The following is a 57,671-nucleotide window of genomic DNA, read 5'->3' on the forward strand; positions in this document are numbered from 1 at the left end:
TTATTGGCTGCTCGCTGGAAGCGAAGCCGATTGCAGCCGCAGTACACGAAAACTTACGTTTTTCAGCTGAAGTTACCCCTTGGTATTCCGGGGTTTTTAATCCAAGCAGCTATACCATGGACGATCTGGAAGTAGAGGTACGTACGACTGACTTTGCGATTTTTATTTTTCATCCGGATGATATATCCAAGATTCGCGGGAAGTACTACGCGTCGGTCCGGGATAATACAATGCTTGAAATGGGTCTGTTTATGGGTCGTCTGGGACGAAAGCGTATTTTTTTCATTCTTCCTGAAGATATTACGGACATCAAGGACACGACCAAGATCGAAGGATTGCGGATGCCCACAGATCTGCTGGGATTAAATCCACTCGTATATGAAATCCGTTCTGACGGAAAGTGGGCACCAGCCGTGTCCGTGGCATGTTCCAAGATTGCAGACAGTATTGAGGAACAAGGACGCTGGAGTGATCCGGAATTGGAGAACATCATTGAGAAGCATAAACGCACCGAGGGAGAAGCAAGGTTACAATTGCTTAAGTTGCTGCGGTTCTTTAGGGAATTGCTGCGTACCCGCAAAGCAGATGCCAAAATGCTGGAACGAATGAGTGATGCCCTGCGTACTGCCTTTGTCTCTCATCCTCCATTCGCTGTACGTGGCACAGCCATATACCGTACAGATGACAGTGGTTATATTGAGCAATTATGTGGTAATGTTGGAGAACCGGGGAGAAAGTATGACTTGTCCGCTAATGACGACAAACAACCGGATGATCCCAAGCGCATCCTGGTGATTGATTCTTACCGGGAGAACAAGATCAAGATCAACCTATATGATGATTACCTTGAGAAAGAGTATCTGCTATGCTATCCTGTAGCCAAGAGGTATGTAATCACCGTTCACATTATTGGACATATTGAAGCGGATGAGGCGGTTTTTCAGCAGATTGACCTACAGAATCGTCAACTGTTCAACGCCATCAACGATTTGTTAGGAGGCGAACCGGAATGAAACCGGAAACGAAAAAAATAAGCAAGCGCTGGGGCAGCGAGAAAAAGGTACGCCTCAGTTCTGCGCCCGAATCATCACGACCGGTTCCGGAACCCAAGGAAGAAGATCGTTTCCACAAGCCGGCCGTACCGCTAACGACTATTGGGCCCTCCCTTAAGGGCAAGGAAAGACCTTATAAGGTCATCCTTGAAAAAGAGGCGTTCTACGAAAAGCCTCAATATCTTGCTTAATTTCTTAAACACGTCATTAAACCTGCCGCTGAATCGGCAGTATTCCATAGGCCCCGCCGCCCAAGGCAGGGGCTTTTTTGTTGCACATTTTTAGTAGAGTGAATTGCTTTTTCTTGTTGTCATAGCATCAGCGTATTAAGGCAAGCCAGCCTTAGATGATTATTGCAGTTGATTGCAAAAATTCATTGCTTGTTATTACTTCTGTAGTAGGCGCATTGCATAATGCTTATTTGGTTTATGGCCTTAGGTTTCCTGCAAAACCCATAAATTATACCTAATTTTGGAGCAGGCTTGTCCTCAAATCCTTAGCCTCATACACGATCTGTATCCTCAGGAAAATACGTTAGTGCTTGCTTCCAATATTTCTCGGTTGTATTGTGTATCTCCATTACATATATTGATTATAATATAGGAACACATGTTCTGTAAATAAAAATTTACAATTATAGGTTAAGGAAGTGAACATATGACATCCTCAACTTCCGCCCCATCCCCTGCGGATGAAGACCATCGTCTAATTAAAGGTTTGGTTGTACGCACCCTATTGCTGGATGTACTTGAGCGAGATATTCGAACGTTGGATACACTTATGCTTAAGATGCCTGAAGTCTACATTCTTTCGCTGACACGTATTCAGAACAATGTGCTCAAGGAGATGTTGGGTCTTCGCAAGCAGATGAGAATTCGCGGTGTCAAAGTTCTGGAAGAGAATCGTGAAGCTGATGGTATCGAAACTCTGTATATGTGCAGGGGGTATTGGCAACGGTTCTATATGTTATGGACGTTCGCACGCAATGAAGTCAAAAAAGAACTCAGTCGGCATCTGCAGATGGACTTGGCACAGAGCTGATGCAACTCTGTTCCTATTGAACCGGAGCATACGCCTGTTGTTATCCAAACACATATGGATCTGCGTCCATCCGTCATTACGCTTGAATCCAACTCCTACTCGCTTCGTCCGATTCACTGCTCGTATGATTCCGCGCCCTCCGCTTAATTCAAAACAAGTTGACCACAGAAGGTTATGTTCATTAAGATGGAGGAGAGATAACCAACCATTCCAATAAGGCATGATCTAAATTCAATTCCTATACTAAAACAAGCATCCTGCCATTCATGGCAGACAGATTGTTCCTTAGGGTTTGAGTTCAACTGGATATCTCTCAACGTCTTATCAATCAAGGAGCTGTACTTCATGGATCTGAATACACATTCGATTAAACGAACACAAGCACATACAGGCATTGCTGCAGATGTAACTGAACTGATCGGCCAGACACCTGCCGTTAAACTGAACCGACTCACAGGCAGCGACTCCGCTGACGTATACGTGAAACTGGAATACTTCAACCCCAGCGGCAGCGTCAAAGACCGTGCCGCCTATAACCTGATACTTCAAGCTGAACGTGCGGGACACTTGCTACCCGGCGCAACCATTATCGAACCAACCAGTGGCAATACCGGGATTGGTTTGGCGATGAATGCCGCTGCCAAAGGATATAAAGCCATCCTAATCATGCCGGACAACATGTCCAAGGAACGCATCAACATCCTGAAAGCCTACGGCGCAGATGTGGTGCTCACCCCTGCTGCGGAGCGGATGCCAGGTGCGATTCGCAAAGCGAAAGAACTTCAGGCAGACATTCCGGGAAGTTTCATTCCGCAGCAATTCGAGAATCCGGCGAACCCAGATATTCACCGGATCACGACAGCTCCCGAGATTATGCAGCAGATGGATGGCAGGCTGGACGCCTTCATCGCTACGGCGGGAACTGGCGGAACAATTACGGGAACCGGGGAAGAACTGCGTAAGCAGTTGCCCGATATCCGTATCTATGCGGTGGAGCCCAAAGGTTCTCCGGTGTTGTCCGGTGGCGAGCCCGGACCACACAAGCTCGTCGGTACAAGTCCGGGGTTCATTCCGGACATCCTGAATACCGACGTGTGGGATGCCATCATCCAAGTGTCCGATGAGGACGCACTGGATACGATGCGGCAGCTTGCTGCCCGGGAAGGGCTGTTGCTCGGCCCTTCCTCTGGCGCTTCGGTGTGGGCCTCCCTTCGCATCGCGAAGGAACTGGGGCCAGGGCACCGGGTGCTCTGCATTGCGCCGGATACCGGGGAACGGTATCTGAGCATGGATATTTTTTAACACAGCTAACATCTTTACACGTCAAAAAGGGGCTTCCATGTCCCACAAGCCATGAGCCCATAAGTTATAAGCTTGACAGAGGCCCTCCCTTATGAGCATTCATTTAGTACTCACACATGTATTGTTCATTTAGCGCTCATTGCTTCTAATGAACCTGAGACACGCTATTCGCTCCTATTTATGCAGGTTTGAAGTGTAACGAATCACAGCGGCGTTATTTCCCCGAATTGGGTTGATTTACGGGCTTAGAAGCTATTTTCGGCGGGATAACGTTACTGAGATTCGTTAGAATTTACATCTCTTCATTATCACCCCAATAAGGTATGATAGGTTCGTTAGAATTTTGGAGCGATTGGTAGCGAGGAGCGAGGGGAAATCCCTCGAAAAAAAGGGAAGAGAAGTACATTGAAGGAACCATCAAAATAAAAAATAAGCTCTTGCTCACATACGGATGGTGCATCCGCAGAGAACAAGAGCTTTTTTCTGATGGGAGCCATTTCGGCCCGGTTAGAACGTATAATTCAATGTAAATGTAGGATTTAGTACGATTTTGTATGATTTAGAATTCAGTCATTAGTGTGTCAGGGTTGTCCATTCCACACCTTCGGGAAGCAGGGCCGCAATACGGTCTTTGGCTTCCTTTTTGGTATACAGTGATTCATCGAGAATGACCGCGGAACCGGAATCCGTGCTTGTCCGAATCAGACGTCCAAGACCTTGCTTCACACGCAGGAGCATATACGGAAGATCGATCTCTTCGTATGGTGCTGCCGATGCACTGCGTTTTGCATTGAAGACAGGGTCCTGTGGTGGATATGGAAGCGACCAGATCATGACGTTGGATAATGACGGTCCTGGAACATCCAGTCCTTCCCACAGATTGACGGAGCACAGCACACTCTCCTCATCCTGCTGGAATGCCGCGATCAGATCACTGATCTCCCGATCACCCTCATACATAAAGCGCAAACCTTCTGCTTCTGGCACATGAACAATGTCCTGCTTGAACGCGCGCAATTCTTCCATCGTACGGAACAGGATCAGCGCACGTCCCCCACTCTCCTGAAGCATGGATACTGCGTCGCGCATGCGATTTTCGTTCTCCGGGTGACCCGGTACAGCTTCATCGGTAATTTTCATCTTCATTTTGTCCGCATAATCATACGGGGAAGCCACCGAGAACGATACAAAATCATCAATGCCCAGGCTGTCCGCCACATAACGGAATGAACTATCCACAGATAACGTTGCAGAGGAGAACACGATTGGAATACCTGTGTTGAACACACGCTCATTCAGCATTTCCTTCACCGTACGCGGCATGATCGATAATGTCGTCTCGTCTTCACTCTCTTCCGCCCAGCAGATATAACCATCTTCCTTACGGAACAACGCAAGTGCAGACTGAATCATGTCCAAATGTTCTTCAACGACACGCATCTGGTACCCATCCAGCGAGAACAATCCACTTTCGAATACCAATTCTTCGCCAATGGCATCCAATACGTTGGTCAGACGTTCAATCTCACGCAGAAGCGGAGCTTCTACCCGAACTTCTTTCCGTTCCGATCCCGGAATCGCCACCGTATACGTATCGAGCAACGCAAACAATCGCTCACTGCTCTCAATGGCTTCATCCACACGCTCGGCGAGGGATTCACGAATCTCTCCTTCAAGCAGGCGAGTCACGAGTTCCTCGAAGATGCGGTGTTTCAGCTTGTAACTCAGTGCGTTCAGGGCTGCTTCTTCCAGCAAATGTCCTTCATCAAATACAACCGAGCTGTGATCAGGCAGCAGTGGCAGTTGTCCCTCACGTTTGCGCGCATCATACGTCCACACATGCTCCATGTAGTAATCATGGGAACAGATGATGATGTCTTTGGAACGACGGTAATGGTCACGCGACAGCGTCAGGCCGCAGCGTTGTCTTTTTGGACAAACAAAACAATCCTGGAACGGGTCCCAGTTGATTTTGTTCCACTGACGATCATTCAGATGTGGGTACTGTTTGCGGTCACCATACGGATGGAAAGCCTGAAGTGTACCCGGCGTGTTCACAAAATCCGGCAAACTCTCGTGCACTTCTTCAATAACAGGCGCATCCTCATCGGCGAATCGCACCGCACTTAATTTGTTCAGACAGACGTATTGGTCCGGGGACTTGCCCAGACGTGCGTCCACTTCCAGATCTAGATGTGCAGCCAGCTTCGCAATATCTCCGCCAGGCTTCACAAGCTGTTCAATCAAGGACTCATCGGCACAGGCGATCACCGCCGGTTTTCCCGTATAACGTGCATAACAGACCGCGTAGAGCAGATAGACTAACGTCTTGCCTGTTCCTACTCCAGCCTCCGCCATAATGGTCTTTTTATCTCCATAGGCCCGTTCGAGCTGGTACGCCATAAAAATCTGTTCATCCCGTACCTCGAAGCCGGACTCAGGCAAAATATCGTAAAAAACATCGGCAACCCACTCTCCCAGACGGGATACAAAAGGTTCAGCCGGATCATATGCAAAAGGATAACGTTGTGTAGACAATCCTAGGTCAGCCTCCATTCTTAGACGCGGTCCTCTTTCATTTCCGTTCAAAAAAGGCCGCAGGGCAAAAGTTAATTATCTCACGCAGTAAGGCTGGTGACAAGCTTTTTTTACGAGGGAATTCGAAGGGCAGTTGAATAGGTTTTTCAAAAGGTAGCTTAGATGTTCGTTGACTGCCACGATGTATAGAACCTGCCCACAGGGAAAATATATACAGGAATCCAACTTAAGGAAAGGTGGCGTTCCACTCCATGGATAACCATTCTTCACAATCCGAGCATTCCTCAGACCAATCAAGCGAGACTTTAACAGACCGACAGGGTCACCCCATCACGGACAATCAGAACGTACGAACTGTGGGCAGCCGCGGACCAACAACACTGGAGAACTATCATTTTCTCGAAAAGATCACTCACTTCGATCGCGAACGTATTCCGGAACGGGTTGTGCATGCCCGGGGTGCTGGTGCTCATGGCGTATTTGAAGCGTATGGAACGGCTGGGAATGAACCGGTATCGAAGTATACACGGGCACGTCTGTTTCAGGAAAAAGGAAAAGAAACCCCAGTATTCGTTCGATTCTCAACGGTTATTCACGGTGGACATTCTCCCGAGACGCTGCGAGACCCGCGCGGCTTTGCCGTGAAATTTTATACCGAAGATGGCAACTGGGATCTCGTCGGTAACAATCTGAAAATCTTTTTCATTCGTGATCCGCTCAAGTTCCCGGATATGGTACACGCCTTCAAACCCGACCCGTTGACCAACGCACAGGATATGGAGCGGTTTTTCGATTTTGTCTCACTCAGTCCCGAAGCAACCCATATGGTGACGTTCCTCTTCTCCCCTTGGGGTATTCCGGCCAATTACCGTCAGATGCAAGGGTCGGGTGTCAATACATACAAATGGGTCAATCAGGAAGGCACGGGCGTGCTCATCAAATACCACTGGGAACCGCTCAATCAAGGCATACGTAACCTGCTGCAAAAAGATGCGAGCGAGATTCAGGGGCAGAATTTCAACCATGCCACGCTGGATCTGTATCATGCCATTGAACAAGGCGATTATCCCGAATGGGAGCTGTGCGTTCAGGTGATGGAAGATGACGAGCACCCGGAGCTGGACTTTGACCCACTGGACCCAACCAAGTTGTGGCCGCCGGATCAGTTTCCGTTTCTGCCTGTGGGCAAAATGACGCTCAACCGCAATCCCGAGGATTATTTCAATGAAGTGGAGCAAGCGGCATTTGGCACCGGTGTATTAGTGGACGGTCTGGATTTCTCGGATGACAAGCTGCTGCAAGGACGCACCTTCTCCTATTCGGATACCCAGCGTCACCGGGTCGGTGCGAACTACCTGCAACTGCCTGTGAATGCGCCGAAGAACCGTGTTGCGACCAATCAGAGCGGCGGGCAGATGCAATATCAGGTGGATCGTGCACCGGGTCAGAATCCGCATGTGAACTACGAGCCTTCCTCCCTTGGTGGGTTAAAAGAAGCTACACCTCGCGGCCCGGAACATGAACCGTTGGTGGAAGGCAGGCTAGTGCGTGAGCAGATCGAACGCACGAATGATTTTGGACAAGCCGGGGATACGTACCGGGCATTCGAAGATTGGGAGCGGGATGAGCTAATCAGCAACATGGTTGATGCTCTAGCCCAATGCAAACCGGATATCCGGGAGCGCATGATCTCTCATTTTACCCAAGCGGATGCCGATTACGGTCGTCGTGTAGCGGAAGGACTGGCCTCAGTGCCTACCGATGATAGTGCCACAGTCCAACTGAAACATGAACCGAGTGTCGAGCAAGCGAAGAAGCGCAGTCGTGAGACGGACGGATATTAAAGTGGGCACCGTTGTATAACTCTCGTCTATGCATCGCTTATAATGCATGAGATTGTTCGGACGATAAGTCCCAGCGTTGGTTTAATGGAGCATATCGCTTGATACGATGAGTCTTGCCATGCAGGACAGTGCCTACAATGATCAGATAATGCCACTTCGAACATCGCCCCAATAGTCTCGTTGCCTCTGGCAGCCGCTATGGGGCTTTTTGTTATGCGTTGATTGCCCCATCATTTCGATATAGAGCACGGATTACATTTATGCTTCCTATCGGATGTGTGCTGCTCTTTTTTTGGAAAATGCGAAGTTCATTAGGGTGGATTGAGGGTGAGTCTCGTGCCCTGAGGGTTGTAAAAGCGTGCATCTCTAGGTTCATTTCAGATGATTCATCGTTAAATCAGGGCTACCACCCAATGTCAGGATTACACGTAACCTGTGAAACCCCAGGCAATGGGAGCGACTACGCCTAACCTGCCTGTATCTGGACTCATCTGATCAAATGATTATTGAAGATAACGTTTACAACATTTACCATAAAACTATGCTGTACAGAGAGTATTCATCCCATCGCAATGAGCTACTTCATTTGATGCATCTGTCCGGCATACCGCAACAGCTCACGCATTCTATTTTCCATTAACCAAGGAGGTCTACTAATGAAATTATTCCCATCCACATCTACTCATGTGTCTGCACGATCTGTACATTCCCTGAAGGAGCGTTCCCTCAAATCAAAAATGGCCCAGATCTGTCTGAGTGCCGCGTTTCCTCTTTTATTGATTGGTGGTGGATCGGTTAGCGCTGCGGATGTAATCGAGAGCAGCTTGCAAAGTAATCCATCAGAAGCCGTGGCTACCTCAAATGTGACACTTGCTGCGGGTGATCTCTATGTCTCCCCTAACGGCTCAGCCAGCAATCCGGGAACCATAAATAGTCCAACATCTCTGGCTAACGCATTGACCCAGATCGCTCCGGGCAAAACGATCTATCTACGCGGCGGCACCTACAACTTCTCGCAGACCATTACCATTGAACGTGGTAACAGCGGCACCTCCTCACAACGTAAAAATCTGGTAGCGTATGGATCGGAAAAACCAGTCTTTGATTTCTCCGCTCAAGCCTTCGCTTCCACTAATCGTGGCCTGCAAATGTTCGGAGACTACTGGTTCGTCAAAGGTCTTGAGGTGAAGGGTGCGGGTGACAACGGAATCTTCATCGGAGGCAGCTACAACCGCCTGGAGCAGATCGAAGCCCATCACAATCGGGATACGGGGATTCAAATGGGACGTTATGCTTCCACCGCCGCCAAGAGTGAATGGCCTGCGTATAATGAAGTCATACGTTCCTACTCCCACAACAACTATGACCCGGATGACGGCGAGGATGCAGACGGTTTTGCCGCCAAACTGACCGTTGGCCCGGGCAACGTCTTCGACGGCTGCATTGCCGCCTATAACGTGGACGATGGCTGGGATCTGTACAGCAAAACGGACACAGGCGCCATCGGCGCGGTCACGATCCGCAACAGCATCGCCTACGCTAACGGTGCAACATCAGACGGTACTTCTACCTCCAACAGCGATGGCAACGGCTTCAAGCTTGGCGGCGAGAAGATTGCGGTGAATCATATTGTGGAGAATAACATTGCGTTTAATAATAAAAAGCACGGCTTCACCTACAACAGCAATCCCGGTTCGATCCAGATGAAAAACAACACTTCCTGGAACAACGGGCAAAGCAACTTTGCCTTTGATGTAGGCACCCACATCTTCACCAACAACCTGTCCTTCCAAGGCGGCGCCAGTGACAAAACAAGCGGAACCGACGTCAGCAGCACTAACGTCTGGTGGAAGAACAAAAAAAGCGAGAACGCCAAAGGCCTGCTCGCCAGCGCAGCCGACTTTGTCTCCCTCGTGCCTTCGGTAACACGTAGCGCGGACGGAACGCCTGTCCTGGGTAATTTCCTGAAGCTTGCAGGTGGTAGTGATCTGATCGGGTCAGGTACGCCATCGGGTACGAATATTGGGGCAAGGTAAGTGGAAGATAGTACGATAAAAGAGTAATTTAAAAGCAAAGTCCCCTCCCCATGCCAGCCTAGCGGTGGTAATGGAGAAGGGGATTTTCGATTGCTGTGTATTGTCTGCTCCTGGCTGATGAAGTAGGTAGATACTCACGGCTTGGCTAAAATCTCAATCATCAGTCTGCCGCCTGTACGAAAACCTTGTTCAAACGCGGCTTCCACATACATAGATGTGGATTGTCCGATCAAGTCTATCAGTTGTTCCAGAGTATCGTATTCGTTCCCCGTAAGCTGTGTTTTGTAATCCTGCATCAGATCCGATATCTGGCGATTGATCTCCTGATATTCAGCTTGCTCAGGATGAATCGACTCGTCCAACCGCAAGTTCCCGTGAAACAAATTCTCGATCAGGTACATGTTATCCTTCATGGTAAGGTCACCTCAGGAAGATTGTACATCAAAAGAGCAGGTGAGATAGAAATTTAGCGGGAAATCCGCTAAGTATATATTAATACCAAAATTCTTCGTTAAGCTCTTAAGTCTAAGCCCTACTCGTAAGTGAGCTAACCTATCTATCCTATAAAAACAACAGCATCTTTGCGCTGAAATGCTAGGGGCAATTTATTTTGAAGAATTGTTATTCTTTCAAACATTTTATTCCTTTTTTCCTCAGTTAAGTTTTTTACCGCCCAATCTTTGATTTGAATTAGTTCCTCAATAATTGACGGTACATCTTCCTCCTCTACATCAACACCTGATGAAAAAAGGTCTGTCCATTGTAACCCTAGTGCTTCAATCGCAGGTTGCCAACATTCTTTAAAAAACGATTCTGTAGCAATGGGAACAAAGAAACTCTGTTCAAAATCATTTTGTGGTTCATATATTACAGCACTGATTGACATGCACTTATTCACCTCCAAAAGTAGCACTAAATTTGTAGTCTGGAAACTCTTCTTTTAGTTTATTAATGCTTTTGTTAACAGCTTGCCTCAATTTGGGTGTATCACCGTCTAGTCTAAAAACAAACTCTTTAATACCTTTTATTTCTTGAAGTGCCGGTATCCTGCGACCCATTCACAGTTGTTCTTGTCGATGTGGCGTTCTCTAGAGCAAAAATCCGATTTCGCGTTTTCGTAAGTATTTGTTTATCCGCGAATTCTTGTGGTGTTTGTGCAGGCAGTCCTGTTTTAGGATTAACTTTATGTAGACCTTGAGCAGACTTATCTTCATAAAAGACCCCTTTTTTCAAGTCAATTTCATCAAATTCACCAAGAGATTCTCCCCTTTTATTAATAATCTCAACCTCTTTTGCACTCTTAACCCCTGAAACATCACCCGTCCCCTTAATCTTACTACCTTTCCTCGCTTCACTCGCTTCAGCCGCTTCCAAATTCTTTTTAATCTTCGCCACAGCTGGATGAGAAGAAGGCAAGCGAAAGGGACCTTTGCCGCCCGGCATACTCCCGCGAACTATCTGAAATGCCATGAATAGTTGGCTAAACTTTAGGGAAGTCAACATCATCTGAGCATACTTATCAGATACAGGCTCGCCTGTGAACGGATCAATTCCCATTTCAAAGGCTTTGATCTGCATCGCAAAAATATCTTCCCCTGACGGTTCAGTAGTTACAGCCTGCATCCGATTAATATCCAAATGCCCCTGATCTCTCTCATAAGCTTGGAGCGCAGACTGATCCGTAACCCCATTCTCGTTGACAGGCATCGACATCCACTTTCCAAAAACATTGACTTGTGCCATCCCATAGCCCTTATCATCCGAACCGGCATAATATCTCGAGGTCTCCATCATCGTTACAGCGCCAACAGCGCCAACGGCATTACCCAGACTCACCTTCTGAGCATCAGCATTCTCAAACCGCATGGCGATATCCTTGAGTTCCTTGGAGATGCCCACCATACTTTCCAGCGCCTTCTGCAAAACAGGGCGCGACTGCTCAAATTCATAATAGAATCGCTCCTGCGTTACACCCAGCCACATCTGCTGAAGGAACATGATTTGTCTTGAGAGATCCTCCCGTATATGCTCCAATTGATGTCTCGCCTGATCTACTTGATTCGATACGTTATGTAACTGTTCAGGAGTAACTTTAATGGTACTCATCCATTTTCACCGCTCATCTACTATATGATACAACTATGTTAGCAGAAGTTTAATGGCAATGATATCCGGCTAATCTCCTGATTTCACTGCATCAATCCACGCTTAGAATGATTAGTTTCCGTCCTTCAGTCCCATACGATTTCTATGTAGGTGTATACATGTTCCTGATGGTTCCTTTTATTTCACGACTACAGGATACTGTAGCATCTTTACTGCGACGAGCAACACGCTTTAACAATTCATAGAATTAATGAATAAACTTGACTTGAATTGATAATTAGATGTACTATATGTTTATATAAATGGAATATATTTCAATTTAAATACTTATTTTGAAATCTTATACTTCAAGATATGTGTCAGAGCTTAACACAGCTAAGATATCAATTCTTATAATTGAGTTTACCATTTTGTCTGCAAAACCCAATCATTGGCAGGCATTCATTTTACATATACATTCCTACTTCATAGAGTTTTCTAGCCTGTAGAGTTCTATCTCCTTTATTTTTGTTCTCAGTAAAGAACAAAGAGGGTAGAACCATTTTCACATAAGAGAGGAGGGCAAGGGGCTTTAATCTGCAAGCAGGTCTATTTGTCGTTATCCATTTTTTTGTAAAAAAAAGAATACCCATAACAAGAAAGGTGGAATTTATTACTATGAAAAAGTTGGTTGGTTTAGCTCTTATTCTTGTTCTCGTGCTTTCGTTTAATGTAGCTGCCTATGCAGATGGTGATGTGACTCAAGCCAAACCGTTAACAAAGGAAGAAATTATTAATTCCAAAGAATTTCGTGAAGCTGTTGAGGCTGCTAAGGCTGAATTTAAAGCGCAGAAGGCTAAAGATACGGGTGGTCCAGTTCTGTTTGCACCTGCTCCGAACGTATCTCACATTAATGTATACGGTGTTGTATCTCCTAATGGCGGTCAAGAAATTTACGGCTTCAATAACAACCCGCTCTCCACGACCAATGATCATGGTGGGGCTTGGATTCAGTGTATTACGTTCCAGATCGGTTATGACAGCAGTCACTTCGGCAAACTCGCTGGCAATACAATGACAAACAACTGGTCTGAAGCTATTGATCTAGACGGTGATCGTGTAATAGATGCTTTTGCCCATTCTTGGGTTTATGAATCTCCTAATACAACAGGCGGGCAATTTGTAGGTACGGTCTATTCCATTAACATCCCAACACAGTGGACCGCTTGGATTAATGTTCGTTAACAGGAAAGATGTAATCTGAATATTGGAGGAAATGGCTATCCTGGTTCTATCATGAGGAATACGGGAGGTAAGCCCAAAAGCTCATCAGCTTTGGAAACGAATCGGATCGCCCCAATATGATATGACTCTTCTGCTAACAATTACGTTAGCTTGATCAGGCGCAGGGATATTTATCGCTGCGTCTTTTCTCATTGTGACGTTATCCTAAGAGCAGTAGCCGAGCAAAATTGCCAAGCCAATGCCGAGCATCTTTTTGCCACAACAAGCCTGAACTTGTAGCCCAACAATGTCACGTACGTACTACTCTTGAATCCAAATTTTAGACTAAATGTATCCAATGCCTCTTGTCGTACCTCTGAAATGTATCAAAAATAAACAAGCCAGCCCACGATTGGACCGGCTTGTTCATTCGAATTTCAACACATTAGAACATTAATTTGTTGAGAAAGCAAGGCGTGCATTTTCAACCGCTAATTAGGGAGATACGCTTCCTGAGCCACTATTTTGCTCTACTTTAGTACCCGGTAATTGAATCATTGGCGTATTTGACCCACTCACATATGGAAGGGCTCCATCCCATTTCTTAATGGTTTCATATTCAACGAGTTGACTCGATAAGGATTGTTGAAGCTCTTTATTGGCTTTAGCTTGACCCTCTGCTTCGATCAATAGTTTGTCTGCATTACCTTGTGCTTCCACGCGCTTGCGTTCTGCTTCTTTCTTGGCGATCTCAAGTTCAGTCGTTTTACGTTCCAGTTCTTGAGAAGCTTCGACACGTTTATCGATGGCTTCCTGAGTCTTAGCGTCAGGTTGAGGAACACCTACGGTAACGTTGGATACGATAAAACCTAACTCTTTAACGTCATCAGAGAAACGTTGTTGCACGTCCACGCCTGCATCAGATGACTTTTCACCATACACATCAATGACTGTAAACTTGGAAATACCTTTACGAGCTGCGTCACGGAAACGTGTTTTGAGATATGTATCCTCAATTTCTTGAATGCTAATAGGCCCAAATGTGTTGAAAATAGAAGATACTTTACTTGGTTCTACTTGGTAGTTGTAAGCAAAATCGATGGTGATGTTCTTTCCGTCAGATGTAGCAATTTGAATATCTCTGTATTCCACCGTTTGAATTCGGATCGGATATTTGGTTACTTTATCGAACGCTCCAACCAGTTTCCACCCTTGACTCAGTGTGCTATCTTTTACCCCTCCATTGGGTGAATACACAACCCCAACATAACCATTAGGAATTCGTGTGACGAAGAAAGTCACCAATAATACTCCCACGATAATAACCAATGCAACTGTTATTGCCCCTACTCTAAACGTCTTTGAATTTTTCATCACCATTCTCCTCTTGTTTGAATTTATTGTATTTCTTCAGAATTCTACTACCTATTTTATTGAATAGCGGGATCATTAATGCCCATAGAATAAATGCTAGGATCAAGATTAAAATGATTCCCCCAATAAATGGCATATTCGTCCTCCCCTCTTTGGATGTAACCGAGTACAAATTTATAAATAGCAACTAATTATATCCTTCTTTATATATACTTTGTAAATTCATATTAGGTTTCAATGATATTCAGCGACGCTTCCTGTAGACCTCTGTAGATACCAACATATTCGGAATAAGCCTGCCTTAGTCTTGCAAAAAAAAGAGCCATCAAATTATTTGATGGCATTTACCAATGTGTAACTCTATACGAACCAAAATTTATAAACCATTGTACAACAGGCTACTGTCCCTCTGAATATATAAATACATAAGTACTCTCTTCCGACTTCTCTTCTGAAAAAACAAAACCTAACCGATCAAAGCTTTTGATATCCTCCACATCTGTAATCTTCCGCTCAGCCATATATCGTACCATCTCACCTCTGGCCATCTTGGCCCGGGTTGCCTTTTCAACAAGTTTTCCATCGACCATTTGACCGAACACACAAGTGATCATCCGGATTTCCTCTTTCAGGAAAGGCATGATGTTCTTGCTATACTCTTTGGAAGCCAAATTCAGAATACAATTGCTTTCAGATTGAAGCTGATCCGCCAACTTGCTGCCCCAGAATTGATAGAGCGATTTGAAACCTGGACCTTGCAGCTTACCCTGCATCTCCAACCGATACGGCGTAACGCCATCCAAAGGCCGTAAAATGCCATAAAAACCGGATAGTATGCGTAAATGCTGCTGAAGATACGCCAGTTCCTCATGTTGAAAAACACCCGGTGCCATATATTGATACTGAATGCCCTCATAGGCATATATTGCTGGTGTCAGATTTGCTTTTATATTCATATTCCGAATTCGCTCCACGTTCTGTTCAGCGATTGCATCGTTACACTTCCACATCGCTTTGAGTTCGTCATAGGATAACTTTTGAAGCAGACTCAATAGCTGTTCTGATTCATTTATAAAATGCGGCATCTGCGCGATAGCCATCAGATCGGTGTCAATCTTCATCTTTTTAGCTGGTGATATTATAATTCTCATCGTGCTAATCCATCCTTAATCTACCGTTGTTTTTGTCGTTATTCATTGTACAGGATTGGACAGGTGAATCCAATGCCATGGCTTAACTAAATCCCTCATAGTACCTTTGAAAAGACTCAAAATGAACAAGTCAGCCCACAATTGGACCGGCTTGTTCATTCAAATTCAACACATTCAATTGGTGAGAAAGCAAGGCGTGCATTTCAAACCGCTCTTAGGGAGATACACTCCCCGCGCCGCTATTTTGCTCTGCAGCTTGCTCATGACTCAGGGATAGTTTACAGGTAATACAGGATCACATATTTAGAAATGCTTATTCAGGGAATAACTCTACATCTTAACGTTCTTCAAAATTATAACCGCCTTTTCTTGGGAGCTCCTCTTCAAAGTCACATGAGGCAACTGCTTTGTATCCTGAGTCCCACAATTTTGTGAGAATTTTCGAAATTTCTTTGATATAGAGCGTTTCTTCGACATCCTCAATTGGCTCTATATCAAGATAATATTTATAATATAGAAACTCATCACTCCCCCTATTTCTTCTCTCTTCATCAAAATCCCCATTATTAAATATAAATATTTCAGCTTGTTCAGTCACAATCCTAGAACCTGCAGTAGAGCCCTTAACCATTAATGATACTGTTTCTACAACTGATGTTTTCTCCAAATCTGTATCTAAAAATATTTTTGTAAACAAATCATATTGATATTTCACTAAAAGCACCTCTCATCATTTAATTGGGGTAAATGGAGGATTATCAAACGGTCCACCTATTTTAATTATAGAAATATCCACATCTATACCTAACTCCTGTTGCAGTAGTTCCCTAAATTTACTCAACTTTGCTTCACCAGATTGAATTTTACCCGTTTCAATAGCATGTAACATTGTTTTTTCTTTAGCAGAACCTGGATTTGGAGCTTTTATTTTACTAAATGAATCCTTAATTAATTCGTTGAATTTCTCTGGTGAGACACGTATCGCAAAATCAATATCTGAGGTAGCTTTAGCTGTTCCTTTTGCTCTACTGCCTTGAACAACGATATCATCACTCAAATGTCCAACTTTTTTCCGAATCATCGCTGAAACTTTATCAAATTGTTTTTGCGTTAATCCTTGTGGTATTTTAAGTCCTTTACTCGTTCCGTTAGCGTCATTGCTCGACTTTTCTCTCTTAACCTTTGCATCTTTAATAGTCTGTTTCACCTTGGCAATCGCCGGATTGGTCCCGCGTCCTTTGTATGGACCTTTCCCTCCAGATAGACCTCCGGTGACCAGCCCGATTCCGGCTACAATTTGACTCCATTTTAGCGATGCAATCATCAGTTTGGCATAGGATTCCGTGACCGGTTCTCCTGTAAAGGGATTAACACCCAACTCGAAAGCTTCAATCTGTAATTGGATCAAATCCTGATCTAGTGGTTCGACAGGACCAGAGCCCTGATTCAAGGTACTAATATCTAAATTACCCTTATCCTTTTCAAACGCCTGCAGGGCTGCCTGGTCGGTCACGCCCTTCTCATTAACCGGTAGCCACATATGCCACTGAGAATTGTACACCATTCGATATCCTTTATCACTAGGACTATTCGCTGCTTTCAGCCCGATCGACATCGTAGCTACGGCACCTGCCACTGCTGCCCCGCTCATCTCATCTGCCTGCTGAAAACGGACACTAATGTCTCGGAGTTCCTTCGCGATGTAGGTCAAATGCTCCAGCGTTTCGATCATGCGGGGCTGGGTTTCTTCAAATCGTTCTAAAAACCGTTCTCGCACCATCCCGGACCACATCGATTCCATCCAGCGGATCAATCGAACGAGTTCCTCGCGTGTATCTCCCATTCGCACGCGAGTCCGTTCAACCTCTCGTGAGGCTTCAAACAAACGCTCCGGGGTTACTTGTATTCTACTCATCGCGTTCTCCATCTGTCCGATGCCGGACTCTATTTCTTGCTTGTTTCAACCTATTGTGTTCTAAACGTTCAGCCTATTTCGGGCTTATTTTAACTGTATGTTCTCGCTTAATGTGGCACCTGTGCACTGAAATCATCTCGGCTGGAACGATCAGCATGGTAGAACACCACGTCTCCATCTCTTAAAGTGAACGAGTTGCCGTAGCTATCTTCGACTTGACGCTGAAATCCTTCCAGCAACCATTGGTTCATTAGCGGTGCATGGATATATTGCAGATGCGGAGCCCTCAGATTCCCTTCCTGGATCGACTCCAAGTTAAAGTTGACCACGATATAACCATTTTTCAGGAAGATGGGTGACTTGGCATCCAACCCACCATGAGTACGCCCATACTCGGCCAGATTGGTTCCCGCTTGAACCACGGAAGGCTCGGCGGGCAGACTATACTCCCCATACCACTGCTGAATGGCAGCATTTGCACGAAGTACATCCGCACTTGCGTTCGTCGGAATATTGGTTTTGGGGCCGACAAACGTACGTAATTGCTCCGGCATCAGAAGCAGACTGTATCCGCCTACAGGAGTTTTCATCTTCGTAAATTTATCCCGATAATACTCCTGATACGTCCGTTCACTCATCATCCCTGGATGAATTTCGCCATAGCGATTATATTTGTAGGTCGCCGTATCTCGTAGCTGTTCCGAAGGTACTTGACGTAACCGATCATTGAGAATGACAAACCGCTTAACTTGATCCTCTGCTGAACCAATTCGAATAAAACTTCGCTGGTTTGTCGAGTAATACAGATCTACCGGTACACATGTTTTCCCGTCTTTACTGACAAAATCAAAAGTCGGAGTCAGGCGAATGCCGTCTCTGGGCCCGAACATATTGCCCTTGGTTTTGAAATCAAACTTAAAGTGATATCCCGTCTTCACAGCCACATTCTGATACCCTTGCAGCGGATGACTGCCTGGGCGAATCGGTACGGTGAACTGCGGTTTGTTCCCTCGCTTGTCACCGTCGATGCCCTGCGTTCCCGTCCAATAACTGATCCAGGTTGGGGCAATACTTCCCTTAAATCGCCGGAAAACAAGCTCCCAGTTGTAGTCTGCGATGTCCGTGATTTCAAAGTCGTATAACCTCCCAATGACCTCCACGGATACTTCGTCGCTGGCCAGATGATAGGTTAGATCTGTGTTGGCATCGGGTTGTGCATTGCTTCTGGACATCGATTCAAACTCGGCAGGTGCATTCTCTGCAATATTGCGGAACTCCACCTGGTAATCTCCTTCGTCTACCCATACAGGCAGATAAAAGGTGGTATCGAGCACATCCACCGGAATATCAATCCACGTACTCCGCGGGTAGAACTGTGTCCGGTCGGCACTGTAAACGTCAAACGGAAACCGCACCTGTTTGATTCGATAATATTTGGCATAATCCCGATCCCCATATCCCGGATAAGAGTTGACATCTAAATGCTGTCCGCTCGTGGGGATACGGACTGTGAACGGCCGCTCCAAAATAAGGGCAGACCGAGCCATATTCGGTATTGTTTTCTGATTATGAGGCTGATCGTCTGAAACAAGAGAATAGTTCACGACTGGCGTATGAACAGTGACCGTGTTAATCCCCGGAATTTCAAAGGTTTCTTCCTCATTACCCTCATTAACATTTCCACTCATTAATTCATAACGGATTTCGCCTGTGCTAGGCGTGTCCTTCTTATTTAACAAGGTTTTGGATATTTCATTGTCAGGACTGTACAGAACATCTTTTCCAATCATTTGGGGTTCTGCGATCTGACCTGGTGTTGGCCCCGTTTCTTCTACTTTTGGGTTGTCCATGACAACAGCCCCGTTAAACTTCAAATAGTCATTCTTAACTTGGACCTTTGGCACAGCATCTTCTGCAATAGATGAGAGATCATCTGTTGGTGTTGAAGGTTCGCTGGTCCCTCCCGGCACTGGCTGTGAAGGCGCTGTTAACACAGGTGGTGTATTGGGTGCATAAAAGGTACCGTTCGTAGTCGCTGCATAGATGGGACTACGATAATCAGCAGGATATAGTTCAATCTGTGGTAAAGCATAGTTTTTTAGGATCGCATCGGTTATCTCATAAACAAGCAAAGTGTCAATTTTCCAATACTCGAAATCCCGTTTCACAGTATAGGTGTAGGGTACTTTTACATCTCTAGATCTTGGAGTTAATACCGTTGTCGTACCACCTTTACCATCCGAAATTTTCTTTTCGTCTGTCCACGTTTTGTTATACGTTTTTTCAACCACTACGGTATATGTACAAGTGCCTTGCATATTCACAAACTTATTTTGGAATAGGTAACTTAGACCAAATACATTACCATATAAACTCTCAGAGGTAGGGATACCTCGCAGTACGTCAAATGGCTCACTTCCACGTTGGTCGGCCTTAATAACTGCGCTTGCATTAGGGTCCATTCTCTCCCCTGTCATTTCTCCGACAGGTGACTCTGCACATGCCGCATCTGGCGTTTCCGGAATTTCGGGTGGTGGGGTGTCGCCAACTGTAATCGTTACATTTTCATAAATGTAATATGGGCCTTTTTCGGAATTCTTCCATTTTGCAGTGATGATTGCCGTTCCGACGTTTTTAGCTACAATTTGCCCTGTTAATTTTTCTACGTAAACTACTTCTTTTTGGTTAGAACTCCATTCAATTTGATCGGCACGCTTGGAGACATTCACCCAGTTACCGAATTCTTCTTGGTCGTATGCTTTAGTTCGGATCTCTGCAACCAATGATTCTACATCATTAACCTGAAGCTGCATGTCCTCTCTAACCCGGATCTCTTTGGTTTCCGTAACGTAACCACTGTAATCGATCTCTAGTGGTGTGTAATACTCAACTTGATATTTTGGATCTCCATCCTGTCTTGTACCATACGGAGTTTTCTTTTCCCATTGATAATCAGCAACATTATCCGCGTCTACAGAATCAGTACCAGTTCTTGTTTCTATGGTTACCAGTAGACTCCCTTTTTTGTAGTCCGGTTTTGAACCTGGCTTAATTGAATAGGTTTTATCTGTGGTGTTGTATTTAATATCATCAATTTCTATACCTGTGACGTGATCTCTCTTGAATTTATTACCTGTTGGTTTATCTTGTAATGAATCCGGTACGTAGTTTTTCGTGTTAATCTCATCTTTAACAAATTATCTGAAGGAAGCTTCAAGGGAAGAGCATCTAATTTAGAAGAGTAAGTATTCGTTTCTACCCTACCGTATTTTTCACTTGTTGCTTGCCATACTTTAAAATCGCCTTGAGTCCATATAGTCTTGGGCCCTAGGATTAGCTTTTCCCGTAACTTTGACTTTGATCGTTTGCTTACCTCTCGCTAATCCGCTTGGTTTTACTTCTATGTCTTTTTCAGGATAGCCGTTCTTAAAGTTAGCATAGGTTTTAATAGACATAACTCCGAAGGAGTAAATTAGGAATATTACGAGTAATGATAGAACAGTCCATTTCTTTTTCATTTTATAATCCCTGCCTAGTTGCTATTTGAAATAACTGCATATGAACCGTCGTCCATGTTAAATTGTCCGTAAAAGTCTTTGATTTTAAGATTTTCCACAACCCACACCTTCACACCATTTTTATTCTTTGCAAAAAACTTTGCAGGCTCTAAATTAGGAATTACTTCGTATCCATATTTTTGGTTCAATTCATTTGTGATAGTCATCCCACCAGTCATATCAATAGCACCATTCTTATAATCTCCAATGTCAAAACCCTGTTTCTTTGGATAAATCGTGATCTCTTTGAATACAGGAAGTACGCCGCTATTCTTATATTTGTTCATTCCGAATTCAGTCATGAACAACGATGTATAGATGCTGCCTTTCTTCTTAGGCTCTGACGTGTTGATACCAATTAAACGATGGAACACCAGACTACCAGATCCGTTACGGAACGTTTTCCGTTTCCCTGAGATATCAGCGATAGAAGTTTTCCCTGTAGTCAGGCTAGATACCAATTCAAGATTCGTTTTTTTCGTACCCATCATTCTTAATTCATTTAGATCATCAAATGTCACAGCTTCTTTTTTCAGCACATTTTCGAGTCTTAGCAAAATGGCAGAAGATTCAGCGCGAGTAGTCGTCTTGTCCATCCCAAACGATCCGTCCGGAAATCCGTTCATCAGGTTGGTTCCCATTGCAAGAGCTAGGTAAGGGATTTTGTCTTGCGCGATTCCTGGTTTAAAGGACTCTTTTACTGGAAGCAGCGTCCCTTTTGTTTCAGCAAATGCTGTTTTATACTCATCACTGGAAGCAACCAATCCGGAACTCAACCATCTAGCCATTTCCTCGCGAGTAATCGGAGTATTTGCTTTAAATCCGTTTGGATAGTCTTTGGTATTAATGAACCCCAAAGTAACGGCCCGATCCACCTCAGCTTCACTCCAGTGTCCATTCAGATCCTTGAATGAATCCTTCTGGGCATCTTCCGGAAGTGTCATGTCTTTGGCTACTCGTGAAATTAGGGATGCAAATTCTGCTCTTGTTACCGAAGAATTGGGCTTGAACAATCCATTACCGTATCCTTTGAAGTATCCCTTGGAAACCGCAGATTCAATAGCAGACTTTGCCCAGTGATTAGCTTGTACATCTTTGAAGGTTGTTGTTGCAGCAGAAGCCTGGGAAGAAATCAATGTCGATACGAATACTACAGCGCTCATTATGGGTAACATTATTTTTTTCAACTGTTCCACTCTCCAATTAGTTAGATTTAGTTTGGTTAGGTCTTTCTAGTTTCTGCATTTTCTTTGGGATGCCTTTGTTTTTTTACATGGTTTACTACTATGTAAATGTTCACTGTGCTCCGGAATCTGCTTGTATAAAATCTTCTGCCTTTTGATTAATGTAGTCCACCAGTTCCGACGTATGCTCCAGGTGCCATTCATCCAGCTGCTTAATACTCATTTGAAGATCCCACACGATGGGTACAAGTCGCTGACTATGGCTGCTCTCGGTATACTCGAAAAAGTTCCGTTGAATCCGTTCAAAGGTACGACTCATATCCTCAGCTTGTCGTCTCCATTTGTCCGCAGTCTCTTGCAATTCCTCAGGAGTTAGCTCTACGGTCCCTGCGGAGTATCCGCCAACCACGTTGGCCACCGATTTGAATCCTTTGGTCAATGTGTCCCATTTCTATAATTTAGATCCTAATGTCTTGTCTTACAATAGCTTCCATGTGTAACTCTCCCTCTACTGTGTTGCATTTCTATTTAAAATATATCCTTCTTCTTGCAATGCACTCTTTAGTTGCTGGCTATAAATAAATGATTCTTGCTTATTGGTCTCATAATTAATAGACACACTAAACGTTTGCTCTTTGTGCTCTTTTACGTGGCCGTACACAGTCACCCAACTCATGGCCATTTTAGATATTATCTCTTTATCCGTAATAGTTACCTCCAAGTTATAGGTATCCTTCAAATATTCAATTGCTATTGCTTCCGACCGATTTATAATTTCTTGATCCTTTATTTTTTTCTCATTCACACCTGCACAGCCCCCTAATATTAGTAACAACATAGCAACCAAGATGATCATCACCATTCGGTACATAATCTTCCCTCACTTTCGATTCACTGAGCAACCACTATATATATAAAACCTCATTTATGTCTGATCACAGCAATCGAGCCACCATCCATCCTTATCAAATTGGGAATTCGGGTTATTGAGACCAATTTAATTAGTAACCCGTAGTCTTACTCCCTTATTATTTTCTTAGAAGAATTGCTTTCTGTTCATGCTAGGCAGATTGATATATCCATACTTTCATGCAATTTGTTTACTATTTAGATCCACCTGTAAAATCAATAACAGAGAGCGTAGAATATATTGTGTATTGTGTAAATAGAAAAAGGAGACCTTTCTATTAGAATTGGGCTAGCACACAACAATTCAAAGAGAGGTCTTCCCTATGAATCATTTTACAACAGATTTAGTTCAAGCTTTAGTCACAAACAAGATATTACAGAAATATTTCGCAAGCCTTTTTGGATTACGAAATATACGACCGTGCTGGTGTAAATTCTGGCAACTCTCATAACGGTTCGTAAACCCGCACGCTTCATACCGAGTATGGCGACTTGCAGCTTAGTATGACCCAAGAGAAGCGCTATGTCTGCGTTTATATTGATGCTACGTACATCCCTGTGAAGCGTGCAACGGTAGCCAAGGAAGCGGTCTATATTTCCGTAGGCATTCGTAAGGATGGCTCCAAAGAGGTGCTTACGTACGCGATTGTACCGACCGAATCCGCTTATATCTGGAAAGAGCTGCTTGAGGAAGTCAAAAAGCGTGGCATGCAGCAAATCCTTCTGTTTATCTCCGACGGATTGATCAGGATCGTAAATGCAATCAAGGAGGTGTAACCTCAGGCGAAGTATCAAACCTGTTGCGTTCATTTAGTTCGTGTCACGGATCTAGCAGAGATCTGGGAGATTTCAAGTGTACCGCGCTGAGGATGAAGAAGCAGGTAAAGCTGCTCTGACTACCTTGAGGATCTACATAAGAAAGGCCATTTCATTTACACAAAATTCCTTGACGCTGCCTTTAACTTGTAAACAACAAATTAAAGAAATTATTTTAAGGGTAACATGGGTTATATGTGCTATTGGTTGGTTGAATGTTGAATTTAGCTAGTACTACATAGTCCCACAAAAAGAAAGCCCTCAAGAAAAAATCTTCGGGCTATATCATACCTTTATGATTGAGGGAACATCTTCAAATATGTTTCGTACCACTCAGGGCATTGTGCTTTGATTAAGGAGAGCACCTCTGTCAAAGCAATACCATGTAGATGAGATAATTTATCATAACTTATCTGTTGTGTTGAAAGCCAAATTTGACCAATAGACTCTCCACAACTTGCCTTGATCATGTCATCACAGTTACTTTCATTTGAAACTTTAATTAATATATCCACAGTCTCAGCATCTTGGAAGTTCTCTCCTAATTCAATTACTGCGTCATCTTTTTCTGCATCTGATGCTGTTGGATCTGTTAATATTTCCAATAATCTTTCCCTATTCATAGACTTCACTCCCCTAATGAAATATGAGTTCCAACACTTCTACCGCCCTTTTCACCTGTAAACGGATTAACGTATGTTCCCTTATCGTTTAGTCTAGCATCAAAACGAGGTTGATTACTCCCTGTACCCAGTCCTTCCCTTGTACTAGCTTCGGGTTTTAACTTCAGCCTCCAACTAAACGTTCCATCGCCGTTCTTTACTCCCCATTGCTCGACACCACCAGCAGTATCTTGTCTCACCCAATCATTTTTTTCTGCCCAAATCCTTAAGTTAGCAGTATTCTTGGAAATGCTACCAGTGTCTTTAACTAGACCGTTTTCGGACGTGGCGATGCTGTTCCTGTAACTTTAACTTTAATCGTCTGCTTTCCTTTTGCTAGTCCCGATGGCGTAACTTCGATGTCTTTATCTGGATAGCCATTACTGAAATTAGCATCAGCCAGCATCGGGAATATACCAAGCATTATTACTAAGGCTAGTAGATATGAAATAATAGCCGGAATCTTTCTCATACGTTTTTCACTCATTTCTTTTTAATGACTGCAAACGATCCATCATCCATATTGAATTGATTATTCGGATTATCAAGACTGATGTAGTTGACCACCCACAACTTAATACCATTTTTATATTTCGCGAAAAATTTTGCACTCTCTAAATTCGGTAGAGTTTGATAACCAAATTTAGCGTCTAAACCATTATCAATACGCGAACCACCAGTCATGTCGATTACACCATTTGAATAATGTGAGATGCTAAACTCTTTAGCTTTTGGATAGATGGTTAGCTCCGAAAACACAGGGAACACGTTTCTGTTTTTGTAAAAAGATTTATCTAAGTCATTTACGAATAAAGGTGCATAGATACTTTTTTTCTTGTTCCAATCGCTAATATTCACCCCAATTAAACGATTAAACACAAGGCTGCCAGATCCGTTCCTGAACGTTTTTCTCTTACCTGAGATATCCGCAATGGATGTGTTTCCCGTTGTTAAACTAGAAACTAACTCAATGTTGGATTTTTCCGTACCTACCATACGTAATTCATTCAAATCATCAAAGCTTGTTGCTTCTTTTTTAAGGACATTTTCGAGTCTTAATAAAATGGCAGAAGATTCAGCGCGAGTAGTCGTCTTATCCATTCCAAACGATCCGTCCGGAAAGCCGTTCATTAGGTTGGTCCCCATTGCAAGAGCGAGATAAGGAATTTTGTCTTGCGCGACTCCTGGTTTAAATGACTCTTTGACTGGAAGTAACGTTCCTTTTGTTTCAGCAAATGCTGTTTTATACGCAGCACTGGAAGCAACCAATCCGGAACTCAACCATTTAGCCATTTCCTCGCGAGTAATCGGAGTACTGGGCTTAAATCCATTCGGATAGTCTTTGGTATTGATGAAACCCAAACTGATAGCACGATCTACCTCAGCTTTGCTCCAGTGTCCATTCAGATCCTTGAATGAATTTGTTTTTGCATCTTCTGGAAGTGGCATATCTTTTGCTACACGGGAAATGAGTGATGCGAACTCGGCTCTTGTTACCGATGCATTAGGCTTAAATAGGCCATTGCCGTATCCTTTGAAGTATCCCTTGGAAACCGCAGATTCAATAGCAGATTTTGCCCAGTGATTAGCTTGTACATCTTTGAAGGTTGTTGTTGCGGCAGAAGCCTGGGAAGAAATCAATGTCGATACGAATACTACAGCGCTCATTATGGGTAACATTATTTTTTTCAACTGTTCCACTCTCCGATTAGTTAGATTTAGTTTGGTTAGGTCTTTCTAGTTTCTGCATTTTCTTTGGGATGCCTTTGTTTTTTTTACATGGTTTACTACTATGTAAATGTTCACTGTGCTCCGGAATCTGCTTGTATAAAATCTTCTGCCTTTTGATTAATGTAGTCCACCAGTTCCGACGTATGCTCCAGGTGCCATTCATCCAGCTGCTTAATACTCATTTGAAGATCCCACACGATGGGTACAAGTCGCTGACTATGGCTGCTCTCGGTATACTCGAAAAAGTTCCGTTGAATCCGTTCAAAGGTACGACTCATATCCTGAGCTTGTCGTCTCCATTTGTCCGCAGTCTCTTTCAACTCCTCAGGAGTTAGCTCTATGGTCCCTGCGGAGTATCCGCCAGCCACGTTGGCCACCGATTTGAATCCTTTGGTCAATGTGTCCCATGCTTCGCGCGCGTGATCAAGTATATTATGCTCCGAAGGCTTTCGCGGAGAGAAATTTACTCGTTCTCCAGTAACTTCATCATAAAGAGGATTATCAATATATCCATCTTGATCGAAGCTATAGTGCTTCATATCGTGGTATTTAGGACCATCCTCAAAAAACGTATCCACTACCTTGGCCCAAACGTTAATGCCATAGTTTTCATTTCCATCTGCATAATTAGAATCAATAAGAAACGTGGCCCCCACATGCCGCTCATAACCTCCAAAAAAACCACTTGCAATGCCATCTCCAGGATGTATAAAGTTAGTCACTTGTCCATCAAATCCTCCCTCCTCTGCTTTCCTTCTCATCTCAGGAGTAAGCGATGCTACGACTGTGGGAGCGCTAAAAGTAACGGCATTTAATCCAGTGTAAACCGCTGCATACTGTGCATTAGCACCTCCCAAAGAATGACCCGTTAGGGAAAATTGTAGGTCTTTATGTTGGTCTGTCATGCTCTTGACATAGCTTTCTGCCTCATAAAGTTGATTAAAGCTACCCACATTTTTATCTACCGTCTTTTTGACATCGCCAACCCAATCATTTAATTTTGTAATGCCTAACCCATCTTCAACCCCACGTGAGAAATCTTTCCAGAACTTCGGTTTCCAATCTATTGCACGTTCTATGGTTGCACCGATTTCGGGGAAACCAATATGTAGAGCATCCGTTCTAAAATCTGGAACAGATCTTGCCGGAATTGCGTCCCCTTCTGTTCCTCGAAATGCAATTACCGCTTGCTTTGTCTCTGGATTGTAGAATGTAACAGCATCCATACCGGATACATTATGTTTCTGATCTAGCACTTCCCAGCCAGGAATATCTGTGAATTCTTGTCCGACTTCTACTTCATCATATGAATATTGCGACATTACCTTGTAATTTTGATCAGTAATTATTTCACTAGATAAGCGTTCTATGTTCATCACATCCTATATTATTGTATATTATATCCTTTTTCATTAAGGGCCTTCTTTAGTTGTTTACTATATCCGAAAGATTCTTGTTTATTTGTTTCATAGTTTATATACACACTAAAAGTTTGATCTTCATGTCCTGTTACATATCCATAGATAGTGACACGACTCATCGCCATTTTAGGTAGAATTTTTTTTTTTGTTATCGTTACATCTAATTTATAGTTATTTTTCAAATATTCAATTGCTATTGCTTCTGACCGATTTATGATTTCTTGATCCTTTATTTTTTTCTCATTCACACCTGCACACCCCCCTAATATTAATAGCAGCATAGCAACCAAGATGATCATCACCATTCGGTACATAATCTTCCCTCGCTTTCAATTTAATGAGCAACCACCATATATATAAAACCTCATTTCTTTCTGATCACAGCAATCGAGCCACCGTCATATCAAATTGAGAATTCGGGTTATCTAGATCAATATAGTTAGCAACCCATAGTCGTACTCCCTTATTGTTTTCTTTGAAGAATTTTTTTGTATTCATGTTGGGCAAATTAATGTACCCATACTTTTTCATGCAATTTGTTTACTATTTTAGATCCACCTGTAAAATCAATAACACCTCATACTCATCTAGCTCGACATTTGAGTTTGATGTTATTGAAAACGTAATTCGACTTTTCGTATGCCTTGAAATCACTCAACTTGATGACTTTAAATTGATTATCATCTGAACTCTTGAAATCCTTGTTCCTGATCCAATCATACCTACAGTAGATAATCCTGCTAATACAATTAATAAAAATTTCTTCATTTAAATAATCATTCTTCATTCTATTATGCGTTCCTCTTTCACTATATGGGCCATTTCATCTAGTCTAATAGGTTCAAAGAAAATAATCATATTTGGAAATAGTAAGAATATTTTACCACTAAACTATCAAAAGAGGTAGGTATAAGGTATGATTGATGAATCCTTCGAATCAAGCATGGGATTTGGCTACAACAATAGATCTAGACTTATTAGGACCATCATTAACTTTCAATTCAGTGTGAAACTCTAGTTATAGTCTTGTAAATCATACGAACTTAAATTAACCCCGATGAATCCTGCACTTCGCAGCACCCACCGGGGTTATACTATGGTATCCAATTACTGTCTACCCATCTAATATCCTACCAACTTAAACTCATCTCGTAAAATCATGCTGCCCAATGGTCAGCAGCGTCGGCCTGCTCTTACTCCACACCGAAGTCGCAATCTTCGGATTGTAATAATAGAGTGCTCCATTCGTTGGATCAACGCCATTTAATGCTTTGCGTGCTGCCTTATAAGAGGTCGCCGTCGGCTTGGTATTAAACTGTCCATCGTCAACCGCCGTGAACTGACCTTTCTGGAAAATGACCTTGGAGATCGACGACGGAAATGCATCCGAATGCACCCTGTTTAAGACAACCGCTCCTACAGCAACCTGTCCTTCAAAAGACTCCCCGCGCGCTTCACCATGGATCAGCTTCGCCAACTGGCGTAGCGTCTCGCCCTCCGCTTTGGCCTTTTTATTCAGTCTGTTCAGCGTTGCGGGACCTGCAACTCCATCCGCACTCAGTCCTTGCGCCTGCTGGAACTCGCGGACAGCGCTTTTGGTAATCGAACCATAATAACCGGTCATTCCCGCGTCAAAATACCCCAGGTCACTTAATTGTTCCTGCAATTGCAGCACATGTTCACTGCGAACGCCCTGTTCCAGCTTCTGTGCTCCCGCAGAAGGCGCTGCTACGGTCAACCCGACAGCCATCGCACAAGTTCCGAGAAGCATACCCACTCGTCCTGCTCTTTTGCCCGCCTTTCTCCCTCTCCGATGGGTTACTTTTCGGCTAACGGTGATAGGCTCTATCAAGTCAGCACTCAACTGCACATCAGCCCCCTCATTTGTGCTACCGACTCTAATCCGTGCATCCTCACTGCCCGTGTACTCCAAATTTTTCGTAAACGTCATGTTATTCATAATATTAGTGACCTCCATCTCTTTCGTAGGTTTACTTTCATCCACAACATACACACCATACATTCCGTTTATCTCACTACGTCCATTACTGTTATTATCGCGGTACGCTACATGTATGTCGTTATTTCCATGTACTCGCACCATGTCAATCACGTTGATGTGGCTTCCATTTATGCTGTTCGCACGAGTCGCTTCACCCATCGTATTGTTTTCATTGAATTCATGCATCTGATCCATTTCTCGCTTGGTCTGCATCTTTTCGTTACCCTCCATTTTCTGAATCCAGATCCTACTTCTTTCCCCTGAATCCTCACGGCTCTACATCCCGAGTGTCATTATAGGATATAGAAAAAGTGCCGTCTATCGGACCGATGGAGCATGTAAAAATGAGTCTTGGACACAACAAAAAAAGGCATGAGCCCATGGTCGTATCAGGGTCACACCTCTTCTTGTATCAACCTTGTACCGCTTGTCTAGCCCCCGTTTCCGTAGGCAGGCAGACCCGTACAAAAGTTGCGCTTGAATATAATGACAATTACTCGGCGAGTTCTTGTCCCTTCGTTTCCCGGCCCCAGAACAGCACAGCCGCTGCGCCAATGAGGATTGTCACGAAGAAAATGGTGAAAATCAGGCTGATTGCCACTTCACGCTGAACCAACATACCGACCATCAGTGGAGCAAGTACGCCACCGATCCGGCCTACCGATGTGGCAAGACCCACACCTGTCGAACGAACAGAAGTTGGATACAATTCCGGGCTGTAGGCGTACAGACCACCCCAGGCTCCCAGGTTGAAGAACGAGAGGCAGATCCCTGCGGCCAGGATCGTTGCTTCCGTTGTTGCCAGTCCGAACGCAATCGCACTGCACGCAGTCAACGTAAGATAGACAACAAGTACGAACTTGCGACCGTAGCGTTCAATGAAGTACGCTGCGGTGAAGTAACCTGGTAACTGTGCGATCGTCATGATCAGCACGTACTGGAAGCTTTTAACCAACGTAAATCCTTTCGCCATTACAACCGAAGGCAGCCATAGGAACATGCCATAATAAGAGAAAATGACGGTAAACCACAAAATCCAGAGCATCAACGTTGTACGGCGATGTGGTGCTGACCAGACGGCAGCCACTTTCTCGCGGAACGTGATTTTACGAAGCTTGGCATGATTCTTATACCGCGGCGGGTCCTGAATGGCACGACGCAGATACAGTGCATAGAACGCCGGAAGTGCACCGATGGCAAAGGCAATTCTCCATCCGTACTCCGGGATGACAAAGTTGGCAATGAGCGCCGATACAATCCAGCCCCCAGCCCAGAAACTTTCCAACAATACAACGGCACGTCCACGTTCCGCTGTAGGCATCGACTCCGATACCAGTGTGGATGCCACAGGCAACTCTCCGCCAAGTCCAATACCCGCAACCAGACGTAGTGCACACAATACGGCAAATCCAGTCGCCAATGCAGATAGACCGCTTGCAATCGTGAAGATTAACAAGGTCCACATTAGAATGGCCTTCCGTCCAAAACGGTCCGCAAGTGCACCTGCAAGCAAAGCACCGAGTGCCATACCGATCGAGTTAATACTCGTAAGCACCCCGACTTGTCCGGGACTGAGACTCCATTCCTTGGCGAGTGCAGCCACGATAAAGGAGATCATACCCACTTCCATCGCATCAAACAGCCAGCTCATACCGGCACTGAACAGCAGCTTGCGCTGCTTGGGATTCCGCAATACTTCCAGTTTGCTCATCACTTATAGCTCCCTTGATCTCTATGTAGTCACTCTGACACTAAATCATTATTATGCAGAATGCTCCAGAAATCAATGCAAAATAAGCTTTTCCTTCCGATTTCTACGATACCTCACCCCTTGAGTGAACCCGCTGTCAGACCTGCAACGAAGTAACGCTGGAGTAACAGGAACAGCACAATCATCGGAATAGCAGTGACAAGTACACCCGTGAGCATCATCGGATAGTTGGTTACATACTCCCCACGGAATTGCATCAGTGCGAGTGGTAAAGTCAGCTTGGACTTACTGCTGAGCATGAGCATCGGAATAAGCAAGTCATTCCATACCATGACGAGCAGGAACGTCGCTGTTGCCGCCAGCGAAGGTGCGGCAAGTGGCAGTGCAATCCGGGTATAGAGCCTCCACTCGTTTGCTCCATCCATACTGCCCGCTTCCAGAATCTCCGAATTGAGCATGCGCATGAAACCTGTCAGCATAAATACAGAGACAGGCATGAGCATCGCGGCGGATACGACAATCAGGCCCGTCAGACTGTCCGACCACCCGAGTGTACGCGTGAGGGAATAGATTGGCAGCATGCTCACCTGGGAAGGAACAATTAGGCCTGCCACGAACAGCGCAAATACGATTTTGCCTACGCTGCCGCCCCAACGGACAATGGCATAAGCAATCATACTGCTGAGCAGCAGCTCAATCGCAACAGTACCCAACGTTACGACCAGACTGTTTCCGAAATATTGCCACATCGGCTGATTGCGGAACATGCCAATGACGTTATCCCACGTGAACGGGTCAGGCCAGCTGAATGGACTGGTGAAGAAGTTGCTGCTTGTTTTGAACGAAGATACAAATACAAAATACAGCGGAACAAGAATCAGCAGTGCGTACACCAACAGGATCAGTCGATTGAACCATTTTAAAACCATATAAACTCCCTCCCTTCTTTTTTAAGTCTATTAGGTCAACTTCGGTGCCGTTCAGGTTCGCCGTTCGGATGGAACGGTTACGACAAATACTTCTACATCTCATTCAGTCACGGCTCACATACTCACGAACACGCGTCCAATCTTCAATAGCTTACCCGGTCGGCACGAAGTGCCTTGAACTGCAACAGCGTCAAGAGCGCGAGCAACACCAGGAAGATCATCGAACCGGCAGAAGCCAGACCAAATGAATAGCTGCCAAAGGCGGTATGATAGATATATGTGGTCAAAATTTCAGTTGCGTAATTAGGGCCTCCGTCCGTCATGGTGAAAATGAGGTCAAATGCCTTGAACGACTGAATGGTCGTATAGGCCACCACAATCGTTGCCGAAGGTGCCAGCAGCGGCCAGGTCACGGTACGGAATACCTGCCATTTGCTGCCGCCGTCCATACGAGCCGCCTCATATAATTCTGCCGGGATGCCTTGCAGACCCGCGATGAATACGATCATCATCTGTCCGGCATGTGCCCAGACTTGGACCGCAGCGATGGAATAGATGGCGATCTTGGGATCTCCAATCCAGTTACGGGCGATGCTGCTCATGCCCGCTTCATTCAGTCCATAGTTGATCAATCCAATGGATGGATCATACATGAACGCCCAGATCAATCCGACCGATACGGAGGACAGAATCGCAGGCAGGAAATATAATGCCCGAAGCACAATGCGTGTCTTGGTATTGCGTACCAGGAGCAGGGCCAGGACAAGTGAGATAAAGGTTTGTGCTATAACTACCGTTAACATGAACTCTACGTTATTACCAAAGGCTTTGCGGAATACGATGCTGCTGAGACTGTCCTTGTAATTATCCAGCCCTACAAATGCATACGACGGGGATACCCCGTCCCAATCCGTAAAGGAGTAGAACAGCCCCGTCAATGTAGGAAATACGAACAGTGCCACGTACAGCAGCAACCCGGGGATCAAAAACAGGGATAGCTGAATACGATTCTTCATCGTTTATTTCCCGATATGCTGATTAATGATCGCTTGTGCCTGCTGTGCTGCTTCTTCTGGAGAAGTGCCGCTCAGCACAGCCTGAATGGAGTTGGTTACAGCTTTTTGATTATCTCCGTTCAGGATGGTGAACCGTGGCTGGAACACGGTCTTTTTGCTTGCCCATTCTCCGGCTACCTGAAGCTCAGGCGTATCGTACTTCACATCATTCACCGTTACATTCTGTCCCGTCTGGTTGGCGTAGTCACTTGCTACATCGGGATTGCTCAAAAATTCAAGGAACTTCTTCGCTTCTTCCGGATGTTTTGATTTGCTATTCACCGCGAGCATGAATGTAGTGGTATGCACCCCTTCATACTTCGCTTGATCTGCACTTACCGTAATTGGTGCGAGTAGTTTTTGCTCCAGATTCGGGTTTTGCTGTTTGTTCTGAGCGAGTTGATATGATCCACTTGCCAGCATGGCTGCTTTTTCCTGAATGAACAATGCGCCTGCAGCAGGGTCTTTCGTACCCAGTGCATCTTGTTGGAAGTAACCTTTATCGTTCAATTCCTTAATTTGAGTCAACGTTTTCACCCAAAACTCATCTGTGAGTTTAGCTTCGCCCGCTTCTACTTTGGTAAAAATGTCGTCACTTGGTGCGTTGTTCATCACCATTGTATTCATGAATTGCCCTGGGCCAATGTCCGCTCCGGCAAAGGCAATCGGAATGATGCCATTGTCTTTCAGCTTCTGGCAAAGGGCCAAGAAGCCTTCCCAATCGGTTGGTGGCGTCAAGCCGTATTTTTCAAACAGTTTCACATTGTAGATTGGATCGTTATATACAAGTTGATACGGGATCGCATATTGCTTGCCATCATGCTGTCCTGCTTCAATCAGCTTCGGATTGTAAGCCGAAAGGAACGATGACCCGCTCAGGTCCGTGAACAAACCCGCTTTGGTGAAAGCTTCGAATTGTGCACCCGGGAAGGATGCAAATACATCCCCTACCGAACCGTCACTGATTTTGGATTGAACAGTGGACTGATATTGATCGGAGGGAAGCGTCTGCATCTCCACGTTGATGTTCGGGTTTTCTTTTTCAAATGCGTCTATGGTCTTGTTGAGTGCTTCGGAATCCTCTCCGCGCCAGTGCATAAAGCTGATCGTAACCTTGCCTGAACCTGAGGAGCCGTTATCTCCAGAGGGCGCGTTATCCCCACCGCCGCAAGCTGACAACAGGATGGACATCACCAGCATACTGACGAGCGGCAGGATCAATTTTTTATTTTTTTTCATGAAAGACGACCTCCTGAGGATGATTAATATGTTAACTAAAGAATGTTTATACTGAGCGCACTCCGATGACAGAATAACCTTCCGATCGCTGTTATCCCCAGATTTATTTGATTCCCTTTTATAAAAGGAAAAATCCGGGGATAAAGGCGAACGCTTCGCTTCTTCACGTTATTTCTGTCCTCTCCGTTTTCGTATAAAAAGATTAGTTGAACCTATTTAGTTAGTAGTAACAGTAACTTAGTTAGTAGTAAATGAATGCTGCTTCTGTCTTGTTTTCCATTTCTCGCGAATGATCGGCATCACGGTCCGTCCGAAGATTTCAGCCTCTTCCAGATGCGGGTAGCCGGATAGAATGAAGGTCGTAACGCCGAGATCTCCATATTCCATCAAGCGCTCTGCGACCTGTTCGGCTGTACCTACAATGAGGATTGCACCGCCGGAACGCACAACGGACAAGCCTGTCCACAGGTTGGGACCTACGACAAACTGCTGCTTCTCGGACAGTTCCCGTAACTCGTTCTGTCTGCGTTGGTTGGTTGCATCCGTCTCGGCAAAAGCGGCTTTGGCTTTCTCGATCGCTTCTGGTGGTACTTTGCTAATAATCTCCCATGCTGCTGCCCATGCTTCTTCTTCGGTATCCCGAATGAGGACCTGAGCACGCATGCCGTAACGGAGCTGACGATCTTGTCCCGTTTCCTCTTTTACCTGCTGACGAATGACCTCAATCTCTTCGATCTGCTCCTGAATCCAGTCATGAGGCTCGCCCCACATGAGGAACGTATCTGCATGCTCAACGGCCACCTTCTTGGCAATCGGTGAACTTCCTCCCAGATAGAATGGTGGATACGGATTTTGTACCGTCTCAGGCATGCCTACCGGCCCTTTGAAATTATAATACTGCCCGTTGAATTCAGGATTGGGATCGTTGGATGCATCAGCTCCTGATTGTGTGCCACTTCCGGCAAACTCCGTCAGATTCAGTCCCGTTGATTGCGTCCATGAACGCTTCATGACTTCCATATACTCACTCGCGCGAACATACCGTTCATCATGCGCATGTGCGAGTGGATCTCCCAGTTCCTCCAGATCCCGAACCGAACTGCCTGTCACTACATTGATCATGGCGCGACCACCAGAGAGCTGATCCAGTGCCGCTCCCATGCGTGCAGCGAGTACGGGTGTAACCAATCCCGGGCGAATGGCAACAAGGGGACGCAATGTCTTCGTGTGACTCATTACTGCCGAGCCAACCACCCATGCGTCCAGACAGGCTCCCCCTGTCGGAATTAGTACGAATTCGAATCCTGCCTTCTCCGCCGTCTGTGCTACATCGATCAGATAATCCAGACTCGGCTCCCGCTCCGGGGCAACTCCCACATACTTACCATCCCCTGCTGTAGGCAAAAACCATCCAAACTTCATATCTTCTTGTTCGCTCACAAAAGTCAATCCCTTCTATGATAAATTGTTCTAAAAATGTTTCACTCAAGCACTTCGGTTACAGAAAACCTTTCGAGCACTCTTGTCCCCAGATTTCTTCTTATTCCCCTTTCATCGGGAAATCCGGTGACAAAGGCGCCCGCTTCGCTTCTTCAGGTCCTTTCTGTCCCCTCCGTTGTCGTGTCATTCTTTAAATTGATTTATTAGGCATATTCAGAATCAAATGCCGATTAATTAACTTGGTTTAATAGGTATGGACATCATATCAATTGATTTGTCTGTGAGCAATGTCATTTCGCGGCAATTTCATTTTGTCATTTTGTGGTCTTTTCTCAGATTTAGGTCTTGCTGATCTTGAATATGTATAAAACCCACCTGTATAATAGGTTATAAGTGAAACTTTTAGGATCTACAAACGATACTTATATACATTAAAGAGGTGTTCCTAATGACCGAGAGCATGAAGGAGGACCACCATGAGTTTTTGGATATTATTTTCTTCACTCCATCTGAATTCGAGAAAGCTGGTGGCGCCTGGCCGATTCGCATTGGCCGTAATATAGTCAAAACCAACTATCATATTGGCCCGCGTACCACACCGTATCATTATTTGCTGTTTGTGCTAGAGGGGGAAGGTACATTCATACAGGATGGACAGCGTCATTCCCTTCGTGCCAGGGATGCCTTCTGTCTGTTTCCCCATGTTACGCATGAGTACTGGACAGACCCGGAGCATACGTTGCAGAAAATATTTATTGCATTTGACGGTGCATATGCACCCGAACTGTTGTCTCGAATCGGACTTACACCCGACTCACCGTATCGGTCAGGTGTATTAACACCGGAGACTGCAAGTGCCATGCGCTCGTTCATGGAGGATGTTCGTAAACCGCAGGATGGAGCGAGCGATCTGGGACGACTCACCCGGTTTCTAAGCCTCTTTGACCGGATAGCGCGTTCCCCTGCAACCAAAGGGTTGCAACCAGATTCTGCCACGCCTTGGCTTCAGAAAGGCAAGGAATACATGGACATTCATTTTGCAGGCGGCATCTCCGTGGAAGGTGTGTCTGCTCATGCGGGTGTGGATCGGACTCATTTTGCGAAACAATTCCGCAAAGCCTATGGTCTGTCCCCCGTGCAATACATTCAGCAATTGAAGATGAATCAGGCCAAACGTCTGCTCGTACAGACGCCGCTAAGCTTAACCGAAGTGGCTCATTCCGTGGGTTACCCCGACTTGTTCTCCTTCTCCAAAGCGTTCAAAAAGCAAGTCGGTTTGCCACCCAATCGCTATCGTACAGCGGAGAGCAGTAAAGAGTAAGTCCATAAAGAAAAGTGGAATCTGTTTATTGATATGGCTAGAAACAATAAAAGGCAAGTTCCTTCGATCATTTGACCGTGGACTTGCCTTATTTTTTGAACTATATAATTGTAATTAACGCTCCTACATATATGTTAGCAACACTAAACAATATGTGTATATAAGAAAAATGAATATAACCTACATAAATGAAACAAAATTCAAGTTTAGGAGTTACAGAGGGTAGATTCACATTTTCATTCATATGTATTAAATTAGTTCCTGTGCGTCTCAACTATAGAAGATTCGTTTTTCGTTCAGAAATACCCTGTATAATAGTTGAGACAATAACGAAACACAAATTGGTGCTTAGTAATTTAAAGGAAAAATTTTACTGAACGTGTTTAGATCGATTTACTGAACTAAAGTAAGAAAATAAATTCCTGAGATTCTCCCTTAATTACAGAAACATTTAAGGGATCTCTCCCTAATAAAGCGGTATCCCTTTTAAAAACTGAATTCACTTAAAAATACACATGCCAGCACAATAAATTACATTATAAAAAAAATAATCGCTACTTTAATCTGTACTATATTTGTATAATTCGCTATTTATCCCTTCTTTGTGACTTTCAATGGGTAACAAAGAAAAGTGAATTTTGCTATATTTCAAATATTTTATCTAGTTCATAGGCTCTTGATGCTTTGGATTGTCACTTGAATAGCTGAACTGTTCAATATTCCCGTCTTTGAAAATGATGTATTGATACTTATCATTAGGCTCGTCAGCGAATGTTACGGCAGCACCATAAGGAGCTTCTGAGCTTTTAAAGGAATACGTGCCGGATATATCTTTAAGCTCCTCAGGTGAATAGCCTTTTTGTTGAATTAAATAGGCTCTCACTTTCTCTTCAGCATCATTTTTTTTGATTGGATTACCAAATAAACTTAAATATCCCCATACTGATATAACTACAACTAACGCTAGAATTGATAGTAAACTGATTTTAATTCTTTTAGTCATATAAAGTCCTCCTATTATGAGAGTTGAAACTAGAAATAATTCACAGTTAAGCCCCAAAGGGAGCTTAACTGTGAGTATAAGAAATATTTGAACTATTTAGAAGTTACTTCCCCAAGAACCAGCCAATGAGAAACCTTTTTCATTCAGAAAATGATAGGGGCCATAAATACCACTCCAAAATGGTCCATGTCCATCAATGGATACTCCTCCACCAAAATAATAAGCATCCCAAGCAATTTTAGAGCAATATGTTTCCTTTTCGTAGGATCCAATTGTGTTTATCAAACCATATTTTACCACACTTTTATAATTTGTATAGTAGGAAGCAGCCCATGCACCCGCTTTGCTAGCTACACTTGAATTTGTATAACGCATAATCTTGGTATTCTTGTTTCTGCTTTTCCATGTAGAAATAGAAATTTTCTCTAGTGGCAAGTCGTAACCACCAATTGAGACAACACTTCCTCCAAGATCCGTTACAATGCCAGCATGTCCTGTCAGACCTTTTGAACTAGTACTGTTGGTTACTAGTACGTCACCAACACGAATTGGTGTAGAAGTTCCTGGATAATACTCATCCGGTATTGCGAATACTCCTACGGAGTCATCCTTCTGTTCTGTGATTACATTATTAGTGTTATTAAATTCTGAGGCTCTCACTGTGGGAGAATCAGTAATTTGTTGTTCGGCATATGTAGTAGTTTCTGCACTAGCCATACCGATAGAAAAAATAGAGAAGATCATTAGCAACAAGAAACTAGTTAACAATTTTGTTTTTTTCATTATTTATCTCCAAAATGAGTATATTTCGAACTTCGGCCGATGTCGATAAAGGAATAATATTACAATATAAAATATATGTAAATAGTAGAATACACCTATTAATAATAACAAAAAAGGATATTATTAGGTTCCGATATCAAAACCCGGTATTCCACCCCAGATAATTTGAATCGAATGAAGCTTTACTATTGGCTTATATATGATTTAAGTCCCATTAGGTACTATAGCTTGGATTCGGATTTTTAGGATGTATCCCATTTTTTGATAATCACTATTCCAAATAAATGTTCGCTATCCATATGATAGCATAATAATAATTATATAGATTTATTCACTGAAACAACTAAAAGGTAATGTCACATTGGGGTACAGAAAAAGAAAGTACTGTCCTTAAGCTCAAGCTACTATGATTAATTTTCCCACTAACTGTCTTATGTAAAAAAACCTTTTGAGCTACAGACGGAAGGAACGAATTCCTTTTGCTCAAAAGGGATGGATAAATAACGTTGAAACTCGTCTTGTATGTTGTAACTGTATGTCTTGTTTATGCATGTTCTCGCTTAACGTTATTGCTTCTTCTCATCCTTACGCGCAAGCGGAATACCATTCTCCTTGGCATACCATGCTTCATAATGATGCACAGCCACACCTGCAAAAGAGGAATGGGAAGAACCGAGATCAAACACCTTGGCCATTTCTTCATTCATGTTGCTAACCGCTTTACGGAAAAAGGTCAGGTGATCCCCTTCGTGTGTATCCGCGAGTTCTGCGCCAATCCAGACTTTCTTGCCGAGATCATCCGCTTCCTTCAATTCTTCCTTGGACAGATCATACATCTGCTGCCCGCTATCCCGATAAGCCATAATCGCCACTGCATCGAAGTGGGAGATAACCCAGCGGCTGAATGTACCCTCACCTTCCGCCGACTGACGGGCATCAAGCCAGAACGGAATGGCAGCGCTCATGTACAATCCGGCGGCCTCTCCCGCTTTCGTCCAAGCCTTCATGTTGTCGCTCCACTCCGCAATGACACTGCTTTCTTCATCCTCCCAGCGTTTCAGCTGATACGGCTCCACATCGAGTTGAATACCTTGGAAACGTTCATTTTTGGCAGAAGCTGCATTGTAGGCTCTCACTCGCTCGATAAAAGCAAGTCCTTCATCCCGCTTCTGCTCATAGGCCCAGTCTGCATGACCGTTCAGTCCATGCACTTCAATCTCAGCCTGCCCTGCAGCCGCAATGAACTTGCGGTATGTCGCGTCAGGCACCTCATCCTGAATTTGCAGGAAGATGGTATCCACACCCTGCTCTTTGGAGAAGGCAATAATCTCAGGCGTCTGCTCTGCAATAATGGACGCGTCCCACAGCCAGGTCGCTTTGTGTTGCTCCGCCTGGAACCATTTGAACATCCAAGACAGAAGCAGCAGGCACAACACCACAGCCAGAATGGCCCATTTCGCCATCCCCACCAGCTTGCCCCGTTGCTTCATATATTTCCTCAGACGAGCAACGCTTCACTTGGTTCAAACACAGGATGCTGAACCGAGTGACCAATTTTGTAGATGTGCGGATGTGTGTACGAACGGAATGCATTACGTGTATCCAGAATCGGCACACCCATCTCGGCAATATCAAAGTAAGGCAAATCGCTGTGGTTGGTGATCAACACGATGCAATCGTATTTCTTGAACTGTTCCAGATTGAACGCTTCGCTGTGTACCGTCTCCCCATGCTTGTCCTTAAAGGAATCCGCGTGTGGATCATAGTAGCTTACGTTGGCTCCACTTTCCTTGAAGAGTTCATATACTTCCAGTCCTGGTGATTCACGCAGGTCGGCAATATTCGGTTTGTATGACATACCGAGCAGCAAGATATTGGATTTACGTACAGATTTCGCGTATTCGTTCAGAATCGTTGACGTTTTGTTCAACACATAATATGGCATGTTGTCATTGGTCGATTGCGCCAGTTCTATGAATTTGCTATAGAAACGGAAACCTTTGGCTTTCCACGACAGGTACATCGGATCAAGCGGGATGCAGTGTCCACCGATCCCTGGCCCTGGATAAAATGGCATGAAACCAAATGGTTTCGTTGCTGCCGCATCAATTACTTCCCAGATATCGATGCCCATGCGGTCGCACATCATCGCCATTTCATTCACAAAGGCAATGTTTACACTGCGGAATGTGTTCTCCAGCAGTTTGGACATTTCAGCCACTTTTGGCGAAGATACCGGTACTACGGTCTCTACATACTTGCCATACAGTGCGGTTCCAAGTTTCAGGCAAGCTTCGGTTGTGCCCCCGATCACTTTCGGTGTATTGAATGTTGTAAAGCGTCCGTTGGACGGGTCTACACGCTCAGGCGAGAAGCACAGGAAGTAGTCTTTGCCTGCTTCATGTCCAATTTTATCCAACTCATCCTGGATTAGTTCCTCGGTGGTACCTGGATACGTGGTGCTCTCCAACGTAATCAGCATGCCTGGTTTCATATGCAGTTTGATCTGATCTACAACCGTCTCGATGTAAGATGTATCCGGGTCCTGATTCTCACTAAGCGGTGTCGGAACGCAGATACTGAGTGCGTCAATGACGCGCAGCATGCTGTAATCTGTCGTTGGCTGGAAGCGACCGCTTTGCATGACTTTTTTCAACTCATCGGACGAAATATCGTGAATATAGGAATCCCCTTGATAGATACTCTCTACTTTGGACGCATCCAGATCAATTCCGATTACCGTGAAACCTTGATTGACCATTTCCACGGCAAGTGGAAGTCCTACGTAACCGAGCCCGACAACGCCGAGTACAGCTTCTTTATTTTCAATCGCATTCAGTAATGTGTGGAATTGTTGATTCTCCATGATATTCCCTCCGGGTAGTGTATTTGATGGTGCTTCAAACCATGTAAATAGATGGTTGTCTGTTGCTCTTTTTTATCTTCTAATGCAGGCAGCGTCTGATTCGGGCATCCAGCTCTACGGGCGAGAACGGTTTGGTCATGTAATCATCGACCCCGCTGCGGAAGCATTGACTGATCGTTTGCTCAACACGTTGCTCGGTCAACACGACAATTTTGGGCGGTTGCTCCATCTCCAGCTTCTGAATATGATGAATGAACGGCAGACCGTCGATGCCATACAGATTCAGTTCGGTGAGCACCAAGTCCGGTGTGACTTTCTCGATCAAGTCCAGTGCAGCCAGTCCATCTACAGCCTCATAGGTTTCGTATCCCTGCATTTTCAAACGCAACTGCAGGAATTCCCGTACCGTAGGATCGTTGTCCACAATCAAAATGCGTTCCGGCTCGTCCGCTGTATTGTCTAGCGTGTAGATATGAATCTCCGACGAATCTACGAGCTTCGAGGATTCAGCCATATGCTGAATGGTTGCTTTCGAAGGACGCTCACCCTCTGCAAAACTGGCCAGTGTGATCTGTGGATCGGCACCAGGTACGGTCTCTTGAAGCTCATGCTTGATCCGAAGTCCTTTATAGTGAACCTCATCCAGTGACAACCCCGGCAGCAGGACGGCAATCGCCTGTGTCGCCCCATCCTTCCACACCTGGAAGGCAGACTCGCTCGTCTGTTCCAGATGTGTCCTGACCTGCTGCTCAGGTTGAGCGTGTCCTGCACAATGGATGAACATTAAGCCGCATGTTTCGGCACCCGTTTCCTTTAATCCCTGTTCTACACTTCGGTACACATTAACGGCAGCCTCACGCTGCAATGTCGCCGTATTTGGCATGTTCTTTTCCACCCTTCTCCTCGATTATCTATACATGTTCAAAATGTTATTTACACTGACACTCCAATGACAGAACAACCTTTTGATCGCTGTTATCCCCAGATTTTTTGATTCCTTTTAACAAGGGGAAATCCGGGGATAGCGTATACTTTCGATGCAGCTTTCTTTCAGAAAGCTTTTAGGCGCACGCTTCGCTTCATCAGGTTATTTCTGTCCTCTCCGTTATCGTGTAAATATATAGTTGAACATCTATATTGCTGTTACTGTATTACCATGATCTCTGTAATTAAGCGGCTTCGCTTGTTTTCTTCTCATCCTCGGACCAGCTTTGACGTGTCATGGTCCCCCATGAGTTGTTGTTTTGCAGGAACTGCACATGTCCCTGTAATCTCCACAGTACGCCCAGCTGATGGTAACCCACGAATTTCAGCGCGGAGTAGACCAGCATTTTGACCAGATCGGAGAGTTTGTTGTATCGCTTGAAAGCAATCTCCTCCAGGACAAGTGCGCCTACACTCAGCAGATAACCACTCACGAAGTTCAATAGTCCGAACAGAAGCAGGATTGGCCACTGGGTCATATCCAGAAGGACATATCCAGCGAGAGCTAGCAGTCCGGTAATTCGGAAATACGGGTTGAGTGCTTCAAAAATGACGTTATACGGCATCGTTACCATACCCATCACTTTGTATTTGGGATTGAACAGCATGCCTCGATTCTCCAGCATGTTCTTCAGATTCCCGCGGCCCCAGCGCTTGCGCTGACTGGACAAGATCCGGTAGGAATCGGGGGCTTGTGTCCAGCAAACAGCCTCAGGACAGAAGGCAACCCGGTACTTCAATTTATTTTCCAGCATATAACGGTGCAGCTTGATAATGATGTTCATGTCTTCCCCGGGATAACCATCCCGATACCCACCTACGGCAATTACAGCATCCTTACGGAACATGCCGAAAGCACCGGAGACAATGATCAGACCGTTCATATGACTCCAGCCAATCCGTCCGCCCAGGAAGGCTTTGAGATATTCAATCGACTGGAACATGGGCCAGATTTTGCGCGGCAGTGATACATCTTGCACTGCCCCGTTTTCGATTTTGCAGCCATTGGCGATCCGTACATCTCCCCCGATGGCTACTGTCTCTTCCGGATTCTCCATATACATGCGTGCCATACGGATCAGAGCATCCTTCTCCAGCAATGAATCGGCGTCAATGGAAGAGATCAGCGGATAATGAGATAAGTTGATTCCTGCATTGAGGGAATCCGCCTTTCCGCCATTTTCCTTGTCAATGACATACAGATCAGGAAACTCCGGATTATGGTAAATCCCGCGAATTTTCTGACAGGCGATCTTGCCCCGAATCTTCGTATTGGGTACCGGCTTCAGGCGGTATTCATCCAGCAAAATCTTCAGTGTGGCATCACTGGAACCGTCATTAACGACGATTACTTCATACGTTGGATAATTCAGCGTCATCAGACAGTTCACATTTTCAATAATCGTCAGTTCCTCGTTGTATGCCGGTACCAGCAGAGAAACCGAAGGTACCAGTTCCGATCCTGACAACGTATTATATTTGGAATAATGCGACCGGCGGAAGATCGTCCAGATGTTACGGAACGATAAGGCCAGGATGGAAAAATAGAGCGTATTGACGAAAACAACATAGTAGATTGCGACCATGCCGTAGATTAATAATAGATCCCTAAGCAGTGTAATCCCCTCCTACCGTAGCGACACCTGTGCGTTTCTTGCTGGTTCTGTTCTCTCGTACAGGCCCAAAATAACGATCGTACAGCAGTCTTTTTTTGTTATGAGCAATCATCTGCTCTACAGCTCTGTCATCGGTTCTCGTGTGCTGCATTGTACTCTCGATCTGCTGCATCGCAATCTCGCGTTCAGCACCTGTTCCTTGTACCGCAGCCTGACACAGCGCTTCAAATCCCGGTTCGCCAAGCTTACTCAGACTCTCCGCACTGTTATAACGAACTCTCCAGTCTTCATCCCGCAGCGCTTTGCGCAGCAGTGGAATGCTACCCGATGCATGCTTCGAACCGAGTGCTTGCACCACTTCGGCACGAACTTCCGGGTCAGTGTCCTGAATCAGCTTCAGAATCGTCTCATCCCGCAGTGCCGGACTTGCGCTAAGATACAGCTTCACCGCCTCGGCACGTACATCCTGATGTTCGGCTCCTACAAGTCTGTCCAGTGCAGGCATTACTTCAGGCACAGCCTGTCCCCACATCGCAACGAGTCCGACTTTGACAAAATCCGGATTCCGATCTTCCAGCAATTCGATTAGAATTCTGCTGGTATCCAGACTGGTTTCAAGCAGAATATCTGCTGCAAGATGGTGAATGGACTTGCCTTTGTTCAACAGCAACGCCAGCATGTCTTTTAGTTCCCCTTGCCGGGTTGTACATCTTGCGATGGAGCGACCAATCATAATGGCCATCGGCCCCGGCTTCTCATCCTTCAGCAATTCCATCAAGCCGGGAACAGCTTCTGGACAACGCATGCCACCCAAGCGATAAGCCGCATCAATCTGGCGACCGTAACGCAGACGGCCTAATTCCTTCAGATCATGCTCTACAAATCCTGCTTCACGGCATAGTGCAATTAACTTGTCCCGATATTCACCCTTGAACTGGTCGATCCATTCAATCAGCCTGTCCTGAATAACTCTGCGTTCTAGCGGAGCCAGCTTGCCTGGTGACAATCTCAGCGGGCTATTCTCGGTTAAGGCCGTTTGCAGATAAGTGAAGTAGTCGCGCTGTTTTAATTCATAGAACGCCGTCTTGCGTCGTTTGCCGTTGTGGGACATTTTCATGGCAAACAATACGATGACGCCTACAACAACAAGTGCGATACAGATGTACAAAAACAGATAGGCCAAAGCCAAACTTGGAAACATGTGAAAAGGTCCTCCTTTATACTCATTTATTCGATCTGAAAACTAGGAATTTTCTCGTAGCTCTTCTTCATTTTTTCGTAGCTAAGCTTCAGCCGTTCACTATACTGCACCTGCTCCCAAGGCTGCCAGCTATATACCGGCAAAGTCTTCAGATCCAGGGTTGTCTGTTCACCCCCAGGCCAAGATACTTTCTTCGTGGCGCGGTCCGTTAACCATGGAATGAGGGTGACACCTTCCACAGCAACTGTGGAGAACTCACGTTCATTCTTGAGCGGTCCATAGTCGATCGCTTGCAGCGAACTCGGATCACCGAACCCAAGTAACATCCAGGGAATTCGCATCTCCACCTGATTGCCGTTATACTGCCATGCCGTTAACGAATCCGTGTCGGACTGACCGGGAGCTGTCGTTCCCCGTTTCAAAGTTCCGACCTTTTCATTCATGAATGGATGAGCAGATCGGGTATCCGGCGGTGTCATCCTCAGGCTGACTGCCAGATTCCATGGGTGGAACGGATCTGCGGTGTCTGACTGCTGATCTGGCAGCATGTCGTATCCTTCCTTGCCGTACAGGCGGTGATTGAAGTCATAATCCTTGGCAATCTCCACCTGAGATTCTTCATCCTGCCCCAGTGTAATCACCGTCTCAAGACCATCACTGAGCGTTCGGCCCGGGAGTAACTTGTCAGGCTGACTGCCTCCAGCAAGTGTATCAGTCCCGATTCGCAGCACCGTCTGATCCGGGTCAAAAGGTTGATCCAAGTTCAGCCCAATATACAGATAAGCTTCATCATGGGTCATCTTCATTTCTTGGATGCCGTCCACTTGGCCCTGCCAGGTCGTAACTTCTTCATCCTTCAGATCATCCCAGTCATTCAGTGATCCGTCGATGGTCAACTGTTCCTGTTTCCCCGGGTCCATGGCAAGCAGACCAAACATCTTCTCGTTTGTCAGCACGTTCAGCCAATATGCACGTCGATCAGCAGGAATTTCCAGTGGCATCGTGTTCCATGTTTTTTTGAACCATTCATCCTGCCACATGAACACAATGGCTCCCGAATATCCCTCATCATAGATATCCTGCGTCAGTGACGCGTCAATATCTCCCTGCTCTACTTCGTTATGTCCACCCTGATTCCGGCCTCCCATACCCAGATGGGAAATACCAAGAGAAGAAGGTACGCCATACTCTGTAACCATTACAGGCATATCGGAAAACTCGGCTTTGAGTTTGCGCAGATAACTTTTGTACGTGTTGTACTCGCCATTCTCATCCTTGATGGTTTGGAGCGTTTTATCAATATGGAACAGATCCGGGTAATACGGGTACACATGGTAGGCTGCAAAATAACCTCCCTGCCACCCCTCCGGCTGAATATGCCGGGCATCCACACTGACGAGATCCTCTTCATACAGCGGCTCGCCGGGATGATCCAGCACATCGGTCGTTACCCAGTTGGTGAAGGTCATCGGATGCTCCCATCCATACTGCTTCTCCAGTACCGCCGTATGATCCAGCAGCTCTGCGAGCCAGTTCTCAAACGGTGATGCTTCTGGCGTAGCCGAGAAATGAACTCCCTTGTACTGCGGCACGTCCGCATGTTTCTCGTTTGTATTGTCTACCATCGCCGGGTCCCATTCCGTACCCACATGCCAGGCCATCAGATATTTCCCTGCATTTGTCTTGTATTTGCCGCTGGACTCTCCCTGCTTGGCCGGAATGTCCGCATCGCCATAGACAGCAGATACGGCTTTTTCAATCTCCTGCTTGAACGTCTGCTCAATATGGGCGGCGTAGGCATCCTGTTTCTCAATCAACTCTTCCTCAGGTGACCATATGCCCTGTATAAAATATAACGGTTGCTCCCGTCCACGGTTATATTCGACCAATGCGGTGTAGAAAATCGGTTCGTGAACCGTGTATACCCGAATAACATTGGCTCCCAGATCCTCGATCTGTTGGAACCACCGCAAATAATCCTCTTTGGTCAGCGGAAATTCTCCCGGGTAATGCCCCGGTGATGTTGCGCCCAGATTGACACCTTTGACGAACATCTCCCTCCACGTTCCATCCGGCCCGTATTCCATGAACCGGTCTCCATCGGTCTTGAATTTCATTTCCGTGCCGTTCTCCGCTGTGTACGTAACAAGCTTAGGTTGCATATAGTGCCATCCGGCAAATATCCCGCCGGTCACCACGACTGCGCCTGTCAACACCGTTAATAACCAGCGTCTTCGTCTTTGTCTGCTCATGTCGTTAGATTGCTCACCTCTCTAATATCATCCTGCTTCAACATCGAATGGTCCAACATGAAGTTTACGAATCATTCCGCTTCGGATGTCCGCTTGGTAGAGATGTCAGCGGTGTAGTTCTCACTATAGCGCTAAGACTCTGCATTTGTAACTAGGCTGATGGAAGCAAACATGAAATGGAACATTCTGCCCATGATTCGTAAAAAGCGCCATCAACGGGTACCCGAAAGCCTTCAGGGTACATCTGATTCCCGAACACTAATATCTGCTAGTATCGCATGGTTTGGATACCGTGCTGATCTTGCAATTCTGGAACCTTTATTGTTATGTGCAACGCGGGTACAGGCAACGTTTGCCGTTAGAACGCATACCCCATTAAACGCGAGTTATATTTTAAAGTTGCGGACGTTTTTACAGTATTAACCATAAAGATTACAAAATTGATACTATAGTCTGATAACGCATCAGCGATATTCCGCGTCACATCAAGGTTTTCTGAAAAGTGCAGAAAACCAAAAAAGGACATCAGTCCCCCTCTATAGGACTGTACCCATTTATAACCCTTTTACAAAAAGCGAAATGAACGCCCGGTCATCACCCTCAAGTCACGGATCTCTCACATTAAATGTAAAAAAGCACATCTTATTTCCTAATTTCTGACTCTAATATGGTCTTAGGGCAATTGTGTCCAATTTGCAAAATAATTCCGGTTGCCGCATTTTAAATTGTCAGATATGCTTATAAAACAAGAACACTTGTTCCAAAATGTAAATTAAATGTTAAATAACGATATTCAAATGAAGATAATCCATGGTGAACAGAGTACCGCATCACGAATAAGGAGAGAAGTCTTATGTCCCGCCAAGACAGACGTGTCATCATGCTGGCTGACTGCCAGTCATTCTACGCCAGTGTGGAGAAGTCTGCACATCCCGAATACAAGGACCTCCCCCTCGTAGTCGCGGGAGACCCGGCCCGTCGCTCAGGTATTATTCTCGCAGCCTGTCCACTCGCCAAGTCCTATGGAATTACGACAGCAGAACGACTAGGCGAAGCACTCGCCAAATGTCCGGATGTTGTGGTTGTACGCCCTCGGATGGCTGAGTACATTCGGGTGTCCCTTCATATTACACGCATCCTTCAGTCTTACACCGATCTGGTAGAACCCTATAGTATTGATGAACAGTTTCTCGATGTAACCGGAAGTCTGGAACTGTTCGGCAGTCCCGAGACGATTGCTCGCAGCATACAATCCAGGGTGATGGAGGAGACGGGTGTATACATTCGGATCGGCATCAGTGATACCAAGGTCGTTAGCAAGATGGCCTGTGACTTGTATGCCAAAAAAGTCCCAGGAGGCATCTGCACGCTGCCCCGCAAAGACCTGCCATCAACCATCTGGAAGAAGCCTGTACGAGACATGTTCATGGTCGGTTCCCGCATGGCGCAGCATCTCTACAAGATGGGGGTCCATACGATCGGTGATCTGGCCCAGACCCCACTGTCCCGACTCAGAGAACGTTGGGGTGTGAATGGCGAGGTACTATGGCGTATCGCCCGCGGTATGGATGATTCCCCGGTCAAACCCGGGACATATGCTAATCAGCAGCAGGGAATTGGACATCAGATGACGCTGCCCCGGGACTATGACTCGTGGGAAGATATCAAAGTGGTCCTGCTTGAACTGGCCGAACTCGTCAGTCGACGTTCCCGGGACAAATCACTTATGGGCCATGTGGTCTCGGTTGCATGTCGCGGACAGGATTATGATCGACCAACCGGATTTTCCCGTCAGATGAAGGTCAATGAACCCACCAACATTACGGACGAAGTATACGATGCGGCAGCAGCGCTGTTCCTGCGCCATTGGGACGGACTACCCATCCGCCGCATCAGCGTGTCACTGACCGGACTTGTACCCGATTCTGAAGTTCAGCTGTCCTGGTTCGATGACCGTGAACGCAAAAGAGAGCTGGAACGTGCGACAGATGATATCAAGCGCAGGTACGGAGATACTGCCATTATGCGGGCATCCTCCCTCTGCTCGTCCGCGCAAGCCCATGAACGTTCTCATAAAATTGGAGGTCATTATAAATGAGTAAAAAACTGCAGCAAAACGGTATCTTCGAATCCTCACGCATGATGCTCCCCGAACACCGGGAAGCCTACATTCTTCATCAGGAACAACTTGCTCCTCGTACCCGCCCATCTCTGGATGCCCAGGCCGCGGAAGAAATGTCCCGTCTGCTCAGCAACTCGATGATGCTTGGAGATAGAGTCACCATTACGTTGTTTCACGAACATGACGATATCCGTTACACGGGACAGGTGCTTCGGCTGGACCGTCCTGCCCGTACCCTCAGACTACGGATGGAAGATGGGTCCCGGGATATTCAGATGAACCTCATTACAGATGTGGCCCTAGCCGATGACTGAGGGCGTTTATACCTACCCCAGTGTTGTGGATTCTCCATGATAGGTGCACCTTAGTCGTTACATTCAGGACTGTCTTCCTACACATCCTGATGAATACCAAAAGCAGCCGACGAAACATACCCAGGCCATTCACTTCGTTCAAAAGAAGTAAAATATCGGATACGTGATTCATCGGCTACATATAAGGGTATGGCTTTTTTTTAGAAAACTTTTAGAAAAAGCTCCAGTCGAATTCCTTGGACAGACGCTCCAGCAGATGCACGCCTGCAAGGCTGTTACCTTTGCGATTCAGAGCGGGTCCAATCACTCCAATACCGAACTGTCCCGGTACCAGAGTCAATATCCCACCGGAAACCCCACTTTTGGCGGGCAAGCCAACTTCAATGGCGAATTCACCTGACGCATTATACATCCCACAGGTCGTCATGAAGGTTTTCGCAATCTGTACATACCGACGAGGGATGAGTTCTTCACCCGTAATCGGATCGGTTCCATCATAAGCCAGAACCAGTGCCATGCGTGCCAAGTCCGCACAGGTCACTTCAATGGAACAATGACGGAAATACACGGCAAGTACATCTTCCACGTCATCCTTGATCACACCATTATGCTTCAAGAAATATGCCAGTGAACGATTCAGGTGCCCACTCTCCGACTCGGACTTGAATACATCCTCGTTATAACCCAACTGATCATTATGCGCGAGCCTACGGAAGAACTCCAGGATGCGCCGTGATTTCTCCTCTTTGCAATCTCCTCCAATGAGGGAGGACACCGTAATCGCGCCGGCATTGATCAACGGATTGAACGGAATTCCGGGTTCAACCAGCTCGAGCTTGATCATCGAGTCGTAATCATCGCCTGTAGGTTCTTTTCCTACATTAAAGAAGACTGCTTCTTCTCCATGATCCATTAAGGCCAGAATTAAGGTGAAGACTTTGGAGATACTTTGCATCGTAAATGGCACACCGCAATCCCCTGCCGACACATGATTGCCTTCGGCGTCCATGATATGTATACCCAGCTCATCCTGAGAAGCTTTGACAAGCTCCGGGATATAAGAAGCGACTTTACCTTGCCCTGTGTGCAACCGACTGGTCTCCAGCCACTCCGGCAGTAAATCATTCAGACGCTCCATGGTTGTATTGCTCATATGTCATCTCCTCCACATCTCTATATGTACCTCTTGCATGAAATGTGCATGGTGAGCGCCCATATCATTAATGAGCAATGCGCTCCATCCATCCCATGCAAGATGCCTCATATGTCTGATTACCCGCAGAACAGTTACTTTACCGCTTCATTTGAAGATCTAACTCCAAAATCTCACCAGGAAGACCATCATAATCCCCTGTCCAGGTGGATACAAAGTTCTGTCTGGTTAAAATCTGGCGGGAAGCGACGTTAGACGGATCGATAACAGCATAGAGCGATCCAATCCCTGCGGCTTGTGCCTGGATAATCAACCGTGACGCAATGGATGTCCCTTGGCCCTTGCCCCAATGTTCGGGCAGAATCATATAACCTATTTCAGCCCGATTCGGGTCTTTCTGATCTGGAATCAGTTTGGCATAGGCTACTCCCGCACCTTCTTCACTGAATACTCGGTAATGTCCACATGTGGAACGTTCATTAAACTCCAGCATGGATTCGAATTGCGTTCTCGCCTCTTGCTCCGGTATTGCCCGTTCTGTAATCTGTTTCATCACTTCCGTATTGGAAACCAATGCGTAATAATCGTCAAAATCAGGTTGTGTGTATTTAATGAATTTCATGATATGCCTCCTCTGGGGTACATAACTTGGTCTTGGTGTTGTTGAATTCACCTAGAGTATAACAGAAGCGAATGATGGAATGCACACAAGGCACCCCACTTGCAGGCAGCCGGATGGTCCAAAAGGCCAACAGTCTGACCAGCAATTTGGCAACAATAGATACCAAAAAGCGGCCTCATCTGGAGACCGCTTTGTTTACTTTGTTTTTAATTTGCTTTTTAAGATGAAGAAATATTCTCTGTTCGGTGCTTCCAAAGCGTGCTATTAGCTTGCCCGTGATGAAGGCTTAAGGTTCATCTGTTTTTCACGTTGACGTTCACGACGACCTTGACCTGGAGGGGTAATGATCAGTGCGAGCAACAGGGAGACTGCACAGAGTACGGCAATCACGATGAAGGTTAGATGGAACCCGCCCAGCAGGGCGCTGATGAATGATCCTGCCAAAGCACCAAATCCAAAGCCCTGATAGATCACGCCATAGTTTTTGCTCTGATTTTTCAGTCCGAAGTAATCAGCCACAATCGCCGGGAATACCGTAATGTTACCGCCGAAGCAGAATGCAACGGCCGCCACACAGGCGAAGAAGATCCCGAAGGTCAATGGAACCAGACTAAGTGTCATGACAGCTACAGCTGTCACCAGCAGCGCACCAGCGATGACTTTCATTCGTCCTACTTTGTCCGACAGCGCACCGAGAATAATACGTCCTGCCGTGTTAAAGATCGCAACCATGGCCACTGCGTTGGCAGCTGTAGCTACATCTAGACCTGCAAGCTGTACACCGATGTCTTTGACAATACCGATCAGATAAAGACCGCTCATACACGCCGTGAAGAAAATAACGAACAACATGTACGCTTCTTTTGTACGTAGCATCTCTTTCACCGTGTATTCCTGACGCGCCACCACTTGTTTAGGGCCATTCTTGCTTGCCGGAGCCTGTTCACGAACAACCGCTTCACGGATCAGGAATGATCCGGCAACCACCAGAACCAGAACAATAATGCCCCAGTACATAAATGCCTGAGCAGGACCAACGGCCCCGATCAATGCCGAGTTCACATATTTGAACAATAAACTACCGGTACCGAAGGCGCCGACCGAGATCCCTGAGATCAGACCTTTACGTTCCGGGAACCACTTGATCAGATTAGATAGCGACGTAATATACGCCGTACCATCTGCAAAACCAACGACAAATCCAGCCAAAATGTACAGTAGAGTTAATGAAGATACTTGGGAACTCAGAATAAGACCCAGCCCAAGCACAACCCCGGCCACACGGATCAGGCGCTGAAGACCCCAACGTTCCTGCAACCGTCCTGCAAACAATGTGGCAAATGCCAAAGCAAAACTGGTAATTGAAAAAGTTATCGCGACCGAGCTGACGTCCCATCCGAAACGATCAGACAGCGGTTGATTGAATAAACTCCACGTATAGATGGTTCCAAGACCCATTTGTACAATGATAGTCCCCAAAACAATAAGCCAGCGGTTCATTTTTGTAGGTGTAATTGTTGATGTAGGTGCTGATGAAGCGGATGAAATAGCTGCTTTCATCGTGATCTCCCCTTTGCCGATGTCATATACATGAATGCGTTCACAAGGTAATCATACATGAAAGGGGATTCATTACACCGTTTTGAGCATGAGTTGCATCAGATGCGGAATGAAATGCTTCTAGATGCGCATGAGTTGCCTGAACTCTTTGACCTTCCCGCGACTCACGGGCACTTCAGCTTCCAGATCGCGCAGGCGAAGCAGGTACGTATTGTTGAACCAAGGTACGATTTCACGGATTTGCGACAGATTTACAACGTACGAACGGTGGCAGCGAAAGAACGTATCCTGTGGCAGACGGCTATGAAAATCCGATATGCTCACTGGCATGGTGAACTCCCCATTTTTGGTATATACCTTCGTCACTTTCTCTTGCGCTTCCGCATAGTAGATATCTGCCGTATCCGTAACAATAATATTGTCATTCCGCAGCAGATTAATTCTTCTGTTGGTATGGGAATTCGTATCTCGTACCAGTTCACCGTGCGCAGCAGATCCGTCCTCCATAGGGGCTGGTTCATCCTCAACATATTGCTCCACTGGCGCATGATCACGTTTGAATGCTATCTCTAGCTTATGGAGCATCGCAGCGATTCTCTTCTCGTCATAAGGCTTCAAAATATAATCAAATGCCTCCAACTCAAAGGCTTCTGCTGCATGTTCCTTGTATGCAGTAGTAAAAACAATATAGGGTTTTGTTGCAAATTTCCCAATATGATGGGCCAGCATCATGCCGTCCAGCGAGGGAATATTGATATCGAGGAAAATGACATCCACTTCTTGTTCCTGCAAAAATTTCAGTACATCCAGCCCGTCTTCAAGGCGATCCACCACCTCAATCTGGCTATGTTCCTGGATTAAGTAATTCAATTCCTCGCTTGCCAGAATCTCGTCTTCCACAATAAGAGCTCTCATCGATCCATCATCACCTTGTTACGACATCTCCTTTGGGCACATCAAATAAAATATCGGTTCCTTGTTCCAGCCTGGTAATGGTTACACCTTGTCCGTAAATAAGCTTGACCCGGCGATGCACATTATACAGCCCGATCTGGTTACCAGGCATACGGTCATGGTAGACCCGTTCAATAATATCTGCACTGATCCCTGCCCCTGTATCGCTGACACTAATGCGAACAAACTCCGGATAATCCTGTACCCGAATTCGAACAGTACCCGGTCCTTTCACCTTGAGAATGCCATGAATAATGGCATTTTCGACGAGCGGCTGGATGACAAGACTCGGAATATGCACCGCGACCTCATCAATCTCATAGATTACATTCAGTCGGCTGCCAAAGCGGGCTTTCTCAATCTCTACATAATTACGGACCTGCTCCAGTTCCTTATGAATATCAATTAACTCATCCGACAGTTCCAGATTGTACCGCATGTACCCGGATAGATTCACAATCAGCTCCCTAGCACGATCCGGTTTGGTTCGGATGGATGAAGCAATCGCATTTAGCGCATTAAACAGAAAATGAGGGTGAATGGTTGTCTGTAATGCACGCAGCTCCGCTTTGTTGGCAGCAGCCTTGATCTCCTCTACCCGCGATACCTCCATCTGGGTCGAGATGATCTGCGACAGACCTACAGCCATCGTTTGCAAAGGATACGTAATTTTATAGGCTTTGCGATAATAGATTTTGAGCGCACCTGTAATTTCTCCTCGTTCTTTAAGCGGAATGATTAACAGCGAGTGGATATCCGGTGTTTTCTCATCAATGACATCATTACTGATTGTAATCTCCCCGCTGGATATCGTCTTCTTGGTCATCTCACTTATAATTTCATTGCCAATATGATATCGTTCCTCACCAAATCCTACATATGCCAGTACATTCCGGGTATCCGTAATCGCAACGGCATCTGCCTGAATATCCTCCTGAATAATACGGCAGATTTTGCGCAGAGAATCCTCGTCAATGGAACGGAAGTACGGCAAGGTTTTGTTGGCAATCTCTAGGGCGAGCTTCGCCTGACGAGCTGCAATCATTTCCTTTTCCCCTTCAACACTCTGCACCAGGAGCACAATCAGCCCTATGTTGACTTCACCCAGAATCATAGGCAGCGCAATCTTCGAAACAATATCTGCACCCAATGGATCGGGATAGGAAAATAGCAGGATCAGTAACATCGTGAGCGCTTCACAGATCATACCTGCTCCAATACCGATGATCCATCGCTTAGGCTTGGGCGTGTACTTATGTATATATCCGGATACCAGACCCGCCAGGATACTCGTGATTAGACAAGGTATAGCTGTGACACCATCCATATCGATCAAATACCGATGTACACCGGATACAATCCCCGTAATAATACCCACAGGCGCCCCGAACAAAATACCACCCGATAGCACCGCTATAATGCGGACATTCACCAGTGAACCTTCCACATTAATGCCCGTATACGTTCCGAAGATGGCAAAAGCACAGAATAACAAGGTAACCGCAATAGACTCCTGCCACCTTAATTTCCCCTTTTGCAGAATCTGCCTAAACCTCGGCACCCTCGACAGAAAGAATAAAAATATAATCAACAGCGCCGCCCGTTCAAATAAACCAAGCAGCATCGTAAACATCTCCAATCGTACTTCCTCCACATCTGTCTGAAAATAAAAGGCATGTCTCATTGTAATGCCAATCCGCCACAACATCTATAAATTAACTCTAATTCACACAACTAACTTGTATGCAACAGTTTACCGCTCCCCCTGGAGGAAAGCAAAGTACATCCTGTGACAATCAAAAAAGGGAATATGTGAAGATCAATCATCACCTCATATTTCCATAAAATCAACAAATACAGAAATTCCTATGATATAATTAATGACTTGTCATGTTATTCCAATTGGTCAAAAATTAATTACAGAAAGGTGTTAATGCATGCTTGCCATTATACTCCTAGGTTCACTTCTGCTTTTTAGTCTAATATGGCTTATCCTATATGGTGTCTCCAGACGATCGAACGATCCTGATCGCTCAACAAGACTTGTCCTGCAAATGATTTTATTTATTTCAATCCTGGTCTTACTTGTGCAAGACTACATCCTGAAAGAATTGCCTTCCAATAGCATTATCATTGTAGTTCTAATCATAACTTTAATCATCATCAGCTCTTTTCCTGATCAAAGTAAGAGTGCAGCAGATAAAATTACATAATCATTCCATTTAATGCCCAACTAAAACCTCCATCATCCCAACTGCTCTCCACCACAAAAAAAGGGTGTTCCACCATGTCATACATGACTAGTGGAACACCCTTCTTTACATTACTACACCAACTTGGATGTAATTTGGTTTTTTATAAAGTACTTTCGTTTACACAACAACGGAGAGGACAGAAATAACCTAAAGAAGCGAAGCGTGCGCCTTTATCCCCGGATTTTACCCTTGGAAAGGGTCAATCAGAAAATCTGGGGATAACAGCGCTCGGAAGGTTATTCTGTCATCGTAGTGCCCCCGTGTAAACAACTCTCTTTAGTTAACCCAACATTACATCGAATCCCTACCTAAACATCCCCCACAGCTTAATCAAATGAAACGTATTGTTCGGATCAATCTTCTGCGCGAGTACAAACGCAACAAACTGCTCCTCCTGTGCCGCAGAAAAATTCTCATTCATAATGACTGCTGAAGACTTGACCAGCC

General features: G+C 45.4%; 47 protein-coding genes and 2 pseudogenes (2 of these 49 only partly in view). 11 read left to right on the forward strand and 38 right to left on the reverse strand.

The window, feature by feature from the left end; genetic code table 11:
• The 4 genes from MKZ12_RS19785 to cysK all read left to right on the forward strand — a co-directional run.
• Positions 1 to 1,013: the 3' portion of a nucleotide-binding protein gene (locus MKZ12_RS19785; RefSeq protein ID WP_339235578.1), read on the forward strand. 25 nt of this gene lie to the left of the window's left edge; only the last 1,013 of its 1,038 coding nucleotides appear in the window; the start codon falls outside the window, past its left edge; the stop codon is at positions 1,011 to 1,013.
• Positions 1,010 to 1,243: a hypothetical protein gene (locus MKZ12_RS19790; RefSeq protein WP_017687536.1), complete on the forward strand. Its 234-nt coding sequence runs from the start codon at positions 1,010 to 1,012 to the stop codon at positions 1,241 to 1,243. The genes MKZ12_RS19785 and MKZ12_RS19790 overlap by 4 nt, the downstream gene beginning before the upstream one ends.
• Before the next feature lie 466 nt (positions 1,244 to 1,709).
• Positions 1,710 to 2,093, forward strand: coding sequence for a hypothetical protein (locus MKZ12_RS19795; RefSeq protein WP_253438912.1), 384 nt, complete (start codon positions 1,710 to 1,712; stop codon positions 2,091 to 2,093).
• Positions 2,094 to 2,438: 345 nt separating this feature from the next.
• Positions 2,439 to 3,395 carry a cysteine synthase A gene (gene cysK / locus MKZ12_RS19800; RefSeq protein ID WP_339235581.1) on the forward strand — a complete coding sequence of 319 codons (957 nt, stop codon included), beginning with the start codon at positions 2,439 to 2,441 and terminating at the stop codon, positions 3,393 to 3,395.
• Positions 3,396 to 3,968: 573 nt separating this feature from the next.
• On the opposite strand, the gene MKZ12_RS19805 is transcribed toward cysK, so the two are convergent.
• Positions 3,969 to 5,933 (reverse strand): ATP-dependent DNA helicase, encoded by a 1,965-nt coding sequence (locus MKZ12_RS19805; RefSeq protein WP_339235584.1) that lies wholly within the window; start codon positions 5,931 to 5,933, stop codon positions 3,969 to 3,971.
• A 251-nt stretch (positions 5,934 to 6,184) separates the two neighbouring features.
• Here MKZ12_RS19805 and MKZ12_RS19810 point away from each other — a divergent pair.
• Positions 6,185 to 7,684 (forward strand): annotated as a pseudogene (locus tag MKZ12_RS19810) (catalase); the annotation flags it as partial.
• 749 nt (positions 7,685 to 8,433) lie between these two features.
• Positions 8,434 to 9,813, forward strand: coding sequence for a right-handed parallel beta-helix repeat-containing protein (locus MKZ12_RS19815; protein WP_339256253.1), 1,380 nt, complete (start codon positions 8,434 to 8,436; stop codon positions 9,811 to 9,813).
• A 134-nt stretch (positions 9,814 to 9,947) separates the two neighbouring features.
• Here MKZ12_RS19815 and MKZ12_RS19820 read toward each other — a convergent pair whose 3' ends face one another.
• The 3 genes from MKZ12_RS19820 to MKZ12_RS19830 all read right to left on the reverse strand — a co-directional run bounded on the left by MKZ12_RS19820 (position 9,948) and on the right by MKZ12_RS19830 (position 11,919).
• Positions 9,948 to 10,226, reverse strand: a complete 279-nt coding sequence (locus MKZ12_RS19820) for a DUF6809 family protein (protein WP_339256255.1) — start codon at positions 10,224 to 10,226, stop codon at positions 9,948 to 9,950.
• Positions 10,227 to 10,369: 143 nt separating this feature from the next.
• The gene (locus tag MKZ12_RS19825; RefSeq protein WP_339235594.1) at positions 10,370 to 10,699 is read right to left on the reverse strand and encodes a hypothetical protein; all 330 of its coding nucleotides are present in this window, start codon (positions 10,697 to 10,699) and stop codon (positions 10,370 to 10,372) included.
• Between the two features lie 128 nt (positions 10,700 to 10,827).
• Positions 10,828 to 11,919 (reverse strand): WXG100 family type VII secretion target, encoded by a 1,092-nt coding sequence (locus MKZ12_RS19830; RefSeq protein ID WP_339256257.1) that lies wholly within the window; start codon positions 11,917 to 11,919, stop codon positions 10,828 to 10,830.
• 657 nt (positions 11,920 to 12,576) lie between these two features.
• Between MKZ12_RS19830 and MKZ12_RS19835 the strand changes: the two genes are divergently transcribed.
• A complete protein-coding gene (locus MKZ12_RS19835) occupies positions 12,577 to 13,143 on the forward strand; it encodes a DUF4879 domain-containing protein (RefSeq protein WP_339256259.1) in 567 nt (188 codons plus the stop codon).
• A gap of 474 nt (positions 13,144 to 13,617) precedes the next feature.
• Here the strand turns inward: MKZ12_RS19835 and MKZ12_RS19840 are convergent, their stop codons facing one another.
• From MKZ12_RS19840 to MKZ12_RS19875, 8 genes are all read right to left on the reverse strand, one after another.
• Positions 13,618 to 14,496, reverse strand: a complete 879-nt coding sequence (locus MKZ12_RS19840; RefSeq protein WP_339256261.1) for an SPFH domain-containing protein — start codon at positions 14,494 to 14,496, stop codon at positions 13,618 to 13,620.
• Positions 14,497 to 14,894: 398 nt separating this feature from the next.
• Positions 14,895 to 15,647 (reverse strand): peroxide stress protein YaaA, encoded by a 753-nt coding sequence (gene yaaA, locus MKZ12_RS19845; protein ID WP_339256262.1) that lies wholly within the window; start codon positions 15,645 to 15,647, stop codon positions 14,895 to 14,897.
• Positions 15,648 to 15,984: 337 nt separating this feature from the next.
• Positions 15,985 to 16,362, reverse strand: a complete 378-nt coding sequence (locus MKZ12_RS19850) for a 1,4-dihydroxy-6-naphthoate synthase (RefSeq protein WP_339256263.1) — start codon at positions 16,360 to 16,362, stop codon at positions 15,985 to 15,987.
• A 15-nt stretch (positions 16,363 to 16,377) separates the two neighbouring features.
• Positions 16,378 to 17,562 (reverse strand): WXG100 family type VII secretion target, encoded by a 1,185-nt coding sequence (locus MKZ12_RS19855; RefSeq protein ID WP_339256265.1) that lies wholly within the window; start codon positions 17,560 to 17,562, stop codon positions 16,378 to 16,380.
• 107 nt (positions 17,563 to 17,669) lie between these two features.
• A complete protein-coding gene (locus tag MKZ12_RS19860; protein WP_339256267.1) occupies positions 17,670 to 20,375 on the reverse strand; it encodes a DUF5704 domain-containing protein in 2,706 nt (901 codons plus the stop codon).
• A gap of 719 nt (positions 20,376 to 21,094) precedes the next feature.
• Entirely contained in the window at positions 21,095 to 22,306 is a 1,212-nt protein-coding gene (locus MKZ12_RS19865; protein ID WP_339256269.1) for an S-layer homology domain-containing protein, read from the reverse strand.
• 109 nt (positions 22,307 to 22,415) lie between these two features.
• Complete coding sequence (locus tag MKZ12_RS19870; RefSeq protein ID WP_339256270.1) at positions 22,416 to 22,721, reverse strand: hypothetical protein; 306 nt, start codon at positions 22,719 to 22,721, stop codon at positions 22,416 to 22,418.
• A 90-nt stretch (positions 22,722 to 22,811) separates the two neighbouring features.
• Positions 22,812 to 23,174 carry a hypothetical protein gene (locus MKZ12_RS19875; protein WP_339256271.1) on the reverse strand — a complete coding sequence of 121 codons (363 nt, stop codon included), beginning with the start codon at positions 23,172 to 23,174 and terminating at the stop codon, positions 22,812 to 22,814.
• Positions 23,175 to 23,535: 361 nt separating this feature from the next.
• On the opposite strand from MKZ12_RS19875, the pseudogene MKZ12_RS19880 reads away from it, so the two are divergent.
• A pseudogene (locus MKZ12_RS19880) lies at positions 23,536 to 24,107 on the forward strand (transposase); the annotation flags it as partial.
• Between the two features lie 214 nt (positions 24,108 to 24,321).
• Here MKZ12_RS19880 and MKZ12_RS19885 read toward each other — a convergent pair.
• From MKZ12_RS19885 to MKZ12_RS19935, 11 genes are all read right to left on the reverse strand, one after another.
• Positions 24,322 to 24,651 carry a hypothetical protein gene (locus MKZ12_RS19885; RefSeq protein WP_339256272.1) on the reverse strand — a complete coding sequence of 110 codons (330 nt, stop codon included), beginning with the start codon at positions 24,649 to 24,651 and terminating at the stop codon, positions 24,322 to 24,324.
• A 307-nt stretch (positions 24,652 to 24,958) separates the two neighbouring features.
• A complete protein-coding gene (locus tag MKZ12_RS19890) occupies positions 24,959 to 25,162 on the reverse strand; it encodes a hypothetical protein (RefSeq protein WP_339256274.1) in 204 nt (67 codons plus the stop codon).
• An 11-nt stretch (positions 25,163 to 25,173) separates the two neighbouring features.
• On the reverse strand, positions 25,174 to 26,382 hold the full coding sequence (locus MKZ12_RS19895; protein ID WP_339256276.1) for an S-layer homology domain-containing protein: 1,209 nt from the start codon (positions 26,380 to 26,382) through the stop codon (positions 25,174 to 25,176).
• Between the two features lie 110 nt (positions 26,383 to 26,492).
• Positions 26,493 to 27,797: a hypothetical protein gene (locus tag MKZ12_RS19900; protein WP_339261469.1), complete on the reverse strand. Its 1,305-nt coding sequence runs from the start codon at positions 27,795 to 27,797 to the stop codon at positions 26,493 to 26,495.
• Between the two features lie 11 nt (positions 27,798 to 27,808).
• On the reverse strand, positions 27,809 to 28,156 hold the full coding sequence (locus MKZ12_RS19905) for a hypothetical protein (RefSeq protein WP_339256278.1): 348 nt from the start codon (positions 28,154 to 28,156) through the stop codon (positions 27,809 to 27,811).
• An 830-nt stretch (positions 28,157 to 28,986) separates the two neighbouring features.
• Positions 28,987 to 30,057, reverse strand: a complete 1,071-nt coding sequence (locus MKZ12_RS19910) for a cell wall hydrolase (RefSeq protein WP_339256279.1) — start codon at positions 30,055 to 30,057, stop codon at positions 28,987 to 28,989.
• A gap of 280 nt (positions 30,058 to 30,337) precedes the next feature.
• Complete coding sequence (locus tag MKZ12_RS19915) at positions 30,338 to 31,555, reverse strand: MFS transporter (RefSeq protein WP_339256280.1); 1,218 nt, start codon at positions 31,553 to 31,555, stop codon at positions 30,338 to 30,340.
• Positions 31,556 to 31,668: 113 nt separating this feature from the next.
• On the reverse strand, positions 31,669 to 32,484 hold the full coding sequence (locus tag MKZ12_RS19920) for a carbohydrate ABC transporter permease (protein WP_339256281.1): 816 nt from the start codon (positions 32,482 to 32,484) through the stop codon (positions 31,669 to 31,671).
• Between the two features lie 143 nt (positions 32,485 to 32,627).
• On the reverse strand, positions 32,628 to 33,500 hold the full coding sequence (locus tag MKZ12_RS19925) for a sugar ABC transporter permease (protein WP_339235625.1): 873 nt from the start codon (positions 33,498 to 33,500) through the stop codon (positions 32,628 to 32,630).
• A gap of 3 nt (positions 33,501 to 33,503) precedes the next feature.
• A complete protein-coding gene (locus tag MKZ12_RS19930; RefSeq protein WP_339256283.1) occupies positions 33,504 to 34,778 on the reverse strand; it encodes an extracellular solute-binding protein in 1,275 nt (424 codons plus the stop codon).
• Between the two features lie 237 nt (positions 34,779 to 35,015).
• Positions 35,016 to 36,200, reverse strand: a complete 1,185-nt coding sequence (locus tag MKZ12_RS19935; protein ID WP_339261470.1) for an LLM class flavin-dependent oxidoreductase — start codon at positions 36,198 to 36,200, stop codon at positions 35,016 to 35,018.
• A 466-nt stretch (positions 36,201 to 36,666) separates the two neighbouring features.
• On the opposite strand from MKZ12_RS19935, the gene MKZ12_RS19940 reads away from it, so the two are divergent.
• Positions 36,667 to 37,539 carry an AraC family transcriptional regulator gene (locus MKZ12_RS19940; RefSeq protein WP_339256285.1) on the forward strand — a complete coding sequence of 291 codons (873 nt, stop codon included), beginning with the start codon at positions 36,667 to 36,669 and terminating at the stop codon, positions 37,537 to 37,539.
• A 661-nt stretch (positions 37,540 to 38,200) separates the two neighbouring features.
• Here MKZ12_RS19940 and MKZ12_RS19945 read toward each other — a convergent pair.
• The 8 genes from MKZ12_RS19945 to MKZ12_RS19980 all read right to left on the reverse strand — a co-directional run bounded on the left by MKZ12_RS19945 (position 38,201) and on the right by MKZ12_RS19980 (position 48,244).
• Complete coding sequence (locus MKZ12_RS19945) at positions 38,201 to 38,542, reverse strand: DUF3139 domain-containing protein (RefSeq protein ID WP_339256287.1); 342 nt, start codon at positions 38,540 to 38,542, stop codon at positions 38,201 to 38,203.
• Positions 38,543 to 38,638: 96 nt separating this feature from the next.
• Entirely contained in the window at positions 38,639 to 39,325 is a 687-nt protein-coding gene (locus MKZ12_RS19950; protein ID WP_091018243.1) for a hypothetical protein, read from the reverse strand.
• 566 nt (positions 39,326 to 39,891) lie between these two features.
• Complete coding sequence (locus MKZ12_RS19955; RefSeq protein ID WP_339256291.1) at positions 39,892 to 40,815, reverse strand: hypothetical protein; 924 nt, start codon at positions 40,813 to 40,815, stop codon at positions 39,892 to 39,894.
• 8 nt (positions 40,816 to 40,823) lie between these two features.
• Entirely contained in the window at positions 40,824 to 42,191 is a 1,368-nt protein-coding gene (locus tag MKZ12_RS19960) for a nucleotide sugar dehydrogenase (protein WP_339256293.1), read from the reverse strand.
• Positions 42,192 to 42,270: 79 nt separating this feature from the next.
• A complete protein-coding gene (locus tag MKZ12_RS19965; protein WP_339235638.1) occupies positions 42,271 to 43,074 on the reverse strand; it encodes a response regulator in 804 nt (267 codons plus the stop codon).
• A 286-nt stretch (positions 43,075 to 43,360) separates the two neighbouring features.
• Positions 43,361 to 44,761 (reverse strand): glycosyltransferase, encoded by a 1,401-nt coding sequence (locus tag MKZ12_RS19970; RefSeq protein WP_339235640.1) that lies wholly within the window; start codon positions 44,759 to 44,761, stop codon positions 43,361 to 43,363.
• A gap of 22 nt (positions 44,762 to 44,783) precedes the next feature.
• The gene (locus tag MKZ12_RS19975; protein WP_339256295.1) at positions 44,784 to 45,992 is read right to left on the reverse strand and encodes a HEAT repeat domain-containing protein; all 1,209 of its coding nucleotides are present in this window, start codon (positions 45,990 to 45,992) and stop codon (positions 44,784 to 44,786) included.
• Positions 45,993 to 46,018: 26 nt separating this feature from the next.
• On the reverse strand, positions 46,019 to 48,244 hold the full coding sequence (locus tag MKZ12_RS19980; protein WP_339256297.1) for a hypothetical protein: 2,226 nt from the start codon (positions 48,242 to 48,244) through the stop codon (positions 46,019 to 46,021).
• 853 nt (positions 48,245 to 49,097) lie between these two features.
• On the opposite strand from MKZ12_RS19980, the gene MKZ12_RS19985 reads away from it, so the two are divergent.
• Together MKZ12_RS19985 and MKZ12_RS19990 are read left to right on the forward strand one after the other, a co-directional pair.
• Positions 49,098 to 50,342, forward strand: a complete 1,245-nt coding sequence (locus MKZ12_RS19985) for a DNA polymerase IV (protein WP_339256299.1) — start codon at positions 49,098 to 49,100, stop codon at positions 50,340 to 50,342.
• On the forward strand, positions 50,339 to 50,680 hold the full coding sequence (locus MKZ12_RS19990) for a YolD-like family protein (RefSeq protein ID WP_339256301.1): 342 nt from the start codon (positions 50,339 to 50,341) through the stop codon (positions 50,678 to 50,680). Before MKZ12_RS19985 ends, MKZ12_RS19990 begins: the two co-directional genes overlap by 4 nt.
• Positions 50,681 to 50,891: 211 nt before the next feature.
• Here MKZ12_RS19990 and glsA read toward each other — a convergent pair whose 3' ends face one another.
• The 7 genes from glsA to MKZ12_RS20025 form a co-directional block, all read right to left on the reverse strand.
• The gene (glsA, locus tag MKZ12_RS19995) at positions 50,892 to 51,833 is read right to left on the reverse strand and encodes a glutaminase A (RefSeq protein WP_339235652.1); all 942 of its coding nucleotides are present in this window, start codon (positions 51,831 to 51,833) and stop codon (positions 50,892 to 50,894) included.
• A gap of 139 nt (positions 51,834 to 51,972) precedes the next feature.
• Positions 51,973 to 52,455 (reverse strand): GNAT family N-acetyltransferase, encoded by a 483-nt coding sequence (locus MKZ12_RS20000; RefSeq protein ID WP_339256303.1) that lies wholly within the window; start codon positions 52,453 to 52,455, stop codon positions 51,973 to 51,975.
• Positions 52,442 to 52,621 (reverse strand): hypothetical protein, encoded by a 180-nt coding sequence (locus MKZ12_RS20005; RefSeq protein ID WP_339256305.1) that lies wholly within the window; start codon positions 52,619 to 52,621, stop codon positions 52,442 to 52,444. Before MKZ12_RS20005 ends, MKZ12_RS20000 begins: the two co-directional genes overlap by 14 nt.
• Before the next feature lie 98 nt (positions 52,622 to 52,719).
• Positions 52,720 to 53,955, reverse strand: coding sequence for an OFA family MFS transporter (locus MKZ12_RS20010; protein WP_339261471.1), 1,236 nt, complete (start codon positions 53,953 to 53,955; stop codon positions 52,720 to 52,722).
• A gap of 180 nt (positions 53,956 to 54,135) precedes the next feature.
• Positions 54,136 to 54,930: a LytTR family DNA-binding domain-containing protein gene (locus MKZ12_RS20015; RefSeq protein ID WP_339235658.1), complete on the reverse strand. Its 795-nt coding sequence runs from the start codon at positions 54,928 to 54,930 to the stop codon at positions 54,136 to 54,138.
• A 10-nt stretch (positions 54,931 to 54,940) separates the two neighbouring features.
• Positions 54,941 to 56,593, reverse strand: coding sequence for a sensor histidine kinase (locus tag MKZ12_RS20020; RefSeq protein WP_339243138.1), 1,653 nt, complete (start codon positions 56,591 to 56,593; stop codon positions 54,941 to 54,943).
• A gap of 935 nt (positions 56,594 to 57,528) precedes the next feature.
• Positions 57,529 to 57,671, reverse strand: partial view of a stage VI sporulation protein F gene (locus tag MKZ12_RS20025; protein WP_278299015.1) — the final stretch only. It continues 145 nt past the right edge of the window; the window shows 143 of its 288 coding nt (coding positions 146-288); its start codon lies off the right edge, out of view; it ends in the stop codon at positions 57,529 to 57,531.

This window comes from Paenibacillus sp. FSL R5-0713, assembly GCF_037973325.1.
Lineage (GTDB): Bacteria > Bacillota > Bacilli > Paenibacillales > Paenibacillaceae > Paenibacillus.

Coding starts and splice junctions, on each gene's coding strand:
- MKZ12_RS19795 (WP_253438912.1), top strand. CDS start 1,710: ATGACATCCTCAACTTCCGCCCCATCCCCTGCGGATGAAGACCATCGT.
- MKZ12_RS19905 (WP_339256278.1), bottom strand. CDS start 28,156: ATGTACCGAATGGTGATGATCATCTTGGTTGCTATGCTGCTATTAATA.
- MKZ12_RS19890 (WP_339256274.1), bottom strand. CDS start 25,162: ATGAGAAAGATTCCGGCTATTATTTCATATCTACTAGCCTTAGTAATA.
- MKZ12_RS19910 (WP_339256279.1), bottom strand. CDS start 30,057: ATGCAGACCAAGCGAGAAATGGATCAGATGCATGAATTCAATGAAAAC.
- MKZ12_RS19815 (WP_339256253.1), top strand. CDS start 8,434: ATGAAATTATTCCCATCCACATCTACTCATGTGTCTGCACGATCTGTA.
- MKZ12_RS19980 (WP_339256297.1), bottom strand. CDS start 48,244: ATGAGCAGACAAAGACGAAGACGCTGGTTATTAACGGTGTTGACAGGC.
- MKZ12_RS19860 (WP_339256267.1), bottom strand. CDS start 20,375: ATGCAGCTTCAGGTTAATGATGTAGAATCATTGGTTGCAGAGATCCGA.
- MKZ12_RS19925 (WP_339235625.1), bottom strand. CDS start 33,500: ATGAAGAATCGTATTCAGCTATCCCTGTTTTTGATCCCCGGGTTGCTG.
- glsA (WP_339235652.1), bottom strand. CDS start 51,833: ATGAGCAATACAACCATGGAGCGTCTGAATGATTTACTGCCGGAGTGG.
- MKZ12_RS19930 (WP_339256283.1), bottom strand. CDS start 34,778: ATGAAAAAAAATAAAAAATTGATCCTGCCGCTCGTCAGTATGCTGGTG.
- MKZ12_RS19855 (WP_339256265.1), bottom strand. CDS start 17,562: ATGAGTAGAATACAAGTAACCCCGGAGCGTTTGTTTGAAGCCTCACGA.
- MKZ12_RS19825 (WP_339235594.1), bottom strand. CDS start 10,699: ATGTCAATCAGTGCTGTAATATATGAACCACAAAATGATTTTGAACAG.
- MKZ12_RS19990 (WP_339256301.1), top strand. CDS start 50,339: ATGAGTAAAAAACTGCAGCAAAACGGTATCTTCGAATCCTCACGCATG.
- MKZ12_RS20020 (WP_339243138.1), bottom strand. CDS start 56,593: ATGCTGCTTGGTTTATTTGAACGGGCGGCGCTGTTGATTATATTTTTA.
- MKZ12_RS20010 (WP_339261471.1), bottom strand. CDS start 53,955: ATGAACCGCTGGCTTATTGTTTTGGGGACTATCATTGTACAAATGGGT.
- MKZ12_RS19885 (WP_339256272.1), bottom strand. CDS start 24,651: ATGAATAGGGAAAGATTATTGGAAATATTAACAGATCCAACAGCATCA.
- MKZ12_RS19945 (WP_339256287.1), bottom strand. CDS start 38,542: ATGACTAAAAGAATTAAAATCAGTTTACTATCAATTCTAGCGTTAGTT.
- MKZ12_RS19985 (WP_339256299.1), top strand. CDS start 49,098: ATGTCCCGCCAAGACAGACGTGTCATCATGCTGGCTGACTGCCAGTCA.
- MKZ12_RS19940 (WP_339256285.1), top strand. CDS start 36,667: ATGACCGAGAGCATGAAGGAGGACCACCATGAGTTTTTGGATATTATT.
- MKZ12_RS19975 (WP_339256295.1), bottom strand. CDS start 45,992: ATGTTTCCAAGTTTGGCTTTGGCCTATCTGTTTTTGTACATCTGTATC.
- MKZ12_RS19820 (WP_339256255.1), bottom strand. CDS start 10,226: ATGAAGGATAACATGTACCTGATCGAGAATTTGTTTCACGGGAACTTG.
- MKZ12_RS19900 (WP_339261469.1), bottom strand. CDS start 27,797: ATGAACATAGAACGCTTATCTAGTGAAATAATTACTGATCAAAATTAC.
- yaaA (WP_339256262.1), bottom strand. CDS start 15,647: ATGAGAATTATAATATCACCAGCTAAAAAGATGAAGATTGACACCGAT.
- MKZ12_RS19960 (WP_339256293.1), bottom strand. CDS start 42,191: ATGGAGAATCAACAATTCCACACATTACTGAATGCGATTGAAAATAAA.
- MKZ12_RS19830 (WP_339256257.1), bottom strand. CDS start 11,919: ATGAGTACCATTAAAGTTACTCCTGAACAGTTACATAACGTATCGAAT.
- MKZ12_RS19950 (WP_091018243.1), bottom strand. CDS start 39,325: ATGAAAAAAACAAAATTGTTAACTAGTTTCTTGTTGCTAATGATCTTC.
- MKZ12_RS19875 (WP_339256271.1), bottom strand. CDS start 23,174: ATGTACCGAATGGTGATGATCATCTTGGTTGCTATGTTGTTACTAATA.
- MKZ12_RS19970 (WP_339235640.1), bottom strand. CDS start 44,761: ATGGTCGCAATCTACTATGTTGTTTTCGTCAATACGCTCTATTTTTCC.
- MKZ12_RS19840 (WP_339256261.1), bottom strand. CDS start 14,496: ATGAAAAATTCAAAGACGTTTAGAGTAGGGGCAATAACAGTTGCATTG.
- MKZ12_RS19790 (WP_017687536.1), top strand. CDS start 1,010: ATGAAACCGGAAACGAAAAAAATAAGCAAGCGCTGGGGCAGCGAGAAA.
- MKZ12_RS19965 (WP_339235638.1), bottom strand. CDS start 43,074: ATGCCAAATACGGCGACATTGCAGCGTGAGGCTGCCGTTAATGTGTAC.
- MKZ12_RS19915 (WP_339256280.1), bottom strand. CDS start 31,555: ATGAGCAAACTGGAAGTATTGCGGAATCCCAAGCAGCGCAAGCTGCTG.
- MKZ12_RS19955 (WP_339256291.1), bottom strand. CDS start 40,815: ATGAAGCAACGGGGCAAGCTGGTGGGGATGGCGAAATGGGCCATTCTG.
- MKZ12_RS19835 (WP_339256259.1), top strand. CDS start 12,577: ATGAAAAAGTTGGTTGGTTTAGCTCTTATTCTTGTTCTCGTGCTTTCG.
- cysK (WP_339235581.1), top strand. CDS start 2,439: ATGGATCTGAATACACATTCGATTAAACGAACACAAGCACATACAGGC.
- MKZ12_RS19935 (WP_339261470.1), bottom strand. CDS start 36,200: ATGAAGTTTGGATGGTTTTTGCCTACAGCAGGGGATGGTAAGTATGTG.
- MKZ12_RS20015 (WP_339235658.1), bottom strand. CDS start 54,930: ATGAGAGCTCTTATTGTGGAAGACGAGATTCTGGCAAGCGAGGAATTG.
- MKZ12_RS20000 (WP_339256303.1), bottom strand. CDS start 52,455: ATGAAATTCATTAAATACACACAACCTGATTTTGACGATTATTACGCA.
- MKZ12_RS19920 (WP_339256281.1), bottom strand. CDS start 32,484: ATGGTTTTAAAATGGTTCAATCGACTGATCCTGTTGGTGTACGCACTG.